This is a genomic window from Enterococcus sulfureus ATCC 49903 (assembly GCF_000407605.1).
Taxonomy (GTDB): domain Bacteria; phylum Bacillota; class Bacilli; order Lactobacillales; family Enterococcaceae; genus Enterococcus_G; species Enterococcus_G sulfureus.
Genome location: NZ_ASWO01000005.1, coordinates 230,687 through 288,357 on the forward strand (window position 1 = coordinate 230,687; position 57,671 = coordinate 288,357).

Genomic DNA, 57,671 nt, shown 5'->3' on the forward strand with positions numbered 1-57,671 from the left:
GCGCAAAGGATTAGATGATTTTATTCAATTAGCTAAAGACAACCCAGAGCTAACCTTTGTGTGGGCGGGTGGATTTTCGTTTGGAAAAATGACAGACGGATATGAAGAATATGAAAAAGTATATAAAAATCCGCCTGAAAATCTTATTTTTACAGGGATTATTGATCGCGAAGAACTCGTTGAGTATTATAATTTATGTGACGTTTTCTTATTACCTTCATATAATGAACTGTTTCCGATGAGTATTTTAGAAGCATTTAATTGTGGTACACCAGTTATGGTAAGAGAGCTTGAATTGTATCAATCTGTTATCAAAGACTATTATATTGGATGTAACGATCGACAAGAGATGCAAAAAGCCTTGCGTCGATTTAAGAAAAATCCTGAATTATTGGAAGAATATCAAGAACGATCACGTAACGCTGCGCACTATTACTCAAAAGAACACGTTGCTAAAATTTGGCATACGTATTATACCGAAACGGTAGAGCATTATCAGAAAAAGAATTAAGAGTCGGAGGGAGAACAGGTGAAAGTTGGATTTTTTACAGATACTTATTTTCCGCAAGTTAGTGGTGTCGCCACTTCAATTAAGACGTTAAAAGACCAATTAGAAGAAAATGGCCATCAAGTATATATTTTTACCACAACTGATCCGCATGCGCCGGCTTTTGAGGAAGGTGTCATCCGCATGCCGAGTGTTCCTTTTGTTTCATTTAAAGATCGTCGAATCGTGGTTCGTGGCATGTGGTATGCTTACTTGATCGCCAAAGAATTACAACTTGATTTGATCCATACCCATACAGAGTTTGGTACAGGGATCTTAGGGAAGATGGTCGGTAAGAAATTAAAGATCCCGGTGATTCATACTTACCATACAATGTATGAGGATTATCTTCATTATGTGGCTAAAGGAAAAGTATTACGGCCTTCGCATGTCAAATATTTTTCACGTTTATTTGTGAATCATTCTACTGGGGTGGTTTGTCCCAGTGAGCGAGTGATCAAAACATTGCGTAACTACGGGGTATCTATTCCGATGCGGATTATTCCAACAGGGATTGAGATTGATAAGTTTAAACGTCCAGATATCACGTCTGAAATGATACAAGAGATTCGTCAGCAAGTGAAAATAGCACCTGACCAGATCATGCTGTTATCATTAAGTCGTTTGTCTTATGAAAAAAATATTCAAGCGATTTTAGAAGGAATGCCTGAAATCGTTCAACACAATGCATCAATCCGGTTAGTCATTGTCGGTGATGGACCGTATAAACCACAACTTGAAGCCCTAGTTGCTTCTTATGATTTAGAAGAATATGTAGTGTTCGTCGGTGAAGTAGCCAATCATGAAGTGGCATTATATTATCATGCGGCAGATTATTTTGTAAGCACGTCGACTTCTGAAACACAAGGCTTAACCTATACCGAAGCAATGGCTGCAGGGTTGCCGATGATTGTAGAAGGAAATGATTATTTGAATCATTTGATTGATGATGCTAGTTTAGGAACGACATTTGCAACGGATCAGGATTTTGCACAAGCTGTATTGCGTTATATTGAAAAAGATCTTTCGTTACAACCAGAAGTCTGTCAGCGTAAATTACAAGAAATCTCTGCTGAACAATTCGGTTTGTCGATGATTCATTTTTATCATGATATGATCGCATTAAAAGAAAAAGAACGTGCTGTGGAAACAAAAGAAGTTTCGTTAAAAAAAATTAAGTTGAAATTAAGTAGTTCCAAACGATCGGGACAATAGAAACTGCAAAAACTACGTTATCAGTGCTATACTGAAGACGTAGTTTTTTTAATTTGGAGGGATGAAAATGAACATAGGCTTTATTGGAACAGGTGTCATGGGACATGCGATGGTCGAACATCTTTTGGCTGCTGGTCATACGGTATTTGTATATAATCGTACGCAAGAAAAAACAGACGATTTAATACAAAAAGGAGCGATTTGGCAAGCGACACCACAAGAAGTTGCGCAACAAGCGGAGATTATCTGTACGATGGTGGGGTATCCTCAAGATGTAGAAGAAATCTACTATGGAACAAAGGGGATCTTTTTAGCTGATATACAACATAAATTGTTGATTGATTTTACAACCAGTACGCCAAGTTTAGCAGAAAAAATCGCCCAAACAGCACAAGAACAACAGGCGCAAAGTCTAGATGCACCTGTTTCTGGTGGTGATCTAGGAGCAAAAAATGCGACATTGACGATTATGGTAGGTGGCGTGAAAGAAGCATATGAACGGGCATTACCATTGTTTGAAATTATTGGAAAAACTTATCAATTGCATGGTGATCCAGGAAAAGGTCAACATACAAAAATGGCCAATCAAATCATGATCGCAGGGACGATGACTGGAATGGTTGAGATGCTCGCTTATGCCAAACAAGCTGGATTGGATTTACCAAAAGTTATGGAGACTTTGGGTGGAGGGAGTGCGAGTAACTGGTCGATGCTAAACTATGGTCCGCGTATTTTAAAAGAGGACTATAGCCCAGGCTTTTTTGTTAAACATTTTATTAAAGATTTAAAAATTGCTTTAGATGAAGCCAAACAAATGAAACTGGATCTTCCGGCGACGACATTAGCAGAGAAGCTCTATGAACAGTTAGCTGATCAAGGATTTGAGAATGAAGGAACACAAGCATTGATTCGCTTGTATTGGCAAGATGGAAAAAAAACTGAAAATGACTGATTTTTTTGTCAAAATCAATGCAAGATAGCCGCGATTCTGTTACAATGTAACAGAAACGAGGAAAGGGAGGATTGCTGAATGAAAAGTTCGCAATTAGTCGCGATTATTAGACGTCTCGAAGCGATGATTGAAGCGCAAGATAACGAAATACAAGTACGCCGTTTTGAAAAAGAAGGCGTTGAGAAATGTACGGTAACATACGATCGTGCAACAGAAACATTCGAATTAACCGAAGCTGCATCAAATCAACCATATCAATTTGATAATGTTGATATTGTTGCAATGGAGATTTACGATTTAATTCAATAACATAGAAAAGAAAATGAGCAAGCTTGTCGAACTCGTTTTCTTTTTTTTATAAAAAAATAAATAAATACGCTTTTTTTTAGGGTGGTTTCTGAAAAAATAAAAAAACCTCTTGCATTTTTTGTTTCTGTAATTTATAGTTTGATTATCAAATCATTTGATAATCAAACTATCCGGGTGGCGAAGTCATGAGTGAAAATTTTGAACAAATTAATGATCTTCTAGTTGAAGTATTCAATGATATATTGGTCATTGAAGAGTCAGAATTAAAAAAATCACAGTTCAATGACTTGTCGATCACTGAGATGCATACAATTGAAGCTGTAGGGATGTATAAGAAAAAAACTACAACCGAAGTTGCAAGAGAGTTATCAGTCACAGTCGGTACCTTAACGATTGCTGTTAATCGTCTGGTGAAAAAAGGATATGTCGAACGGATTCGTAGTGAAGACGATCGGCGTGTGGTTAAATTAGGTTTGACAAAAAAAGGAAAATTGCTTTACCGTGTTCATCAGCATTTCCACCGCGAAATGATTCGCTCTGTCGTAAAGGGAATGGATAAAGATGAAGTTTCAGCGTTATTACAAGCGCTAGATAGCTTGCATAACTTCTTGCAAGAATACAAGTGAGTGGACAACATGACGAAATATGGACGAATCGTGGCTAGTGCAAGTTATACACCAGCACAGATTGTCACAAATGATGACTTAGCCAAAAAAATGGATACAAGCGATGAATGGATCTATTCCAGAACTGGAATCAAACAACGACACATTGTACGAGATGAAAATACTTCAGATCTTTGTATCCAAGTTGCGCAAAAGTTATTACATGAAGTAACTCTTGAAGCGAATCAACTTGATTTTATCATTGTAGCGACAATGTCACCAGATTTTCAAACACCTTCTGTTGCCAGTATGGTACAAGGTGCGATTGGTGCGACCAACGCTTTTGCATTTGATATGAGTGTCGCGTGTTCTGGTTTTGTCTATGGACTATCGATTGCAGATAAATTGATCCAAGGTGGCGCGACGTATGGTCTTGTCATTGGTGGTGAGGTATTATCGAAAATGGTCGATTGGCAAGATCGCTCAACTGCTGTATTGTTTGGCGATGGAGCAGGCGGTGTGGTATTAAAAGCAAGCGAGCAACAAATGATATTGATTGACGATCTACATTCAGATGGTACGCGTTTTGATGCTCTGACATCTGGTTGTGTAGCAGTCGAAAATCAAGAAAAAGAAGCGAAAACATTATCTCCTTTACAAATGAACGGTCGGGCGATTTTCGACTTTGCGACGCGTGAAGTCATGGCATCGACAAGAGAGATGTTAGGAGATCAATTAGCAGATGTCGATTATTTTTTATTACATCAAGCTAATTCGCGTATCTTAGATATTTTCGCGCGTAAATTAAAAGTACCAAGAGAACGTTTTTTACAAAACATGCAAAATTATGGAAATACATCGGCAGCCACAATTCCATTATTATTAGATGAAGCAATCCAAGCGGGAACCATCACGCTTGGAAGTCGACAAAAAATAGTAATGACCGGTTTTGGCGGTGGATTAACTTGGGGTAACTTGTTACTCGAAGTATAAAAATAAAAACAAACAATATTTGGAGGAATTATTCATGGTATTCGAAAAAATTCAAGCAATCGTAGCAGAAGAGTTAGGTAAAGAAAAAGACGAAATTCAATTAACAACAAATATTCAAGAAGACTTAGAAGCAGATAGCTTAGATTTATTCCAAATCATCAACGAAATCGAAGATGAATTCGATGTGAAGATCGAAACTGAAGATGGAATCAAAACTGTTGAAGATCTAGTGAAATACGTAGAAGCACAACAAGCATAATAAATAAGAGGCTGGGCGAAAGCCTGGCTTTTCTTATTGGAAAAAGAAAGGGGAATGATTCATGTCAACTGCCTTTTTATTCAGTGGTCAAGGTGCACAATATGAGGGAATGGGGAAAGAACTCTATGATGTCTATCCAGTTGTTCGCGAAACATTTGAAGAAGCAAGTGATACGCTAGGCTATGACGTTGCCGCGTTATGTTTTGATCCAAATGATCGTTTGAATTTAACCGAATATACTCAACCTGCTATTTTGACTGTGAGTACAGCTTTTTATAAGGTGGCATGTCAAGAAGGACTAAAACCAGATGCTGCATTAGGCTTAAGCCTAGGAGAATATACTGCATTAGTTGCTAGTGGTGCATTATCATTTAAAGAAGCGGTGTCTTTAGTTCAAAAGCGTGGTCGTTTTATGACACAAGCCGCACCTTTTGGTTCAGGAAAAATGGTCGCGGTAATGAATGCAGCAGTGGAAGATATCGAAGCTGCTTGTGTACAAGCCGCAGCTGAAACGAAAAAAATCGTCGTGCCAGCAAACTATAATACACCGCAACAAATCGTAATCGGTGGTGAGAGCGAAGCAGTCGATCAAGCCGTTGCGATCTTGCAAGAAAAAGGTGTGCGCCGTATGATTCCATTAAACGTTAGTGGACCTTTTCATACTCCAATTTTAGCGCCTGCTGCAAAAGAATTAGCACAAGAATTGGCACATATCGAATTCTCAACAATGACGATCCCTGTAGTGGCCAATACAACAGCTAAAGTGATGCAAGAAGATGAGATCAAGACGTTACTAGAACGCCAAGTGATGTCACCTGTTCGCTTCTACGAAAGTATTGCCACCTTACAGACACTAGGGATTACGGAATACATTGAAGTTGGCCCAGGAAAAGTGCTAAGCGGATTCTTGAAAAAAATCGATAAAACATTGTCTAGTCATCGAATCGAAGACGTAGAGACATTCAATCAAACACTAGAATTACTTCAATAGGAGGTCTACATGGAATTACAAGGAAAAAATGCGTTTATTACAGGTAGTACACGTGGTATCGGACTTGAGATTGCAAAAGCTTTTGCAAAACAAGGAATGAATATCGTATTAAATGGCCGTGGTGAAGTTTCAGAAGAGATTATTGCAGAAATTACTGCTCATGGCGTAAACTGTGTGGCAGTTTCTGGTGATATTTCAGATTTTGAATCTGCAGGTCGTATGATCAATGAAGCAGAAGAAAAATTAGGCAAACTAGCGGTTCTTGTCAATAATGCTGGAATTACCAATGATAAATTAATGTTACGCATGTCAAGTGAGGACTTCGAACAAGTCATTAAAGTCAACTTGACGGGAACGTTCAATATGACACAACACGTCTTGAAAAAATTCATGAAACAACGTGAAGGTGCTATTATCAATTTATCAAGTGTTTCAGGTTTAATGGGAAATGTTGGGCAAGCCAACTATGCGGCAAGTAAAGCAGGTGTGATTGGCTTTACAAAAACAGTCGCACGTGAAGCGGCTCCGCGCGGAATCACTTGTAATGCGATTGCTCCAGGGTTTATCAAAACTGATATGACAGATGTATTATCCGATAAAGTCAAAGAGCAAATGTTGCAAACAATTCCGTTACAAGCATTTGGTTCAGTAGAAGCTGTCGCAGATACTGCTGTCTTTTTAGCAAAAAATTCATATATTACAGGTCAAGTCATCAATGTTGATGGCGGACTAGTCATGAACGGATAGAAAAGGAGCAAAACAATGAATCGAGTAGTTATCACAGGGTATGGTGTTGTTTCTCCAATCGGAAACGACCCGGAAGCCTTTTTATCAAGTTTAAAAGAAGGTAAAAATGGAATTGGTCCCATCACGAAATTTGACGCTGCAGATACGGGCGTACATGTTGCCGGTGAGGTCAAAGATTTTCCACTAGAAAAATACTTTACGAAAAAAGATACAAAACGTATGGAGATGTTTTCGATTTACGGAATCCATGCGTCATTAGATGCAATGGAAATGGCTGCTTTAAAAGCAGAAAACATCAATGCGGATCGCTTTGGAGTTATCGTAGGTTCTGGTATCGGTGGCTTGCCAACGATCCAAGATCAAGTGACACGTATGAACGCTAAAGGTCCACAACGCGTTTCACCGATGTTTGTTCCATTATCGATCGTAAATATGGTATCTGGTAATATTTCAATGCGTGTTGGAGCAAAAGGCATTAGCTATTCACCAGTTACAGCATGTGCAACTGGAACCAATGCAATTGGGGAAGCGTACCGTAATATCAAACACGGCTATTCTGACGTGATTTTAGCCGGTGGATCAGAAGCGACGATTTGTGAAATCGGGATTGCTGGATTTGCTTCATTAACAGCTTTAAGTAAAGAAGAAGATCCAAATAAAGCTTCAGTACCATTTGACAAAGACCGTAATGGTTTTGTAATGGGTGAAGGTGCCGGAGTGTTGGTATTAGAATCATTAGAACATGCGAAAGCACGTGGCGCGAATATTTTAGGTGAAGTAGTTGGATATGGGTCAACCAGTGATGCATACCATATGACAGCACCAAATCCTGATGGTTCAGGTGCCGGTAAAGCAATTAAACTAGCATTAGAAGAAGCTGCGATCACACCTGATCAAGTCGGTTATATCAATGCCCATGGAACAAGTACACCAACAAATGATGGTGCTGAAGCGACAGCGATTCAATATGGTCTAGGTGCCGGTTATATGAATACTTACGTAAGTAGTACGAAATCAATGACAGGTCATTTACTTGGTGCTGCTGGTGGAGTGGAAGCTGTAGCCACTTTACTTGCCTTACAACATCAATTTATCCCACCAAATATCAATGTAACCGAACAAGATCCAAATATTGAACTAAACGTTGTGAAAAATGAAAGCATCGACGCAACATTTGACTATGCATTAAGTGACTCACTAGGTTTTGGTGGACACAATGCTGTAATCTTAATGAAGAAATGGGAGGAAGAAGCGTGAACTTCTCAGAAATTAAAGAAATCGTAGCCTTAATCAATCAATCGAACTTAACGGAATTCCATGTTAAGGATCAACAATTTGAATTGTACTTAAACAAAAATGCACAAGCACAAAAAACAATGGAGCAAGCAGCACCAGCACCTCAAGTAGCACCAGCACCTCAAGCAGCGCCGGTAGCGGTAGCTCCAGCACCAATCGTAGAAACACCGGTAGTAGATACACCAGTAGTACCGGCAGCAGACGTAACGGGTAAAGAAATCACGTCACCACTTGTAGGGGTAGCGTATCTTAAACCAAGTCCAGATAAAGCGAACTTTAAACAAGTTGGCGATACGGTTAAAAAAGGTGACGTATTGTGTATTTTAGAAGCAATGAAAGTCATGAATGAAATCGTTAGTGATGTTGACGGTACGATTGCAGCTGTACTGATTGAAAACGAAGCTGTTGTGGAATATGGTCAACCATTATTCGTTGTGAAAGAAGGCTAAGTAATGACAAGTTTAACTATACAAGAAATTAAAGAAATCATCCCGCATCGTTATCCGATGTTATTGATCGACCGTGTTGAAGAAATCGTAGCGGGTGAGAAAGTAATCGCCAAAAAAAATGTAACAATCAATGAACCATTTTTCCAAGGTCATTTTCCACATGAACCAGTTATGCCAGGCGTATTAATTATTGAAGCAATGGCACAAGCAGGTGCGGTAGCCTTGTTATCGATTGAAGAATTTAAAGGCAAAACAGCCTATTTTGGTGGAATCGATAAAGCAAAATTCCGTAAAAAAGTAACACCAGGCGATACCTTGATGTTAGAAGTCGAGATTTTAAAAGTAAAATCAAATGCCGGCATCGGAAAAGGTGTAGCAAAAGTCGACGGTAAAAAAGTAGCCGAGGCTGAATTAACCTTTATGATTGGATAGGTGAAAACATGTTTTCGAAAATTTTAATTGCCAACCGTGGTGAAATTGCAGTTCGTATCATTCGTGCTTGTCGCGAGTTAGGTATTCGTACGGTTGCGGTTTATTCTGAAGCAGATCGCGATGCACTTCATGCAGAACTTGCAGATGAAGCGATTTGTATCGGACCGGCTAAAGCAGTCGACTCGTATTTGAATGTTAAACAAATTCTAAGCGCAGCTATTTTAACGAAAGCAGAAGCGATCCATCCAGGATTTGGCTTCTTGTCTGAAAATAGTCAATTTGCTGAAATGTGTGAAGAATGCAATATTACGTTTATTGGACCAAAAAGCAAAACAATTGACGAAATGGGAAATAAAATCCATGCGCGTCAATTGATGATGGATGCAGATGTTCCAGTTATTCCAGGAAGCCATGGTTCGTTAAGTAGCGTGGAAGAAGCGATGACGTTAGCTGAAGAAATCGGATTTCCAGTTATGCTAAAAGCAGCAGCTGGCGGTGGTGGTAAAGGGATCCGTAAAGTAATGTCAGCTGAAGAGTTGCCAAAACATTTTGATTCCGCACAACAAGAAGCAAAAGCCGCTTTTGGTAATGATGAGATGTATATGGAAAAAATCGTATACCCAGCGCGTCATATCGAAGTGCAAATTTTAGCTGATAATTTTGGGAATGTGATCCACTTAGGAGAACGCGATTGTTCGTTACAACGCAATAACCAAAAAGTTCTAGAAGAATCACCTTCTGTCGTGATTACAGCCAAAGAGCGTGCGCATTTAGGCGAAATCGGTGTGCGTGCAGCCAAAGCAGTAAATTATCAAAATGCGGGTACGATCGAATTTTTACGTGATGAAGAAGGAAACTTCTATTTCATGGAAATGAATACGCGTATCCAAGTGGAACATCCAGTAACCGAAATGGTTACCGGGATCGATATTGTCAAAAAACAAATCGAAGTTGCAAATGGAGAACCACTAGGAATTACCCAAGAAGAAGTGACGTTTTCTGGTCATGCGATCGAATGTCGTATCAATGCAGAAAATCCGGCCTTTAACTTTGCGCCATCACCAGGTAAAATCAAAAACTTACTGTTACCAGCAGGAGGAATGGGTTTACGTGTCGATAGTGCGATGTATTCAGGCTATGCAATCCCACCATTCTACGATTCTATGATCGCTAAAGTGATCGTTCATGGAAATTCTCGTTTTGAAGCGTTGATGAAAATGCAACGTGCGCTAACCGAGTTTGTTACAGACGGTGTGGTGACGAATGTCGAGTTTCAAATGGATTTAATCAGCCATCCAAATGTTATCGCTGGAGATTACACGACAGCCTTTTTACAAGAAGACTTTTTACCAAACTGGAAACCTGAAGAATAGGAGGAGTGACGCATGGCTTTATTCAAAAAGAAGAAAGATTATATTCGTATTAATCCGAATCGCGATCAGCCGAGCAATCAACAACCTTCTGTTCCAGATGACATGTGGGCAAAATGTCCAAATTGTAAGCATACGCTGTATACGAAAGAAATGGGTGCAGAACGAATTTGTCCAAACTGTGGCTACAACTTTCGTATTCGTGCTTGGGAACGTTTATCGATCACGATCGATGAGCGTAGTTTTGAAGAATGGAATCATGGTTTAGAAACAAAAGATCCATTATCATTTCCTAATTATTTAGAAAAAGTACGTAAAATGAAAGCTGCGACACATTTAGATGAAGCAGTATTGACGGGAAAAGCGACGATTGAACAACAAGAAGTGGCCATTGCGATCATGGATTCACATTTTATCATGGGAAGCATGGGAACGATTGTTGGAGAAAAAATCACACGTTTGTTTGAACGCGCAACAAAAGAACAGCTACCTGTTGTAATTTTTACTGCTTCTGGTGGTGCAAGAATGCAAGAAGGCATTTTGTCTTTAATGCAGATGGCGAAAATTTCAGCTGCAGTCAAACAACATAGTAATGCTGGGTTGTTATACGTGACAGTGTTGACGGATCCAACAACAGGTGGTGTAACCGCTAGTTTTGGAATGGAAGGCGACATTATTTTGGCAGAACCTCAAGCACTAATCGGGTTTGCTGGACGTCGTGTTATCGAACAAACAATCAAACAAGAATTGCCAGATGATTTCCAAAAAGCAGAATTTTTATTAACGCATGGATTTGTCGATCAAATCGTTCCTAGAACGTTGTTAAGACAACGTTTGAGTGAATTATTAGCCTTGCATGTCAAAGGAGAGTGGTAAGCGATGGCCAAACAAGCACATGAAATCGTAACGTTAGCCCGCAGTAAAGACCGCTTGACTGCGTTAGATTATTTTGAAACGATGTTTGATGGATTTCAAGAATTTCACGGCGACCGTTTATATGCGGATGATGAAGCCGTAGTCGGTGGTGTAGCCTTTCTTGATGGAAAACCAGTGACGGTGATTGGGATTCAAAAAGGACGAAATTTAACAGAAAATCTTCGTCGTAATTTTGGATCACCACACCCTGAAGGATATCGTAAAGCATTGCGTTTGATGAAACAAGCAGAAAAATTTAATCGTCCTGTGATTACCTTTATCAATACAGCAGGAGCGTTTTGTGGAATCGGTGCTGAAGAGCGTGGTGAAGGTGAAGCAATCGCAACCAACCTTTTAGAAATGTCGGATCTAAAAGTCCCGATCATTTCAATCATTATTGGTGAAGGTGGTAGTGGTGGTGCGTTGGCTTTAGCATTAGGTGACGAAGTCTGGATGTTAGAGCACTCGATTTATGCCATTTTATCTCCTGAAGGATTTGCCTCAATCTTATGGAAAGATGGCAAACGTGCAAATGAAGCAGCTGGTTTGATGAAAATCACGGCTCATGAGCTAAAAGAGATGGATGTGATCGAGCGTATCATTCCTGAAACTTTCCGCGATGAAGCGTTAAGTAATCAAGAAATCATGAAACGATTGAAAGCTGATTTACAGTTCAAATTAAAAGAACTGATGCATCAGTCAGTCGAACAACGGATCGAACAACGTTACGCACGATTTCGTAAGTTTTAAAAAACAGAGAAAATCAGTTCTTGATTTTCTCTGTTTTTTTGTTTACGATCACCAAAAAGAGTAAAGAAAGTAGTGGACAGAATGAAAGATGCAACGTATTGGGTAAAGTTATTAAAAGAAAAACAAATTAGCCATCAAGAATTGATTGCACAGTGGATGAAACGAATCGAACAACATCCAGAGCTCAATGCCTTTGTTTCTCTAGATCCGGAGAAAACGCTAGAGCAGATCAAGCAAAAAAAAGACTGGTTAGATACGCCTTATGCGGGACTACCTATCCCATTAAAAGTACTTGGTCACACGAAAAAAGGATGGCCAAATACGGCCGCGTCACGTTTATTACTAAATAATCAAGCGCAAAGTACGAGTGCGTTTGTTGACCGATTAGAAAAAATCGGGTTTGTTCCATTTGGTCAAACCAACGCGCCAGAATTTGGATTTAAAAATGTAACGGACTCGACGGTGTATGGGGATGCTAAAAACCCACTGAATCTTGCATATTCTCCAGGAGGATCAAGTGGCGGTGCTGCTGCGGCTGTTGCCGGAAATTTAGTACCGATCGCAAGTGCCAGTGATGGAGGGGGGTCGATTCGCATTCCTGCGTCATTTACGGGATTGATTGGATTGAAACCCACAAGAGGAACGATGCCGATGGGGCCAAATGAACTTAGGGGATGGCAAGGGGCCTCGATTGGCTTTGCCATGACGCGTTCGATGCGGGATACGAAAACATTATTTTATTTATTACGTGATCCCAATCAGCCTTCACCCTATCAAGCACCGACTGTGGAGTGGACACACCAAGGTCCAAGTGCTAAACGCGCAATGTCTGTTGCAGTTTGTATCGATTCTCCTTTAGGCCATCCGGTAAGTGAAGAAGCAAAAATTGCAGTGAAAAAAACAGTGGCACAACTTGAAGCATTAGGGCACCATGTAACAGAGATCTCGTATCCGATCGATGGGCTTCAGTTGATTCAAGCATACTATCGGATGAATGGTGCAGATACAGCAGCGATGTTTCACGCGATGGAAAAACAAGTCGGACGATCCTTTACGCTAGAAGATATGGAACTGATGACGTGGTGGATGTATCAATCGGGTAAAAAAATGCCCGCTGCAGAGTATGTATTGTCCTTAGAAGTTTGGGATCAGGCCTTCTTGGAGATGGAAAAGTTATTTACGCAATATGATTTATTTTTATCTCCAAGTGCGACAACAACCGCGCCACGCCTTGATCAAGATCTTCAAAGCGATATTATTCGGACACAATTAAAAAATATTGAAACGGTTTCGTTTGCGGAGTCAGAGACGATTATCTTCGATATGTTTGCCAAAAGTTTAGCCATCACCCCGTATACACAACTAGCCAATTTAACGGGACAGCCAGCGATTAGTTTACCAGTCCATTTAACGGCAAACGGATTGCCCATTGGTGTACAATTTATGGCCAGTCGCGGACGTGAAGACCAATTGTTCCAGATAAGTGATGAATTGGAAGAAACTGGAATTTTCAATACGTATAAATAAACTAAAAGGGTGTGACAAGAGTCTGTCACACCCTTTAGTTTAATATTCGCCGCTAAATACTTTTTTCTCAGGTAGTGGGTAGTCAGCAATCGGCTGACCATCGGCGATTAGTGCTTCTTTAAAATCGGCGATACTAAGATCTAATTTTCGAGATAAGTCAAAGACGCTGTGCAAGACGTCATGAAAATACATCGAGTTTCCTTGTTCAAAATAGGCTTTGTATTCAGGAGAAGTATTGGCATGGCCTGTTTCTTCTTGATAGGTTTTTGCTTCTTTTAAATACGTATTAAAGTGTTCGTTGGTATAGTCGACAAAATGATTAAAAATGGCAATAGCTAGACTTAAATCTTTATGCCAAGAGTCATATGTTTTTTTCGCCAATCCGCCTTGAACTTCAATCAATTCAAAGTTATGATCACGAAGATATTGTGTAATCAACATTTCAGTATTTAACGCAATGCCGGTATACGATACTTCATCAAACTCAAAGTGTTTAAGGCTTTCTAGTTCAGTAAGTAAACTTTCTGGTGTGAAATTACGATTTTCGAGACTTTTATAAATCTTTTTTTGTTGAAACATTTGACCAACCTCCAATAAACTTATTTTGTATAGGTATATTATAAAACAATTGAATACAGAATGGAAAAGATATCGCTAGCTTGATTTGGTCTTCATGAGAATTGGTCACATATCTTTTATTTTCGTGTTTTTTCATGTATAATCGAAGGTTGAGGAGTACTGATCAGGACTCCTTCATTTTTTGACTAAAGGAGAATATATGTTTTCAAATTTTAAACCAACATGGATGGTAGATGCTATTTATAAAATCACTCCTGAACAATTGCAAACACATGGGATCAAAGCGGTATTGACAGATCTTGACAATACCTTGATTGCATGGAACAATCCTGAAGGAACAATCGAACTGCAACAATGGTTATTGACGTTGAAAAAAGCGGGCATTCCGGTTATCGTGGTATCGAATAATAACGAAGAACGTGTGCGCTATGCGGTAGAGCGATTTGATATCGATTTTGTAGCGCGAGCATTAAAACCACTAGGTAAAGGAATTCGAGAAGGTGTACGTCGTTTAAATCTATCAAAAGATGAAGTAGTTATGGTAGGCGATCAGATTATGACGGACGTTCGAGCAGCCAATCGCGTGGGTGTGAGAAGTATTTTAGTAAAACCGATTATTGATACTGACAGTTGGAAAACTCAATTTAATCGTTTGTGTGAACGACAAATCATGCGTTACTTACAAAAGAAAAATCCAGAAATGGTATGGCAAGGAGAAATAACATGAATGAAGAATGGCAATGTATTGGGTGTGGCGTCCACATCCAAACAAGCGAACCAGATCAATTAGGCTATACGCCAAAAGCTGCTTTTGAACGTGGAGTTGAATCTGGGGAATTGTATTGTCAACGTTGTTTTCGCTTAAGACATTACAACGATATCCAAGATGTTTCGTTAACAGACGATGATTTCTTACGATTATTGAATGAAATCGGGACAGAAGACGCGTTGATTGTCAATGTGGTCGACATTTTTGATTTTAATGGATCATTAATCCCAGGATTGCATCGTTTTGTAGGAGACAACCCGGTATTACTAGTGGGCAATAAACTAGATGTATTACCAAAATCATTGAAACCATCAAAAATGATTCAGTGGATGCGTGAACGTGCGCATGAAGAAGGCTTGCGTCCGATCGATGTGAAATTGACGAGTGCCAAAAAAGCTTCAGACATTGAATCTTTACTTGAAACGATCGAAACGTATCGTAAGGGTCGCGATGTGTATGTAGTTGGAGTAACAAATGTTGGGAAATCAACGTTGATCAACCAAATTATCCGCCAAACTGCAGGAGTAAAAGAAGTGATTACGACTTCACGTTTTCCAGGGACAACGTTAGATAAAATCGAAATTCCTTTAGAAGACGGTCACTTTTTGATCGATACACCTGGGATTATTCATCGCCATCAAATGGCACATTATCTAGGGAAAAAAGATTTGAAAATCATTGCGCCTCAAAAAGAAATCAAGCCTAAGACCTATCAATTAAATGCAGAGCAAACTTTATTTTTAGGCGGATTAGCACGTTTTGATTATATTCAAGGAGAGCGTAGTTCATTTACCGTGTATACGGCAAATGATCTTGATTTACATCGGACAAAATTAGAAAAAGCAACAGCGTTTTATGAAAAACATGTAGGCGGATTGCTTCAGCCACCACGCCCAGATGAAGTAGCTGAATTTCCAGAACTTGTACGTTTTGAATTTTCGATCAAAGAACGTACAGATATCGTATTTGCTGGACTTGGTTGGATTACCGTTACCAATCCTGGTGTAGTTGCCGGTTGGGCGCCAAAAGGTGTCGATGTTATCAAGCGAAAAGCGTTAATTTAAGGAGACGAATATGGAATTAAAAGGAAAACAAAAACGTGTATTAAGAAGTAAAGCGCATCATATGAACCCGATTTTTCAAGTGGGAAAAGGCGGCGTTAATGAAGCGATGATCATTCAAATCGGGGAAGCACTAGAAAAAAGAGAATTATTTAAAATCTCATTATTACAAAATACAGACGAGTTACCTGAAGAAGTAGCAGAAACATTAGAAGAAGCACTGGATTGTAATGTAGTGCAAATTATTGGTCGTGTATTGGTGGTCTTTAAACCTTCACGTAACGAAAAATACCAAAAGATTTCTCAAGAAATCAAAAGCTTATAAAAGGAGAATCGCGAATGTATTCAGCACTATGGACGCATTCGCAAGTTCAACCAGTGATCAAGTCGACATCATCTAGAAAGCAAGTTGGGATTTTAGGTGGCAATTTCAACCCTGTTCATCTTGCGCACTTAACGGTGGCTGATCAAGTCGGGCATGCTCTAGGATTAGATCAAGTATACCTTATGCCCGAAGCGATTCCACCACATGTGGATACGAAAACAACGATTGATGCAAAGCACCGTTTGGCGATGCTAGAACTTGCGATTGCAGAAAATGATTTGTTAGCTATTGAACCTTTTGAATTGAATCAAGGTGGCGTTAATTATACCTATGAGACGATGCGTCAATTAATAAAGGATCATCCAGATACGGATTATTATTTTATTATTGGCGGCGATATGGTCGAGTATTTACCAAAATGGAAGAATATCGATGAATTGATTCAATTGGTCCATTTTGTGGGGATCAAACGTCCAGGATATAAAACCACATCTGATTATCCAATCATTTGGATCGATGTACCGCTACTAGACATTAGTTCGAGTATGCTACGAAAAAAAATCAAAGAAGGTTGTTCAACGAACTACCTTTTACCACAAGCTGTAAAAGCGTATATCGAGAAAGAAGGACTGTACCTTGACTAACTGGCAAGAATACGAGCAAACGACACGCAGGTTTTTAATAGAGCAAGTAAAAGCGCACGTGAGTCCAAAACGTTGGCAGCATATTTTAGGTGTCGAAGAAAGTGCACTTGAACTGGCTAAACGCTATCAAGTCGATTTGGTTCAAGCAAGCAGTGCAGCGTTAGTACATGATTATGCAAAAGAGTGTTCAGATGAAGTATTTTTAGAGGCGATTGATACGTATCAACTTGATCCGGAATTGAAACAGTGGACGAATGAGATTTGGCATGGCATCGTGGGTGCTGAATTGATTCGTCGTGACTTAAAGATTGAAGATGAAGCAGTTTTGGAGGCAGTTCGTGTGCATACAACAGGTGCCAAAGAGATGTCACCATTGTCACAAGTGTTGTATGTAGCAGATTATATTGAACCAAATCGTCAATTTCCTGGCGTTAACGAAGCGAGAGAACTTGCGAAACAAGATTTAACAGCGGCCGTAGCCTATGAAACTAAGCATACATTAGCGTTTTTGATTCAAAAAGAAGTGCCGATTTATCCCAAAACCATTGAAACTTATAATAGTTGGGTTGCCAAGCGCACCTAAGGAGGACCTATGAAAGAAAGTAAAGAAATTTTAGAATTAGTAGTAAAAGCAGCAGATGCAAAACGTGCAGAAGATATCGTCGCATTAGATGTCCAAAACGTTTCGTTACTTGCCGATTATTTTGTGATTTGTTCTGGAACGAACGAACGTCAAATCCAAGCAATCGTGAACGAAGTGGTTGATCAAGCTGAACAAGCACAAATTGAAGTCAAACGAATCGAAGGAAAAGATTCTGCAAAATGGATCTTAATTGATTTAAACGATGTTATCGTTCATGTATTTAGCCAAACAGAACGTGATTTTTATAATTTAGAAAAACTGTGGTCAGATGCACCTTACGCACCGATCAACGATTGGATCGATGCATAGTGGCTTATGAAACGTTTGCTTTTGTTTATGATGAAGTGATGGATACGGCTTTGTATCAACGTTGGTTGGATTTTTCGATGCGTCATTTAGGCGATCGGAAAAAAATCTTAGAACTAGCTTGTGGTACGGGAGCATTAGCCGTTAAATTTGCGAAACAAGGTTTTGATGTGACAGCGCTAGATTTATCAGAAGAAATGCTGATGATTGCCTCTCAACGAGCGCAAGAAGAAGAAACCTCGATCCAACTCGTTGCTGGAGATATGTTAGATCTAACGGATGTTGGGACGTATCAAGCTGTAACGTGTTTTTCAGACTCATTGTGCTACATGCCAAATGAGATGGATGTACAGCAAGTATTTGATGGCGTATATGGTATTTTAGAAGAAGAAGGGACCTTTATTTTTGATGTTCATTCGACGTATCAAATCGATGAAGTGTTCCCAGATTACAACTATCACTACCAAACGGATGAATTTGCCTTTTTATGGGAAAGTTATCAAGGAGAACATCCACATAGTATTGAACACTTTCTGACTTTTTTTGTGCAAGAAGAGGATGGAAAGTTTGTTCGTGAAGATGAGTTACATCAAGAGCGTACGTACTCACTAGATGCCTATCAACTAATGTTAGAAAATGCTGGATTTGCGAAAATCGATGTATTTGCTGATTTTATTGATAGTGCGCCAAATGAAAAGAGTCGTCGTTGGTTTTTTGTTTGTCATAAATAAGAAAAAGAGTGTTCAGGAAATCCTGAGTGCTCTTTTTTTGAAATGAAAGGTGAAGAAGATGAAAGTTTGTGGTTTGATTGTGGAGTATAATCCCTTTCATAATGGACATGCTTATCATGCACAACAAGCGCGTGATAAAACACAAGCCGATGTCGTGATCGCTGTGATGTCAGGAAATTTTTTGCAACGTGGCGAACTTGCGATTACGGATAAATGGACGCGTGCAAAGATCGCCGCACAATATGGAGTGGATCTTGTGATTGAACTACCCGTGTATCACGCAGTTCAACCAGCTGATTTCTTTGCTCAAGGAGCAATTGACATGTTATTTGCGTTAGGATGCGATGTGGTCTGTTTTGGCACGGATGAATACGATGTGTTCGACTATGAAGCATATGGTGCATTTTATCAAAAAAATCGTCCAGAAATCGAAAAACGAGTCGCAGCGATTACATCGCCCGAGTGGACATATGCTAAAAAAATGATTCATGTGTTAACTCAACTCGATCCTAAGCTAAATTTTGATGAGACAAAGCCGAATCATATCTTAGCCTTGAGTTATGCCAAAGCGAATGCGGCATTACCTAAACCAATGGGGTTAGTCTCGATCACCAGACGTGAAGCACAATATCATGATGAACAGATAGTAGGAACAATTGCAAGTGCCACTGCGATTCGACGAGCAGTATTAACGAATCAAACCGTAGCTACCGTCGTGCCTGTTGAGATGGATCAAGCGCTACTAAGCCGAACATTAATTGATTGGGAACGGGCATATCCTTTTTTACGGTACCGTATAGTAAGTACGCCAATTGAGATCTTATCAACCTATTACCAAGTCAATGAAGGTATTGCGCACTTATTTGTACAAGTAGCGACACGAGCAAATTCGTTTAAAGATTTTTTGTCTCAGGCTACGTCAAAAAGTTATCCCACCAGTAAGATTCAACGAATGGCTGTATATATCTTGCTAGGCATGACCGTAAACGAATATGAGGAAGCGATGCAAACCGTACTTTTTCGCCCGCTTGCATACACTAAAGTCGGACAGAGCTATCTAAAAGCACGTAAAAAAAATCAAGTTTTTACAGCTAGGATCGGAAAAAAAGAAGCGCAACATCATGCGTTGTATCTTAAAGCTGATCAAATCTATCAGTTGATTTCGCCAGATCATGAGGAGCAAAATTTTGGTCGCTTTGCTCTCTTAGTAAATTCTAAAGTAAAAAGCGTGTAAAAATACTTCACAATCTGCGATCTGACAAGTATAATAAGAAAGAATGTTTCCTACCTAGATTCAATAGGAACGAAAAAACAGAAAGCGAAGTGAAATTATGGGTCGTAAATGGGCAAATATTGTGGCAAAGAAGACAGCAAAAGATGCTAGCAATAGTAAAGTTTATGCGAAATTTGGAATCGAGATTTATGCAGCAGCAAAATCAGGTGAGCCAGATCCACATACTAACCAAAAATTAAAATTTGTTATCGACCGCGCTAAAACGTATAATGTTCCAAAACATATTATCGATCGCGCTATTGAAAAAGCAAAAGGTTCTGGAGATGAACAATTCTCAGAATTACGCTATGAAGGATTCGGACCAAATGGCTCGATGGTGATCGTAGATACATTGACGAACAATGTCAATCGTACAGCAGCCGATGTTCGCGCAGCATTTGGGAAAAATGGCGGAAACATGGGTGTTTCTGGTGCAGTAGCATATATGTTTGATAACACGGCATTATTTGGATTTACTGGACAAGATGCAGACGAAATTTTAGAATACTTAATGGAGCAAGATATCGATGTTCGCGACGTCACAGCAGAAGACGATCAAGTCTTTGTGTATGGTGAACCAGAAGATTTCCATGCCATCCAAGAAGCGTTGAAATCTAAGGGAATTGAAGACTTTTCTATTGCTGAAATGCAAATGATTCCTCAAAACGAAGTCACGTTAGGCGAAGAGGATCTTGTACAATTTGAAAAAATGATCGATGCACTCGATGAATTAGAAGATGTTCAAAATATTTTCCATAATGTAGCGTTAGAAGATTAAAAGACTCGAGTATTCGAGTCTTTTTTTATTAGGAAATAGAAGGCAAACTAGAGGAAATATGGTATTCTATAAGAACAGAGATTTGTAGATGGAAGGTGAATGTTTTGTTTGGTGAAGAAGTTACGCTGCAACCGTTTGATCGGATTTTAAGTGGATTCGATAAAATAACAGAAGTCGCATTTTCAATTTTAGATTGCTCGTATTTAAGTACAAAGTATCAAGAGTTTGGCATTACTGGCTATCGTGTAGGAGATTTTAAAGGACGAGCGTTTATCCATCGGTATGTTCCTTGCTCTTTTTATCAAGTTCCAATGTTGATTTACCGTTCAAAATATTTAATTCCTTTAGTATTTCGCAAGAATTTTACGATGATCAATTTGTTTACCGATCCGAATCGGTTTGCTTCTTTTTTAGATGTATTGGACTTTGAAGTTGAGTTTCGTCCAAAACAAGTCATTATTGAAGCGCAAGAAAATGCCTACCCTTACGCCGAAGAAACGTTTTACGTCATCGATACGAATTATGTGTTGTTTCGTTTAGCTGAAATTATAGAAGTCGGCGCACTTGCTATTCGTCATATGACGGATATTGCGGAATTTATGGAATGGAATCGTACTGCGCGTTTGATTGACAATGGTGTCAAAGGGCGCCACAGTCAAATTTTTGATCCGCAAGATGAAACCCAATTTTTAGAACTCGATATGATTATCGGGATCGTTTTGCGTCTTTATCCAGAATCTTTATGCGAACAAATTGTATTATAATGTTTTTTTATCGAAAAAAATAAAGTAGCTATAGCTTTGATCTAGATAGATTGAGCTATAGCTATTTTTTTTATTATGTAATTAAATATATTTTCTGAAAAGAAATAGTAAACAAATATCATTGTTTGTGTTATACTCGTTTAAGTGAGACAGATATAAGTTGTTAAATCAACGTTTTTAATTATTTTTTATTTTTATACTATAACAATAAAAGAAAGAAGTGCTACAGATGACAGATGTTGTAAAACACGGAGCAGATATGGTTGTAGAAAGTTTGATCAATCATGATGTAGAGTATGTATTTGGAATTCCAGGAGCGAAAATTGACCGCGTCTTTGATACGTTAGAAGATAAAGGACCAGAATTGATTGTAACCCGTCATGAACAAAATGCTGCCTTTATGGCACAAGCTGTAGGTAGAATTACAGGGAAACCGGGTGTAGTGATTGCGACAAGTGGTCCAGGGGCAAGTAATTTAGCGACAGGGTTAGTTACGGCAACATCGGAAGGGGATCCTGTTTTAGCCATCGCGGGTCAAGTAAAACGTAGCGATCTATCGAAATTGACACATCAAAGTATGGACAATGTTGCGTTGTTTAAACCGATCACAAAATATAGCGCCGAAATCCAAGATCCTGAAACAATCTCAGAAATTATGGCAAATGCCTTTCGAATTGCGCGTACAAATAAAAAAGGTGCAAGTTTCGTGAGTATTCCTCAAGATGTAGTAGATGCACCTGCTGTGACAGAAAGTATTCGTCCTTTAAGTAAACCACGTTTAGGTTCTGCTTCAAAAGAAGATATCGATTATCTTGTGGCGCGAATTAAGGAAGCAAAATTACCTGTTTTATTAGTAGGGATGCGCGGATCAAGTGAAGCTGAAACCAAAGCTTTGCGTCAATTAGTTGAAGTAGCAAAATTACCAGTAGTTGAAACGTTCCAAGCAGCCGGAGTGATTTCACGTAAATTAGAAGATCGTTTCTTTGGCCGTGTAGGATTGTTTCGAAACCAACTTGGTGATATGCTGTTGAAAAAAAGTGATTTGGTTATTGCGATTGGGTATGATCCAATTGAATACGAAGCGCGTAACTGGAATGCAGAAAAGGATGCACGTGTCATTGTAGTGGATAAAGTACCTGCTGAAATCGATCCATTTATGCAACCAGAACGTGAGTTGATCGGAAGTATTTCAGATACGTTAGATCTATTAACAGAAGAAATCTCGGCTTATCAACTACCAGAAGATTCACAAGCTTATTTAACACAATTACAGGAAAAAATGACAGAACGCGATATTATCCCTACTCATCAATTGGAAAATCGTTTGCATCCGTTAGAAATCATTGAAACCATGCAAGCTGCTGTAACAGATGACATGACGGTGACGGTGGATATCGGAAGTCATTATATTTGGATGGCCCGTCATTTTAGAAGTTATGAACCACGTAAATTATTGTTCAGTAATGGAATGCAAACACTAGGTGTGGCATTGCCGTGGGCGATTGGTGCAGCATTAGTGCGACCAAATACACAGATCTTTTCAGTATCTGGTGATGGTGGATTCTTGTTTTCAGCACAAGATTTAGAAACAGCTGTCCGTAAAAAATTAAACATTATTCATATTATTTGGAATGACGGTCGTTACAATATGGTAGAATTCCAAGAAGTAATGAAATATGACCGAGCTTCTGGAGTGGACTTTGGACCAGTCGATTTTGTACAATATGCTCAAGCATTCGGTGCAAAAGGATTACGTGCAACATCACAACAAGAATTAGAAGCTGCAATTCAAGAAGGATTAACTACAGATGGTCCAGTAATCATCGATGTTCCAGTCGATTACTCATCCAATGAACAATTAGGTGAAAAGATCTTACCGGATCAATTTTATTAAGAGGTGAAGAAAATGGGTAAACACTCATTATATCAATATGGTACAATCGGTTCTCTCATGGCAGGTGCGATGGATGGAACTGGAACAATTCAAGAGTTTTTAACACATGGTGACTTTGGGATCGGGACAATGGATGGTGTCGATGGCGAATTGATCGTTTTAGATCAAGAAGCATATAAAGCAAGTGCAACTGGAGAAGTGATCAAGCTTGGTCCTTTGGAAAAACTTCCATATGGCGCGATTGCCTTTTTCAATCCTGATCATACGTTTACGTTGAAGGAAACGTTAGCCAATGAAGTAGTAGAAACAAAAGTGATCGAAGCGATGAAGAGTAAAAATCTATTTGCTGGTGTGAAAATCTCGGGTGTATTTGATACGATGCACGTTCGCGCAATGCCAAAACAAACACCACCGTATATTCGATTTTCTGAAGTAGAACAACCAGAATTTACAGCACATAACATCAAAGGAACACTTGTCGGATTTTATTCACCAGTGTTATTTCATGGGACATCTGTAGCTGGATTTCATGTTCATTTTATTTCTGACGATCGTACATTTGGGGGTCATGTTTTGGATTATCATGTAGAAGACGTCAAAGTCGAGGTACAAGATTATAGTGAATTGATCCAAGATTTTCCAAAAGAAGATGTCTTTTTAGAAGCTGAATTTGATTATTCAAATATTGCCGAAGAAATTAGTATCTCAGAATAAATGTAAAAAGATAGACATATTAATATGTCTATCTTTTTTTGTCTACTAAAATTAATGTTATTTAATTCTGGTTCTATTTTAGTTCAAAACGCTTGGATGACAGTTGCAATATTCTGTCAATCACGCTACACTTTTTTTAGATACAATTAGGGAAATGTTAGGTAAAGGAGTAAGAAATGAAAAAACGATATAAAGTAGTGTATATAAGTTCACTTTTATTGCTAAGTCTTGATGCGACAAGTTTGTTGCATATACCTGTTCAGGCACAAACGCAAACAAGTCCATCGGTATCAGAAGACGACGCAACATTAGCAAATTCTACAACAAGTACGAGTTTAGAATCAATCGAAACCACGACTGAAAATCCAAGTACGACCAATACCGCAATTTCAGAAATAGTCGAAACATCGGAAGTTTCGTCGGATACACAAGGTACACCAAGTACAGAAGGGACACCAGGTACGACAACCTCAATATCTGCACCACTATCTTCAAAAGTTCAGGCAGCAGATATGACTGCTTTTGCGCAACAAGAAGTCGCATTTAGTTGGCAAGTTTCTTCCAATACGTTAACTGTGGCTAGTGATGGAACCGTTAGTGTGCAAGAAGCTGCACCGACGACTTTTAGCATTCAGGCGCAAGCTGATCAAACTTATGTTATTCAAAATGTAGCGACCAATCAGTATCTTCATGCAACAACCTCACAAGAAGTGACAAAACTTACAACATCAAGTCAGCTCGATGCCGCACAACGATTTGTATTTGTTGCGATGCAAGATGGTAGCTATGCACTTTATGCGGATCAATATGGATATGTACAAGTAGTCAACAATCAGTTGGTCTTTGAACAGACACCTCCTGTTTCAGCACAATGGCAACTCACTGTTCAACCATCAAAGGAAGTTGTTTCAACGCCTACAGAATCATCTGAAAATGGTTCTACTACAGAAAGTACACAAAGTGTTGTAGCTTCAGATAGTCCAACCAAGGCTCGGAGTTTAGACACAGCAAACAATCAAGTCAACACGCAAGCGATCAGTAAAACACAAATGAAGATCACGATCACAAATCCTAACGGCGGCAATGTTTCCGGTGTAAAATTCCCAACGTGGAGTAACGCCAATGGGCAAGACGACATTAAGTGGCTAGAAGGAAAAAAAGAAGGAAATAGCTATTCTGTTGTTGTAAATAGTGCAGAGTATTATCATGCAGGGTTGTTTAATACGCATATTTATGGTGTAGTGAACGGTAAATTAGTTGGCTTAGGAACCACGAGTTATACATTAGACGCCGCAGCAAAAAATACGATCGTGAAAACACCGATCAGTAAAACACAAATGAAGATCACCATTACAAACCCAAATGGTGGTAAGGTTTCCGGTGTAAAATTCCCAACGTGGAGTAACGCGAATGGGCAAGACGACATTAAATGGCTAGAAGGAAAAAAAGAAGGAAATAGCTATTCTGTTGTTGTAAATAGCGCGGAATATTATCATGCAGGGTTGTTTAATACGCATATTTATGGTGTTGTAAATGGCAAATTAGTTGGCTTAGGGACCACGAGTTATACATTAGACGCCGCAGCGAAAAACACGATCGTACAAACACCGATCAGTAAAACACAAATGAAGATCACCATTACAAACCCAAATGGTGGTAAGGTTTCCGGTGTAAAATTCCCAACGTGGAGTAACGCCAATGGCCAAGACGACATTAAATGGCTAGAAGGAAAAAAAGAAGGAAATAGCTATTCCGTAGTTGTAAATAGTGCAGAATATTATCATGCAGGGTTGTTTAATACGCATATTTATGGTGTTGTAAATGGTAAATTAATTGGCCTAGGAACCACGAGTTATACATTAGACGCCGCAGCGAAAAACACGATCGTGAAAACACCGATCAGTAAAACACAAATGAAGATCACTATTACAAACCCAAATGGTGGTAAGGTTTCCGGTGTAAAATTCCCAAAGTGGAGTAACGCGAATGGGCAAGATGATATTAAGTGGCTAGAAGGAAAAAAAGAAGGGAATAGTTATTCTGTTGTTGTAAATAGCGCGGATTTTCTCCATGGTGGCTTGTATCGTACACATGTTTATGGTGTTGTAAACGGTAAATTAGTTGGGCTAGCGACCACAAGTTATTCTTTGGTACAAGATGAAGTCGCTATTCGTAAACAGAAAAAACCAGTGTATTATTCACAACTTGATAATCGATGGAAGAATCGTCGTTATGGCATGTCGACTTTAGGTCCTTCTGGATGTGTACCTTCAAGTATGGCGATGGTGTTAAAAGGATGCTATGGCATCAACGTCACACCTGTCGATACTGCAAATCGAATCTATAGTTATGGTGGTTTCAACCAAAAATACTTTGGTGCATCGGGTCCAGATTTAGTAAAAGGGATGCAATCATATGGGCGCTCAGCCGTTGTGATCAATAGTCTAGGAGAACTAAATGATTATTTAGCAAAAGGATATCCTGTGATTATGTACGTAGATGTCGGGATTGGGCATGCAATCGTAGCGCATGGGTATTCAAATGGAACGACTACGATCTATGATCCATATGGTCAAAAATTTTATAAAGGACAAGTGTCGACTAGTCATTTGTGGAGTCGTCCTTCTCAAGATCATGTAGACTGGGCTGCAGGCAGACCGTTTTTTGTAATCAAATAAAAGGAGTAAGCGGTATGAAAATTCGTGTCATGGCAAGTAGTATCTTGTGTTTAGCTTTCTTGAGTGCATGTCAAAAGCAACAAGACACCATGCATTCTTCAAGTACTGCTACACAAGAAGTTACAAGCACATCCGAAGTGGAAAGTTCAACGACAAGTAGCGATCGTATGGAATCGACGCAAGCGACGATTCCATATTCCGATGTGTCAGATGTACGAACGGAACACCCAGTGCAAGTTGCTTCACAACTTCGTCGGCAATTGTACGAAGCAGGAATCAATTCCAGAGAACTAAGCGATGCTCAACTTGAAGCTTATGCAAAAGAAGCAGATGAGCAAGGGATCGATCCAGTCGTCTATATTCAAACAAAATTGACGGAAAACTAACCAAAAAAACCTTCAACAGTTCAACGTGAACGATTGAAGGTTTTTTATTTAGGCTAGTGTAAACGTATCTTTAGTTAATGAGTCAAGTAAGGGAGATATTCCATCACTGATTAGAATCAATTGATGCATTGCACGCGTTGCAAGTGTGTACAACACGAAACGATCTTGATCAGTTGAAAAATTCGTCGTAATCGGCATCCCGATCACGCGATCAAATTCCAACCCTTTTGCTAAGAAACAAGGAATAATAATCGTTGATTTCTTCATGAATGTGTCATCACTATCGATCAGTTGCACCATTTCTTTTTCTTTGTCAGATAACATTTGATAAATTTCTCGACATTCAGCTGTAGTTTTGCAAATGATGGCAGTATGCCAATGTGCAGGTACGTCTTCAGCCAATAGACGAGATAATTCGTTTATCTGTTGTGCGGGTTGACGGGTTAAAATCATTGGTTTTTCACCATTACGTGCGGTTAATTGTACATTTTCTTCCTGAGATAACAAGCCATTGGCAAATGTTGTAATTTCTTCAGTTGACCGATAACTTGTTGTGAGTTGGTATCGTTTGACTTCTTGATCGATAAATAAGTGATCGAGTTCGGATACGATCGTATCATTACCAAATACCTTTTGATTCAAGTCTCCACATAGCGTAATATGCGCGTCAGGATAAAGTTGTTTAAGCAAGGCAACCTGAGCTGGTGGGAAATCTTGCATCTCGTCGATAAAAATAAAGCGTGCTTTTTGTTCGACATAAACGGGATACAGTTGTTTAGTCAGTAAAAACAATAAGAGAATGTCTTCTGAATAAAGTGCACGTTCACGAAATTGTTGTTTCAAGCGCTCTAAATGTGTCGTCCATTGATCTGCTGTGAGTTCATGTGTAGCACAGATCTTTTCTGTGATCGTTTGTAAAAAATGAAGGTATTGCTTTGGTTGATTAATAAATTGGAACGCTTCGATCCCACGACGCATTGAACGGAATTTTCGTTTGGCAATGGCCTGGCGGACTTGTTTGCGTAGCGCACGTTCTTTGGCTTCGGTATACTCACGATTTGGATCTGATTCAAAGATTTCGGTCATTTTTTCTTCGGCCGCTTCTTGCAACCATTTTTCTTTCATTTCATCACGTTCTAGGCCGGCTAGTTTTTTTAATAGCTTGGTTTGTAATAATTGTGTACGTTGGTATAACGGGAGTAATTCATTCGTTTCTTGGTACCAAGTACGCAATTGTTTTTTTGTGATATATGTTTTTCCTTTGATTTTTAAATCACGAAATAGTGGGCCGACTGCAGTGATCGAACGGATATAGCGTGGCAATTCTTGAATGATCGTTAATCCGTTTTTGACTTGTTCTACCGGGTCGATTTTTCCAACTAAAAAGGCATCTTCCGCATCGTCTTCTTCGACCAATTGGTACTGTGGAAGTAATTCGTGTAAAAAAGTTTTAAAGGTGCGTGTCGGTACTTCGCTTTCGCCTAGTGACGGTAAGACCATTGCAATATAATCTGAGAATAAATGGTTAGGTGAAAATAATAGTACTTGGTCGTCTTTTAGCCATTTTCGATGATGGTACAATAAGAACGCAACTCGTTGAAGTAAAGCGGAAGTTTTTCCGCTTCCAGCAATTCCTTCGATCAAGACATTTTTATGTGCAGTATCACGAATGATCTCATTTTGACTTTTTTGAATCGTGGAGACGATGTTTTTCATTTTTGAAGAAGAGGCTTCATCTAGGATATCCAGTAAAAATTCGTCATTGATAATCTCAGAAGTATCGACCATTGAGATCAATTCACCATTTTGTACTTTGAATTGTCGTTTAAGAAGTAGTTCTACTTCAAAACGTTCCTGATCAGTTTCGTAAAATGTAGTTCCGAGTTCTCCTTCATAATATAAATTGGCGATCGGTGCACGCCAATCGACGATGACAGGTTCTTCTTTTGTATCGCGTAAAGAAGCGATACCTAAATAAAGTGTTTCTTTATCTTCAGGTCCTTCTGTAAAATCGATACGTGCAAAATAAGGGCTATTTTGCATCGTTGTGAGGGTATGTAGTCGTTTATCGATCATTTCGGCATTACGATATTTGAGTTGTAATTCTTTTTCGTATTCTTGATAGACTAAAACCGACTCATAAAAGGCTTCTTCATTTCCTGTGTTGATTTTATTTTCAGTTAATTCTTTAACCCCACTTTGTAGTGTTTGCTCTAGCAATGCTTTTTGCTTTGTCAAAACTTGTTCTTCAAGGGTGATGGTTTTGATTGTTTCATGTAAATGCTGTTGTTCATGTTGACGTTCAGTCATGTTTAGACCTCCTTAAAATGTTGCCTTAAAAGTATAGCATAGATTTTGCAAAAGGTTGATGAAAACAATCCAAAGAATCCCATAATTTTTTTTACTTGTTTTAAAATAAGGTTGACTTTCTAAAAAACTACTTCTAACATTACGTATAGAATGTAGAAAAAAGAGGGACAAGCCAAGTGAAGTATGAATTAAAACCTTTAGATGAAACAACATATGATGAATTTAACCGCGGAAACCAAATGGCTACGTTATTGCAGTCGTATCAATGGAGTACGATCAAAGAAGGATGGGGGAGTCTTCATTTAGGGATCTATGTAGAAAATGTCTTGTCGGGTACGATGTTGGTATTGAAACGCCATTTACCACTAGGACGTTCGATGCTTTATATTCCTAAAGGTCCGATCATGGATTATGATCCAGAACTGATGCCTCATTTTGTTCAAGAATTAAAAAAAATCGCGAAAAAAGAGCATGCTGTGTTTGTTAAAATGGATCCACCGATTTTAAGACGTAAATTTTATGTAGAAGAAACCGATACTGAAATTTTAAATGAATCCGTTGCTCATGCGTTGATTCAAGCAGGTTTTGAGCAAGGACCACTTACATTAAACTTGCATGATACGATCCAGCCGCGTTTTCAAGCTGTAGTCGCCTTACAGGAGTTTGACTTGACACGATTGACGAAAAAAGGTCGTCAAGGTGTAAAAACGGCGATCAAACGTGGAGTGACAGTGAAGCGTTATGGTGTTGAAAAAGTCGATGAATTTGCAGCGCTAATGGAAAAAACTGCAGAAAGACAAGGAATCTCATTACGTGGAAAAGACTACTTTAAACGTTTGCTTGAGACATATCCGGAAAGTTTTTTGATGTTAGGTACGATCGATCTTGGGAAACGACAACAAGAAGTACAAGCGGCGTTGAATCAAACGGCAGAACAGTTGGCACAACTGGCTGAGCACCAAACGAAAAAACGAACGAAATTATTAGAAACTAGTGCGAGTTTAGAAAAAGAAGCTGCTCGTCTAGTTGACGAAATTGCACAGCATGGTACAGGAGAATTGTTCATTAGTGGAACGCTAAGCATTCCGTACGGTCAAACAAGTGAATTGCTTTATGCTGGAATGGACGAGACCTTCAAACATTACATGCCAGCATATCTTACATGGTATGCCTCGATGGAAGAAGCGGCAAAATCATATCAATATTGCAATTTAGGCGGGATCGATGGCCATCTAAATGATGGGTTGATTGGATTTAAAAAGAATTTTCATCCTGAGATCCATGAGTACAGTGGAGAATTTGATTTGCCGACGACCAATCGCTTGGTTTATGGTATCATTAAAAAAGCATATGAAAAACGTACACAAAAATAAGGAAAGAAAGAAGGAAATTTTATGCCATTTGTCCACATTGAATTAGTTGAAGGTAGAACACCGGAAGCTTTAGAAAGTATGATGAAAGATGTTACAGAAGCAGTTCACAAAAATACCGGGGCGCCGAAAGAACATATCCATATTATTATCAATGAAATGAAAAAAGGCACATACGGTGTCAACGGAGAATGGAAATAAATCCTTGCATTTTTGAAAAAAAAGTGGTTAAATAAGACCATATTTGATTGATAAGAAAGACACCAAAATTTGAGAGTCTTCTATTAGAGAGAGAGTGCTAGGCTGAAACACTCTTAGAAGAAAACCAAAGGCTGACCACTTTCGAAACTCTTGTTGAAACAAGGGCGGATGCACCGTTATCGCATTGAGGAATGTAGGAAACTACATTTAAATTTAGGTGGAACCACGATGATTCGTCCTAATAGCTTACGGGCTATTAGGACTTTTTTTGTGCTTATCAATCGACAGATTAAAGGAGGAAATTAGATGATCGAGATTATTTTTCCAGATGGTGCAGTAAAATCATTTGAATCTGGAATCACAACAAAAGAAATTGCCGAAAGCATTTCAAAAAGTTTAGCAAAAAAAGCATTGGCAGGGAAATTAGATGGTCAATTGATCGATTTAGATCTACCGATTACTACAGGTGGTAAGATTGAGATCGTTACACCCGACCATGAGGATGCATTGGGATTGATTCGTCATTCTTCTGCCCATTTAATGGCTCAAGCGATGCGTCGTTTGTATCCATCGATCCATTTTGGCGTAGGTCCTGCAATCGATTCAGGATTTTATTACGATACAGATAATGGGGAACATCCAATTACTGCAGAAGATCTAGCCGCGATTGAAACTGAAATGGCGAAAATCGTCAAAGAAAATCTGCCAATCACTCGTCGCGTATTAACAAAACAAGAAGCGCTTGAGTTGTTTGCAGGAGATCCTTACAAAGAAGAATTGATCAATGAGTTACCAGAAGATGAGGTCATCACAGCGTATGAACAGGGAGAATTTGTTGACCTTTGCCGTGGACCACACGTTCCATCGACTGGACGTATTCAAGTAGTGAAATTACTTTCAGTTGCAGGAGCTTACTGGCGTGGAAATTCAAACAACCATATGATGCAACGTGTGTATGGAACAGCCTTTTTTGATAAAAAAGAATTAAAAGAATTTATTCGGATGCGCGAAGAAGCAAAAGAACGTGATCATCGCAAATTAGGAAAAGAATTAGATCTATTTATGATCTCTCAAGAAGTCGGTTCAGGATTGCCATTTTGGTTACCAAAAGGTGCAACGATTCGTCGTACAATCGAACGCTACATCGTGGATAAAGAAATCAGCTTAGGCTATCAACATGTGTACACACCAATCATGGCGGATGTGAATCTGTATAAAACTTCTGGTCACTGGGATCATTACCATGAAGACATGTTCCCACCAATGGATATGGGCGATGGTGAAATGTTAGTCTTGCGTCCAATGAACTGTCCGCATCACATGATGGTCTATAAAAATGACATCCATTCTTACCGTGAGTTGCCAATCCGAATTGCAGAACTTGGTATGATGCATCGTTATGAAAAATCTGGTGCGTTATCTGGATTGCAACGTGTACGTGAAATGACATTGAATGATGGACATACATTTGTTCGTCCAGATCAAATCAAAGAAGAATTTAAACGCACGCTTGATATCATGCTAGCGGTATATAAAGATTTTGGAATCACAGATTACCGTTTCCGTTTAAGCTATCGTGATCCAGAAAACACAGAAAAATACTTTGATGATGATGAGATGTGGGTCAATGCTCAAACTATGCTAAAAGCAGCAATGGATGAATCTGGCTTAGACTATTTTGAAGCAGAAGGCGAAGCAGCTTTTTATGGTCCAAAATTAGATGTACAGGTAAAAACAGCGCTAGGCATGGAAGAAACATTGTCAACGATCCAACTAGATTTCCTATTACCAGAACGCTTTGATTTAACCTATGTAGGTGAAGATGGGGAAAATAACCACCGTCCAGTCGTGATTCACCGTGGAATCGTGTCAACAATGGAACGTTTTGTAGCGTATTTGACTGAAGTATACAAAGGCGCTTTCCCAACATGGTTAGCACCTGTACAAGCGATGATCATTCCTGTTTCAGTGGATGCGCATAGTGACTATGCATTTGAATTGAAACAAAAATTACAAGAAATCGGAATTCGTGTCGAAGTTGATTCACGTAATGAAAAAATGGGATACAAGATTCGTGGCGCGCAAACTCAAAAAATTCCATATCAATTAGTAGTTGGAGATCAAGAATCACAAGACAATAGCGTCAATATCCGTCGTTATGGTAGCAAAGAAACAACGGTATTAAGCGTTGATGAATTTATTGCTGCTCTATTAGCAGACGTGAATAACTATAGCCGTGTTTTAGATTAAGAAAAAACTAGAGAACATCGCGCAATGGTTGAGTTTTCAGTAAAAAAATGATATACTACAAGTGTAATGATACTTGAGCGGAGTGAGGGGTTTTTATCCCTCACTCTTTTTAATGGAAATTCTGAGGCTCTTGTTCATGTTTAAGGAGGCGATCGTAGTTGAGTTCAGTTGTGGAAACTGTAACCGAAGTAGTGCTACCGATTTTAGAAGAAAAACAGTTTGAATTGGTAGAAGTAGAATTTGTAAAAGAGGGAAAAAGCTGGTTTTTACGTATTTTTATTGATAAAGAAGGCGGCATTGACATTGAAGAATGCGCGTATGTCAGCGAACAAGTTAGTGAAAAATTAGATGCGATGGATCCAGATCCAATTCCTCAAGCTTATTTTTTAGAGATTTCTTCACCTGGAGCAGAGCGTCCATTGAAGAAAGAAAAAGACTTTGAAAAAGCAGTGGGATCGTTTATCCATATTTCACTGTATCAAGCGATTGATGGACAAAAGCAATATGAAGGTATTTTAAACGAAGTAACTGAAGAACACTTAACGTTAACGTATCGTGTGAAAACAAGAGAAAAAACTGTCGTATTTGATCGTAAAAATATTGCTAAAGCACGTTTAGCAATCCAATTTTAATAACGGAGGACACAAAAAACCATGAGTAAAGAAATGTTAAACGCGCTAGACGCATTAGAAGCAGAAAAAGGAGTATCTAAAGAAGTTGTGATTGAAGCTTTAGAAGCGGCATTGATTTCTGCTTATAAACGTCATTACGGACAAGCCCAAAACGTTGAAGTGGAATTTGATCGCAAAAAAGGCAATATCCATGTTTTTGCGGTAAAAGAAGTAACTGAAGAAGTGATGGATTCCCAATTAGAAGTATCTTTAAAAGATGCGATGCTGATCAATCCAGCATATGAGATCGCTGATAAAATCCGATTTGAAGTAACACCAAAAGATTTTGGACGAATTGCTGCACAAACAGCGAAACAAGTGATTTTACAACGTGTGCGTGAAGCAGAACGTTCCATTATCTACAATGAATTTAGTGCGTATGAAAAAGATATCATGCAAGGTGTGGTAGAACGTCAAGATAGCCGTTATATCTATGTAAATCTTGGGAAAATCGAAGCTGTTTTATCTAAACAGGATCAAATGGCGAATGAATTTTATCAACCACATGATCGTATCAAAGTTTACGTGTCTCGTGTTGAAAATACATCAAAAGGACCTCAAGTATTTGTAAGCCGTAGTCATCCTGATTTACTACGTCGTTTATTTGAACAAGAAGTGCCGGAAGTGTATGATGGTATTGTAGAAATCGTAAGCATTGCCCGTGAAGCGGGCGATCGTTCGAAAATCGCAGTTCGTTCACATGATGAAAACATCGATCCAGTTGGAACATGTGTTGGTCCTAAAGGGCAACGTGTTCAAGCGTTAGTAAACGAATTAAAAGGGGAAAATATGGATATCGTTGAATGGAATGAAGATCCTGCAGTCTTTATTGCAAATGCGTTGAATCCAGCTGAAGTATCAAATGTTATCTTTGATAAGTCAAACCCTAAAGCGTGCACGGTAGTCGTGCCAGACTATCAATTGTCATTAGCTATCGGAAAACGTGGTCAAAATGCCCGTTTAGCCGCTAAGTTAACTGGTTTTAAAATCGATATCAAATCAGAATCAGATATGGCAGCAATCTATGAACAACAAAACCAAGAAGTTCAGACAGAAGAATTTGTTGAAGAAGAACTTATCAGTGAAGAACTAGCTGCTGTCGTAGAAGAAGATCAAGTCGTTGCAGAAGATAGCGTAGTTGAACAAGTTGCTGACGAAATCATCGAAGAGTAAAAAAGGGAGGGATTTTTCATGAAAAAACGTAAAATTCCATTAAGAAAATCGGTCGTTTCGAACGAAATGTTTCCTAAAAAAGAACTCTTACGCATCACGCGTTCTAAAGAAGGGGTCGTAGCCATCGATCCGTCTGGGCGCATGCCTGGAAGAGGTGCATACCTTGCCATCGACCCGAAAGAAGCGCAATTAGCTTGGGATAAAAAAATCTTAGACCGTGTGTTTGAAACGACACTGTCAGATGAATTTTATCAAGAGCTAGTGGATTACGTTGCGCATCAAAAAGCGCGTCAGGAGCTTTTTGCAAATGAATAAACAAAAAGCTAAAAATATGTTAGGCTTAGCGATGAGAGCTGGAAAAATCATCAGTGGAGAAGAACTTGTGTTGCGCGATATCCGCCAGCAAAAAGTGCCATTGGTCTTTGTGGCTTCTGATGCAAGCCAAAACACACAAAAAAAAATCAAAGATAAAGGTAAATTCTATCATGCGACAGTATTGGATAGTTTCACGGCGGATGAGATCATTCAGTCGATTGGAAAACCAAGAATGGTCGTGGGCGTGGTAGACCACGGGTTTGCACGTCGCATCAAAGAATTACTTTCAGAAGAATTGTAGCCTAGCTACGGGGTGAAGTACGGACTCATCCTTTAAACCAGGTACCGATCGAAGATACACCACGAATCTGGCAAGAGAGGCGCTGTCCTCTAAAATCGGAATACTCATTAAGGAAGTACTATAACTAGATGACTCAATCTAATCAAACGAACCAATCCAACCAAAAAAATACAAAGCCTGCAGCAAATCGCAGCAACAACACGCGTCCAGCAGGAAACAATACAAATCGTAACGCAAATGCCAATACGCAAAACCGTTCAAATAATACAACAACACAAAATCGTTCGAACAATACAACGACGCAAAATCGTTCAAGTAATGCAACAACAGGAAACACGACACAACGTAGTAACAATAGCGGAAATACACAAAATCGTAACAGCAATGGTGGAAACACGCAAAACCGTAATACATCAGGTGGTGGCAACAACAATAACCGCGGACGCAACAATAACTACGGCAATAACCGCAATCGTTTCAATAAAAAAGGGAAAAAAGGCCGTCCAAATCATAATCAAGAGAAAAAACCAGCTGTTCCAGCACGTAAATTCCGTGAATTACCAGATGTATTGGAATATACAGAAGGAATGAACGTTGCGGATATCGCGAAAAAAATTCACCGCGAACCAGCTGAAATTATCAAAAAACTCTTTATGATGGGCGTTATGGTCAATCAAAACCAACCATTAGATAAAGAAACGATTGAATTACTTGCGACAGACTACGGAATGGAACCACAAGAAAAAGTTCAAGTGGACATTGCGGATATCGACAAATTCTTTGAACCAGAAGAAGTGAAGAAAGAAAACTTAGTGGCGCGTCCACCAGTTGTAACGATCATGGGACACGTTGACCACGGGAAAACAACATTACTTGACACATTGCGTAATTCTCGTGTGACAAGTGGTGAAGCCGGTGGGATCACACAGCATATTGGCGCGTACCAAATCGATATTCATGGCAAACCAATCACATTCTTAGATACACCAGGGCATGCGGCGTTTACAAGTATGCGTGCACGTGGAGCAAGTATCACAGATATCACGATTTTAGTTGTAGCCGCTGATGATGGCGTAATGCCACAAACTGTTGAAGCGATTAATCACGCAAAAGCAGCAGGCGTACCGATTATTGTAGCAGTGAATAAAATCGATAAACCAGGAGCAAACCCACAACATGTGATGCAAGAATTAAGTGAACATCAATTGATTCCTGAAGCTTGGGGTGGCGATACGATCTTTGTGGAGATCTCAGCGAAATTTGGTCAAAATATCGAAGAACTATTGGAAATGATCCTTTTAGTTGCTGAAGTAGAAGACTTAGAAGCAGATCCAACACAAAACGCGATCGGTACCGTAATTGAAGCACGTTTAGATAAAGGAAAAGGTCCAGTATCGACGTTACTTGTTCAACAAGGAACTTTGCGTGTGGGTGACCCAATTGTAGTCGGAAATACCTTTGGTCGTGTTCGTGTGATGACCAATGACTTAGGTCGTCGTGATAAAGAAGCAGGACCTGCAACACCAGTTGAGATCACTGGACTAAATGATGTACCTCAAGCAGGTGATCGTTTCGTTGTCTTTGATGATGAAAAATCAGCTCGTGCCGCTGGGGAAGAACGTGCGAAACGCGCGATGTTAGAACAACGTGCAAGCAGCAGCCGTGTAACACTAGAAAACTTATTTGCTAGTCTTAAAGAAGGCGAATTAAAAGATGTAAATGTTATCGTCAAAGCGGACGTACAAGGTTCAGCTGAAGCAGTAGCTGCCTCATTACAAAAAATCGACGTTGAAGGTGTACGTGTGAAAATCGTCCATTCAGCAGTTGGTGCAATCAATGAAAGTGATGTAACGCTTGCTGCGGCAAGTAACGCGATCATCATTGGATTTAATGTTCGTCCTACACCACAAGCAAGACAACAAGCCGAAGCCGAAGAAGTGGATATTCGTTTACACCGTATCATTTACAAAGCGATTGAAGAAATCGAAACAGCGATGAAAGGGATGCTTGATCCTGAATTCGAAGAAAAAATCACTGGTCAAATGATCGTTCGTGAAACATATAAAGTTTCAAAAGTAGGAACGATTGCTGGAGCTTACGTTACAGAAGGATTCATCCGTCGCGATAGTGGCGTACGTGTGATTCGTGAAGGTATCGTGATCTATGAAGGAAAATTAGAAAGCTTGAAACGCTTCAAAGATGATGCCAAAGAAGTCCGCATGGGATATGAATGTGGTGCAATGATCGAAAAATTCAATGACCTTAAAGTAGATGACATCATCGAAGGCTTTGTAATGGAAGAAATCAAAGCCGACTAATAGGAGGGATACTATGGCAAACTATAGAGACCGTCGAGTGGCACAAGAAATCTTAAAAGAAGTCAATCAAATCCTACGTAAAAAAATTCGTGATCCACGTGTACAAGATGTGACAATCACGGATGTTCATGTTACAGGAGATTTACAACAAGCGACAATTTACTACAGTATTTTGTCCGACTTGGCTTCTGATCGTGAAAAAGCGCAGAAAGGTTTGGAAAAATCTTCTGGTTTAATCCGTCGTGAATTGGGCCATGCGTTGACGCTATATAAAACACCGGAATTGGTTTTTGAAATCGACCAATCTGTTCAATATGGCTCAAAGATCGATCAATTGTTACGCGATTTAAACAAAGAGTAAAAGAAAAGAGTATCGACCTTGTCGATACTCTTTTTTTTATCCTCAAATTTGATGAGGGAGTATGCTATAATAAAACAGTTAAAAATAGAAAATGAGGTGTAACCATGGATGGTATTTTACCGTTATGGAAAGAACGTGGCATGACGAGTCACGATTGTGTATTTAAATTACGAAAAATTTTGCAAACAAAAAAAGTCGGTCATGGAGGAACACTTGATCCGGATGTGGAAGGGATTTTACCGATCTGTGTAGGTAAGGGAACAAAAGTCATTGAATTTTTGACGGATTCTGGAAAAGTGTATGAAGGCGAAATCACATTAGGCTATAGTACGACAACAGAAGATAAATCAGGCGAACTGGTCGAACAAAAATTAGTGGATACACCACTTACAACAGCTCAAATCGATGCGCAAATGGCAAAGATGATCGGTGAGATCACTCAAATTCCGCCGATGTATTCGGCCGTGAAAGTGAACGGTCGTAAACTCTATGAATATGCACGTAATAACGAGGAAGTAGAACGTCCAGTACGTATTGCTACTATTATGTCCTTTGAACGTACGACCGAGCCTGTTTGGGATGAAGTGACGAAAACCCAATCATGGTATTTTAAGGTTGCTTGTGGTAAAGGAACTTACGTCCGTACGTTAGCTGTCGATCTAGGGAAGGCTTTAGGATATCCGGCGCATATGTCTGATTTAGTACGTACTCAAAGTGGTGGGTTTACCAAAGAACAAGCTTTGACATTAGCTCAAGTTCAAGAAGTAAAAGACGCTGGGAAACTAGATGAATGGCTCTTGCCCATTGAGTATGGTGTGAAGAAATTTAGCCGTGTCGATATTACCGATGATTTGTATCGACAAGTAAAGAATGGTATGCGCTTGCCTTACCAAGTATTTGGTTTAGCTCACGTTCCCAATGAGCCGATTGCTTTGTTTTATCGCGAAAACGTTGTAAGTTTATACTATCGCTATGATGAGAATACGACGGTATTAAAACCGCTAAAAGTATTTCGCAATGAGTAAGGAGAAGATATGCAAGTAATTGAGATTAGACATCCCTACCACCAAGAACAATTGCCAAATGAGCCAATGGTCTTGGTTTTAGGGTTCTTTGATGGAGTGCACAAAGGACATCAAAAAGTAATTGAAACAGGGCGAAAAAAAGCCAATGAGCTAGGGATTAAACTAGGTGTGATGACCTTTAACCAACATCCATCGATCGTATTTAAAAAAATTGCCCCACACTCGATGAAGTATTTGACGACAGTGAAACAAAAAGCTGAATTGATGGCCCAACAAGATGTGGATTATTTATTTGTGGTCGATTTTACTTCAGGGTTTGCTAGTTTAGCACCACAAGCCTTTGTCGATCAATATATTGTCGATTGGCAAGCGAAAGTTGTAGTGGCAGGATTTGATTATACCTATGGCCCTAAAGAAATTGCGGCAATGGAGCATTTACCAACGTATGCACAGCAGCGTTTTGAAGTGATTACGGTACCAAAAGAAACGCTAACGGGTGAAAAAGTCAGCTCGACTCGTATTCGTCAAGCATTGGCTTTAGGAGAAATGGAGGAAGTGAACACGATGTTAGGATATGAATATGTGACAGAAGGACTAGTAGTCCATGGAGATGCTCGAGGCCGTGAATTAGGCTTTCCAACAGCAAACATCCAAACTAAATCGACAGTACGTTTGCCTAAAGAAGGTGTATATGTCACTGAGATTTTGATTGGAGAAACGTGGTATCCTTCAATGGGATCGATTGGACGCAATGATACTTTTGAAAAAAATCGACCGGTTACGGTTGAAGTGAATATTTTTGATTTTCATGAAGATATTTATGGTGAACATGTGGAAGTGCGTTGGTTAGACTACTTGCGTGATCAAGAAGCCTATCCGTCAGTCGAAGCATTGATTACACAGTTACAATTAGATGAAAAAAATAGTCGTGCTTACTTTACAAATCGATAAGGAGGAAAGCTTTGGGGGAGAAAACAAAAACAACTACTGGGTTACCAAAATATCAACAAGTCGCGATCGAAATTGCAGAACGGATCGTTGAAGGACGGTATCATATTGGGGAAAAAATTCATGCCCGTTCTACTTTAGCGACACATTTTAATGTCTCGCCAGAAACTGCCCGTAAAGCGATCAATGTCTTAGTTGATTTACAAATCATGGACGTCAAGCATGGGAGTGGGGCGTTCGTGTCTTCTAAAGAAAAAGCGCATGATTTTGTTGAACAGTACAAGGGGATCCAAACGATTCAAATGATTCGTGAAGACATGAAAGAAAGTATCCAGCGATCTAAGGAAGAAGCTGAACGACAGTATCAATTGTTAAATGACTTAGTGCGCCAAATGAAACAAGTTCATGATCAATTGCCTTTTGTGCCTTACGAAATTTTTTTAACGAGTGAAGCGCGTAATCTAGAAGTAAGTATCAAAGATTTAAATTTTTGGCACCAGACAGGCGGAACAATCATCGCCATTCAAACCGATACTGAGACGATTATTTCTCCTGGACCATATGCGAAATTAAGTGCAGGCAATCGGGTCTTTTTTGTTGGAAGTGAAGTCGTGTATCAGCGTGTGTCTAACTTTTTTTACACGAATGAATCCCGTTAATATCAGCTTACATTGGACCGAAACTTTTTTTCATGAAAAGTTTCGGTTCAATTTTTTGACAAACTGACCACACGATGTTAATCTAGTATGGTCAGTTTGATATTTTTTTAATATTTAAATCAGAAATAGGAGAGTGATATTTTTGGTAAAAGTTCGGGTGGAACATTTAACAAAAATCTTTGGGAAACGTCAACAACAGGCGTTAGAATTAGTAAAACAAAATAAAGCAAAAAATGAAATTTTAGAACAGACTGGAGCGACCGTTGGGGTTTACGACGCTAATTTCGAAGTGAATGAAGGGGAAATCTTCGTAATTATGGGTCTATCTGGTAGTGGGAAATCAACGCTGGTTCGTTTGATCAATCGCTTGATCGATCCATCTTATGGAGATATCTATATCGATGGCGAGGATATCGCAAAAATGAGTAAAGACGAATTACGTGAAATTCGTCGTCATAAAGTAAACATGGTCTTTCAAAACTTTGGATTATTCCCACATCGTACGATTTTAGAAAATACAGAGTACGGATTAGAAGTTCGTGGCGTACCAAAAGAAGAACGTACACAAAAAGCAGAACAAGCTTTAGAAAACTCAAGTTTGCTTTCATTTAAAGATCAATATCCAAATCAATTATCTGGTGGGATGCAGCAACGTGTAGGGTTAGCTCGTGCGTTAGCGAATGATCCAGAAATCTTACTAATGGACGAAGCGTTCTCAGCGCTTGACCCATTGATCCGTCGTGAGATGCAAGATGAACTCCTAGAGTTACAAACGAAAGTTCAAAAAACGATTATCTTTATTACCCATGACTTGAACGAAGCATTGCGTATCGGCGATCGTATTGCCTTGATGAAAGACGGTCAAATCATGCAAATCGGTACCGGTGAAGAAATCTTGACTAACCCAGCTAATGATTTTGTACGTGAATTCGTAGAAGACGTAGATCGTTCAAAAGTCTTAACGGCACAAAATATTATGGTTCCAGCGATTACCACAAATATCGAAATCGATGGACCGAACGTTGCGTTAACACGTATGCGTAAAGAAGAAGTAAGTATGTTACTTGCAATCGACAAGCAGCGTAAATTAAAAGGAAGCTTAACAGCAGAATCTGCTCGTGACGCTCGTAAAAATAATTTACCATTAAAAGAAGTAATCGATAAAAACGTGAAGAAAGTCCACGCAGATACGTTAGTAACGGACATTTTCAACTTGATTTATGATTCTCCAACTCCATTAGCTGTTGTCGATGACAATGAAAAATTAATGGGAGTTGTGATTCGCGGTAGTGTGATTGAAGCGTTAGCGGATACAGAAGGACCTATCGAAGAGTCAATCATTGAGGAGGAAATGTTAAATGGATAATTTTTTACAACAATCAATTCCAGTTGCAGATTGGGTTGAAAGTGCATCAAGCTGGATAACTACAACTTTTTCTGGATTATTTCAAGTCGTCCAAGATGGCGGAACGGCCGGAATGAACTTTATTACAAATGTATTAACCTTGATTAATCCGTTATTGTTTATTGTCGTAATGACTGTCGCAGCCTTTATGATTTCTGGTCGTAAATGGGGCTTAGCTGCATTTAGTTTTATTGGATTGTTATACATCTACAATCAAAACTTATGGGGCGACTTGATGAATACCGTGACGTTAGTGATTGTATCCAGCTTGGTTTCAATCATTATCGGGGTGCCACTTGGTATCTGGATGGCGAAAAGCGATCGTGCTGAAAAAGTGATTCAACCGATTCTTGACTTTATGCAAACCATGCCTGGTTTCGTTTACTTGATTCCAGCCGTTGCTTTCTTTGGTATCGGGATGGTTCCTGGGGTATTCGCTTCTGTAATTTTCGCGTTACCACCAACTGTTCGTTTTACCAACTTAGGAATTCGTCAAATTCCAAAAGAATTAGTCGAAGCATCGGATTCATTTGGGAGTACTGGACGTCAACGTTTATTCAAATTAGAATTGCCATTAGCGAAAAGTACGATTTTAGCTGGGATCAACCAGACTACAATGCTTGCGTTATCAATGGTTGTAATCGCGTCTATGATCGGGGCTCCTGGTCTAGGTCGCGGGGTATTATCTGCCTTGCAACATGCGCAAGTTGGGAATGGATTTGTCAATGGTTTAGCTTTAGTAATCTTAGCGATTATTATTGACCGTTTCACACAATTGATCAATAAACCAAATCATCAAAAAGAAAAAGCGGTTAGCAAGAAAACTTCTCGTATCGTGACAGTCGTAGCACTTGCTGCTATCGTGGTATCTATCGTAAGTGGTGCCTTCTTTAGTGGTAAAGACAACCAAGCTGGTGCAAAAGGTACAGTGAACTTAGCTTATGTTGAGTGGGATACTGAAGTGGCATCAACGAATGTTGTCGGTGAAGTCTTAAAACAAATGGGCTACACCGTAAACTTAACACCTTTAGACAATGCCATCATGTGGCAATCTGTTGCAACTGGTCAATCAGATGCGATGTTATCTGCATGGTTGCCAAGTACACATAAACCACAATATGAAAAATATAAAGATCAATTAGTCGACTTAGGGCCAAACCTTGAAGGAGCGAAAGTTGGATTAGTGGTGCCATCTTATATGGATGTGAATTCAATCGAAGATCTTAAAGATCAAGCCAACAAAGAAATCGTTGGGATCGAACCTGGTTCAGGTGCAGTGGCTGCAGCTGAAAAAACTCAAGAAGCTTATCCAAACTTAGCAGATTGGAAAGTATCAACGTCTTCATCTGGTGCGATGATGGTTGCACTAGATCAAGCGTATCAAAACAAACAACCAATCGTGATCACAGGTTGGTCACCACACTGGATGTTTGCGAAATATGACTTGAAATATCTTGAAGATCCAAAAGAGACAATGGGTGGAGCAGAAAGTATCCATACCATGACACGTGAAGGATTCAAAGAGGATATGCCAGAGGTCAATGAAGTATTAGACAACTTCAACTGGACAACAGATGATGTTGAAGAAGTAATGCTTGAGATTTCAAATGGTACATCACCTGAAAAAGCAGCGCAAAATTGGATCGAAAAAAACCAAGATAAAGTCGACGAATGGACGAAATAATCTTGTAAAGAAGTCATCTTAGGATGGCTTCTTTTTTGTATGGAAAACCAATTCACTTTTTAACTTCTATTTTGTATACTAGTAAGTAGAAGATGGCTTAGCATAAAATAAAATACCATTTTCTTTACATGATCCTATTTTTTGAATAAGAAAGAAGGAATAAAAATGAAAAAAAGCGTATTGATTGGGTTTTGTGCAACAGCGTTGCTGACGATTAGTGCAACAACATTGACTACCGTCCATGCAGAAAGTCAACCACCTGCAATGACTGAAACAAACATGGCCACAAGTACATGGGGCACAGCAAAAGCAACATTTGATACAAAAACAGGGACATTACGTGTTGAACAGGGTGTGATCTATGATGCAGCTGCACTTTCAGAAGCAGAAAGAAATTCAGAATTTGTAGATACAGATCAAAAAATTGCGCGTAAAGAAGTGAAGCATCTTTTATTTGGAGAAAATGTTTCCGTAAAAAATAGTCAATCAGCTTGGCAATTAGATGGGACAGCAACGTCACTTGCACAATTTAAAGAAGAATTTGCGCATTTTGATCAATTGACGTTCATTTTAGGCGAGCTAGGCAATCCGAATATGCCGTATCCAGCACCATTTGCTCATGGATTTACCCATGATGTGTATCGTGCGTATAATCCCAATTCAGGGGATCATCTTTATACAATGTCTAAAAATGAGTTTGATCATGTCGTTGACAAAGGTTGGAAAGATGAAGCTGTTGCGTATTTAGCCTATGATTGGTCAACATTGCCAATTTATCGGGTCTACAATCCAAATTCAGGGGAGCATATGTTTACGACTAGCCCAGAGGAATATTTAGCACTATATGAAGCGACTTGGGTTCCAGAAGGGATTTCATTTGGTGCAGCAGAACAAACAGCCGATACACAAGCAGTGTATCGTGCGTTCAATCCAAATGCGAAAGGACCAGGAAGTCATTTGTTTACCAATAATGCTTCTGAAATTCAACATTTGGTCAAAGTGGGGTGGAAAGATGAAGGAACGGCATATTTTGTCCCTACTGTAGCTTATACAACAGAAGATCAAAACTAAGTTTAGTAACTCTCTATAAAAAATAGAGATGTTTATAAATAAGTGAATAAAAAAGTGTAGGTTCTGCAAAAAAATTCAAAGATGAGTTTGGTGCAGGACCTATTTTTATAAGGAAGTGAGTGGAATGAATAAGAAATTTCTTTTTATTGGAGGATTCTTTTTATTAATTGTGGCAGGGGTAAGTTTGATTACGTTCTATCCGATGCAGTCAATGCAGTCAAATGCGATAGAAATGCATCAAGAAAACGAAAAAACCGTATACACGATTACGCAAAAAGAGGGACAATATATCACTATTCAATCGAAAGATTTACGAACAAATACGAGTGAAGAAGAACTTTCGACTAGAAGTAGTCAACTTCTTGCGACGATTACGTATAAGGCAACATTTGGCGATGTAAAAAAAGAAGGAAAAGTAGCCTCTGAAATCAGGTTGTCTGTCTCCGATACTAAATATGGAGAATTAGACTCTTATGGAGGTAGTCGTTCTTTTGATACAGAATATTGTGCCTTTGTTCCGTATACTCAATATAAAAATAAAGCAGTAGGCGTCTTTGTGTTTTCGAATCGGCAACAAACAATTGAAGCCGTAAAGAAAGATCCTGAAAAAGCTAAAGATAAAATCAGTCAAGAAGATGTTTTATTAGAGCAGATCATTGAACTAAAAGAAAGATAAGCTGTTCAGTCACTAGATTTCATTCTAAACGGTGTGGATAGTGCTCGTTTTATGGTACACTAACCAAAGACCAAAAGAATGAAGAGGAATTTGATAATCATGAAACAACATGCACAATTGCAACGATCAGCTTATATTCACATCCCATTTTGTGAACATATCTGCTTTTATTGTGATTTTAATAAAGTATTTTTAGAAGGCCAACCAGTGGATGAATATGTCACACGATTACTTGACGAGATATCATTGACATTGGCTAAATATCCTGTTAGTGCGACTCCTACGATCTATATTGGAGGGGGCACACCCACTTCGTTAAATGAAGCGCAGCTTGATGCTTTGCTTTCTGGAGTTGTCGAACGATTTGAGATGGAAACGGTCCAAGAATTTACGATCGAAGCCAATCCGGGAGATTTAACAAAAGGCAAGTTACAAGTTATGAAAAATTACGGCATTGATCGCTTATCGATGGGCGTACAGACATTTGACGATCGTTTATTAAAAAAAATTGGGCGCAAGCATTCCGCAAAAGATGTATACGACACGCTCAAGTTACTCGATCAAGAAGCCTTTCACAATATCAGCATTGATTTGATCTATGCCCTACCAGGACAAACACTTGAAGGATTTTCAGATACATTACAGCAAGCATTAGCCTTTGACTTGCCGCATTATTCTTTGTATTCGTTAATTTTAGAAAATAAAACGATGTTTATGAACTGGGTACGTCAAGGTCGTTTGGAATTACCTAGTCAAGAAGTCGAAGTAGCGATGTTTGAACAAACGATTGACGCAATGGAAAAATCTGGACATCATCAATATGAAATCAGCAATTTTGCGAAACCTGGATTTGAATCTAAGCACAATCTAGTGTATTGGAATAATGAAGAATATTTTGGATTTGGTGCTGGGGCCAGCGGGTATGTTAATCAAAGTCGGTATCGCAATTTTGGGCCGATCCAACATTATCTAAATCCTTTACGTGAACAAAAACTGCCGATTATGGAAACAGAGAAAGTGATTCGAAAAAACCAAATCGAAGAAGAATTATTTTTAGGTTTGCGAAAAAAAGAAGGCGTGGATAAAGCGAAATTCAATCAAAAATTTGGCTGTTTGCTGTCTGATCTTTATCAACCAGTGATTGATGCGTATGTCCAAAAAGGGTGGCTTTATGAAACGGAAACGACAATCGCCTTAACCAAACAAGGGACATTTATTGGCAATGATGTCTTCCAAGGTTTTTTATTAGAAGAAGAATAGTAGAGAACCCGTTGAAGTATCAAGACTTCAACGGGTTTTAGCACTTTCGACAAAAGAGTGCTAAAAAATAGAGGTAAATTCTTGACAATTTATCAGAATATGATATATTTATACTTGTATTAGCACTTAAGTATATCGAGTGCTAACAAGGGGTGATGAATATGTTGACAAAAAGACAAGAAGACATTTTACGTCTTATCATCCAGAACTATACTAGCGATGAACAGCCAGTTGGTTCAAAAACATTGATGGAATCTGGAATTGAAGCAAGTTCTGCTACGATTCGAAATGAGATGAAAACATTAGAGACAAAAGGGTTAGTATTAAAGACCCATTCTTCTTCTGGACGTGTTCCTTCATTAAATGGGTACCGTTATTATGTGGACCATTTATTGGTTCCAAATACGGTATCGACTGAAGAGATCGTAACGGTCAAACATGCTTTTGCAAAAGAGTTTCATGAAATTAATGAAATTATTCGTCAGTCTGCAGCATTGCTTTCTCAGATGACAAATTATACAGCACTAGCGTTAGGTCCAGAGATGAGTGATCGAAAACTAACTGGGTTTCGGATGATTCCGTTAAATCAACGGCAAGTGGTGACGATCATTGTAACGGATAAAGGCAATGTTCAAAGCAGTGTCTTTACGATTCCAAGTACAATGAAACTCCACGATTTAGAGACGATTGCTTCTATTGTAAATGATCGGTTACTAAATGAGTCGCTCTTGACGGTCTATCATCGTTTGCGAACTGAGATTCCTATGATTATGAATCGCTATTTTCAATCGACTGAAGGGATTTTAGATGTCTTTGAGCATCTGTTGAGTCAAGCGTTTGAGGATAAGGTATTCGTTAGTGGACGGATGAATGTATTGAATTTCGAAGCGGATCAAAGTGGAACAAATGTGAAACAATTGTATGATTTTATGAAAGATTCTGAAGCGCTCGGTCAATTATTTGCTTCTCGCAATGGCTCGATCCAAGTGAAAATTGGAAAAGAGATCGGTGTGGATCTATTTGAAAACATGAGCATGATTCAAGCGAATTATGAAATTGAAAATCATGGCCTAGGTACGATTGCTTTACTAGGCCCGGCAAATATGCCTTATGCGCAAATGTATAGCTTAATGAATCTATTTAAAGATGAATTAGCCATGACATTAGCTGACTATTATAAAGGATTAGACCATGTCTATCATCTATAGAAAGGATGGAATTAAGTGACAAAACATGAGCAAGAGATGCCAGAAGAAACAGCTGAAGAGCTTGTTGAAGAACAAGCGACAGAAGCAATGGAAGAAGAGGTTGTATCTGAATTAGATACAGTCAAAGCTGAATTTGATGCGATGGAAGATAAGTTTCTACGTGCTTCTGCTGAAATCGCAAATATTACTTCCCGTAATCGCAATGAGCGTGAATTGTTACAAAAATACCGTTCACAAGATTTAGGGAAAAAAGTATTACCTGCAATTGACAACTTAGAGCGTGCCATGGCAGCTGAAGTAACAGATGAGCAAAGCCAAAGTTTGAAAAAAGGCGTTGAAATGGTCTTAGAAAGCTTACGTCACGCGTTAAAAGAAGAAGGAATTGAAGAGATCCCAGCTAAGGGTGAAGCATTTGATCCAACCCTTCATCAAGCGGTGCAAACCATTCCTGCAACAGAAGATCAAGAAGCAGATACGATTGTTGAAGTCTTACAAAAAGGCTATCGTCTGCATGATCGTGTATTACGACCAAGTATGGTCATCGTTGCACAATAAATATAAGTAAACAAACACAATTACGGAAAACAAAAGGAGAGAATTAGATATGAGTAAAATTATCGGAATCGACTTAGGAACTACAAACTCTGCAGTAGCTGTATTAGAAGGCGGAGAAGCAAAAATTATTACCAATCCTGAAGGAAATCGTACAACTCCTTCTGTTGTCTCATTTAAAAATGGTGAAATTCAAGTGGGTGAAGTGGCAAAACGTCAAGCAGTAACAAACCCAAATACCATTTCATCTATTAAACGTTACATGGGCGAACCTGGATACAAAGTTGAAGTTGAAGGTAAAAATTATACACCTCAAGAAATCTCAGCAATGATCTTACAATACATCAAAGGTTTTGCCGAAGATTATTTAGGTGAAAAAGTTGAAAAAGCAGTTATCACTGTACCTGCATACTTTAACGATGCACAACGTCAAGCAACAAAAGACGCTGGTAAAATCGCTGGTTTAGAAGTAGAACGTATCGTTAACGAACCAACAGCTGCAGCCTTAGCTTATGGTTTAGACAAAACAGATAAAGATGAAAAAATCTTAGTATTTGACCTTGGTGGAGGTACATTTGACGTATCTGTACTTGAATTAGGTGACGGCGTATTTGACGTATTGTCAACAGCTGGAGATAACTTATTAGGTGGTGATGACTTTGATAACAAAATCATCGATCACATGGTAGAGGTATTCAAAAAAGAAAACGGCATCGACTTAAGTAAAGATAAAATGGCGGTACAACGTTTGAAAGATGCTGCTGAAAAAGCGAAAAAAGATCTTTCTGGTGTATCAAGCACACAAATCAGCTTACCATTTATCACGGCAGGCGAAGCTGGACCACTTCACTTAGAAATGACATTAACTCGTGCGAAATTTGACGAAATCACTGCTGACTTAGTAGAACGTACAAAAGGACCTGTACGTCAAGCCTTGAAAGATGCTGGTTTATCACAATCAGATATCGATGAAGTGATCTTAGTTGGTGGATCTACACGTATTCCTGCAGTAGTAGAAGCTGTACGTAAAGAAACGGGTAAAGAACCAAATAAATCAGTAAACCCTGATGAAGTAGTAGCAATGGGTGCTGCGATCCAAGGTGGAGTCATCACAGGTGACGTGAAAGATGTTGTCTTACTTGATGTTACACCTTTATCATTAGGTATCGAAACAATGGGTGGCGTATTTACGAAATTGATCGACCGCAATACAACGATCCCAACAAGTAAATCACAAGTCTTCTCAACAGCAGCAGACAACCAACCAGCAGTAGACATTCACGTATTACAAGGTGAACGTCCAATGGCAGCAGATAACAAAACATTAGGTCGCTTCCAATTAACAGATATTCCAGCAGCACCTCGTGGAATCCCTCAAATCGAAGTAACATTTGATATCGATAAAAATGGTATCGTAAATGTATCTGCTAAAGATTTAGGTACACAAAAAGAACAAACCATTACAATCAAATCTTCTTCAGGTTTATCAGACGACGAAATCGAACGCATGGTAAAAGATGCTGAAGCGAATGCTGAAGCAGACAAAGCGCGTAAAGAAGAAGTAGATCTACGCAATGAAGTCGATGCATTATTGTTCACTGTTGATAAAACAACAAAAGAACTTGAAGGCAAAGTAGAAGAAGAAGAATTGAAAAAAGCTGAAGAAGCACGCGATGAATTAAAAGCTGCTGTCGAAGCAAATGATATCGAAGCAATGAAAACAAAACGTGATGCGTTAAATGAAATCGTACAAAACTTAACAGTTAAATTATACGAACAAGCTGCTCAACAACAAGCACAAGCAGATCCTAACGCAGCTCAAAGTGGCGCTGATGACGTAGTCGATGCTGACTTTGAAGAAGTGGATGACAACAAATAATCTAATTCACGTTGAAAAAGCCAAAGTCGACTACTTTGGCTTTTTCTTTTGATAAAATTTGAGTAACATCTTGAAAAAATCTATGTTAGAATACTAAAGTATATGAAGAAAACGGAGGGAAGCCCATGGCAACAAAACGTGATTATTATGAAGTCCTAGGTTTACAAAAAGGAGCTTCGGACGATGAAATAAAAAAAGCGTATCGTAAGCTTTCCAAAAAGTACCATCCAGATATTAATAAAGAAGAAGGCGCTGAAGCTCAATTTAAAGAAGTGTCAGAAGCATATGAAATTTTAAGTGATCCACAAAAACGTGCCGCTTATGATCAATATGGACATGCTGGGACAGATCCAAATTATGGCGGCGGCGGAGGCTTTGGTGGCTTCGGCGGCGGTGCTGGAGGATTCTCTGGTGGTGGTTTTGGTGGTTTTGAAGATATCTTTGAATCATTCTTTGGTGGCGGCGGAGGCCGTGCTGCCAATCCGAATGCACCAAGACAAGGTGCGGATTTACAATATGTCATCAATTTGACCTTTGAAGAGGCTGTCTTTGGTGTCGAAAAAGAAATTCAATACAAACGTGAAGAAACGTGTCATACGTGCGACGGTAGTGGCGCAAAACCAGGTACACAACCTGAAACGTGTCATAAATGCCATGGTGCTGGTCGTGTCAATGTAGAACGTCAAACACCACTTGGTCGCGTGATGACGCAACAAACGTGTGACGTGTGTCATGGAACAGGAAAAGAAATCGCCCATCCATGTGAAACGTGTCATGGAACAGGACATGAAAAAGCAAATCATAAAGTGAAAGTAACGGTTCCAGCTGGAGTAGAAGACGATCAACAAATGCGTCTTGCTTCTCAAGGAGAGGCCGGAACAAACGGTGGTCCTTATGGTGATCTTTATGTGGTCTTTAGAGTGGAATCTTCGAATATTTTTGACCGTGATGGTGGGGAGATCTATTATGAATTGCCGTTGAACTTTGTCCAAGCTGCTTTGGGAGATGAAGTCCAAGTCCCAACTGTGCATGGAGATGTGAAGTTGAAGATCCCAGCTGGTACACAAACTGGCGCGAAATTCCGCTTGCGTGGTAAAGGTGCGCCGCGTCTACGTGGCGGAGGCAATGGAGATCAACAAGTGACCGTGAAATTGATCACACCGAAAAACTTGAACGATCAACAAAAAGAAGCGTTGCGTGAGTTTGCTAAAGCTTCAGGATTGACGACGACCGAACAACATGCAGAAGGATTTTTTGATAAAGTCAAAGATGCATTCGGTGGTAAGAAAAAATAAGTGTAATCAAAAAGGAATGGCAGTTTTAAACTGTCATTCCTTTTTTTTGATCAGATATTCAATACTTTATTTAAAAAGTCTTTTGTTCGTTCGTTTTGTGGATGGTTAAAGATTTGATCTGGTGTTCCATCTTCTAGGAAGTTTCCGCCATCGATAAACATCACACGATTGGCCACTTCTTTAGCAAATCCCATTTCGTGTGTGACAATCACCATCGTCATCCCTTGTTTGGCTAGTTTTTTCATAACGTTCAATACATCGCCAACCATTTCTGGATCAAGGGCGGATGTCGGTTCGTCAAACAACATGATATCGGGATTCATCGCTAAAGCGCGTGCGATCGCGACCCGTTGTTTTTGCCCACCGGATAAATTATCTGGATAAGCATCTTTTTTATCAGCCAAACCAACTGTTTCAAGTAACTTGATCGCTTTTTTTTCAGCTTCTGCTTTATTTAATTTCTTTAAGTCTGTAGGAGCTAAGATAATATTTTCCATAATCGATAGATGTGGAAATAGATTGAAATGCTGGAATACCATGCCGATATGTTGACGCACCATATTGATGTCAGTATTCTTATCCATCAAATGGGCACCATCGACAATGATATCTCCGCTAGAAGGTTCTTCTAGACGGTTTAAACAACGTAAGAAAGTCGATTTTCCAGAACCAGATGGTCCGATGATACAAACGACTTCACCTTCTTTGATTGATACGTTGATATCGTTTAATACAGTATTGTCTCCGTATTGTTTGACTAAATGTTCAACTAAGATTTTTTCTGCCATCTTAATTCACCTTCTTTTCTAAAACTTTTGCTAAACGAGTTAATGCAGTGATTACAATCAAGTAGATCATCGCAATGATAAAGTAAACAGAGGTACTTTGTAAGGTACTTGCGACAATGATTTTCCCAGTTTGGAGTAATTCTACAACTCCGATAGCAGAGATAATTGTTGTATCTTTTAATGTGATAACAAACTGATTGACAAATGAAGGGACCATAATGCGCACAGCTTGCGGTAAAATAATTTTTTGCATAGTCCGATTATACGAAAGTCCTAGACTTCTTGAAGCTTCCATTTGTCCTTTTGGTACGGCATTGATCCCACCACGAACGATTTCAGCGATATAAGCACTCGCGTTTAACGTTAAGGTGATCACACCAGCAATAAAGTCTGGGATTGTGATCCCAATCGCTCCAGATAAGCCGAAGAAAATGAAGAAAGCCAATACCATCATCGGAATTCCACGGATCACATCCACGTAAATTGAAGCGACAATACGTAGTGCTTTGATTGGCGCAACACTCATTAATCCAAAAATGACCCCAACTACGATAGCCAGTGCAAATGAAATCAATGCAAGTAACATTGTTTTGCCTAAACCGGCTAATAACTGTTTGTAATTATTTTTTAAGATTCCCCATAAAGACGAATTGTCTTTTGTCGATTCTTGTTTTACAGCTTTACCATCTGCGATATATGTTGCAATAATTTTATCGTATTCACCAGACTGTTTCATTTGTGTTAAGGCTTCGTTGAACATTTGCAGTAATTCTTGGTTTTGTCCTTTTTTCACTGCAAAGGCATATTCGCCACCGCTTTCTCTAGCGATCGGTGTAGCCAACTCTTGACCTTGTGAAATCGAATAGCCAATGACAGGATAATCATCCATGATCGCATCTACAGCGCCTACTTTTACTGCTTCATATAGTTGATCTGCTGCATCATAGCTTTTGATTGTATAGCCATATTTGTCTTTATTCGCTTCTAAGAAATCAGCACTTTCTGTTCCGACTTTAACCCCAACTTTTTTACCTTTTAAATCTTCATAAGATTTGATATCTTTATTGTCTTTTTTGACTGCGATTTGAATCCCGCTCTCAAAATAAGGGGTAGAGAAATCAAACTCTTTTTTGCGTTCATCGGTAACCGTCATGCCAGCAATCATTCCATCTGCTTGTTGCCCTTGTAAAGCTTGGACGGCAGCGGAGAATCCGATGAAATTAAAATCGATATTAAATCCTTGTAGTTCAGCTGCTTTTTTCATTAAATCAACATCGATTCCAACATATTCGTTGTCTTCGTTTTTAAATTCAAAAGGCGCAAAGGCAGAATCACTCGCGATAATGTATTGATCTTTTAAAGGGGTGATTTTTTTCATTACGGTTTGATTTGTTGAAGTGTTGTTATTGGTTTTAATATACGTTTGAACGATCTCATCGTATTGGCCAGAGTCTTTTAATTTTTTTAATCCAGCATTGAATTTTGTCAATAACTCAGCATTTTCACCTTTTTTTACTGCAAAACCATAAGAATTTCCTTTTTCAGCTTTACCGATCAATTGTAAAGGCTCGCCCTTGTTGATCGCATAACCTAAAACGGGATAGTCATCAAAAATCGCTTGGACCGTTCCATTTTTGATCGCGCCATAAACGCCAGTAGCATCATCATATGTTTTGATCGTATAGCCATATTTGTCTTTATTGGCTTCTAAGAAAGTCGCACTTTCTGTTCCAACTTTTGCACCAACAGTTTTTCCTTTTAGATCGTCATAACTGTTGATGCTCGTATCGTCTTGTTTAACGGCCATTTGGATTCCGCTGTCAAAGTAAGGATCTGAAAAATCAAAACTTTTTTTACGTTCATCGGTAATGCTCATTCCAGCGATCATCGCGTCAAGTTGACCAGACTGAACACCTTGGATTGAAGAATCAAATCCTAACGGACGAAGATTGACAGCAAATCCTTGATCTTTTGCAATCGCATTTAGTAAATCGATATCGACACCTACATAATTTTGGTTATCATCTTGGAACTCAAACGGTGCAAAGGTGATGTCCGTTCCAATTTGATAGGTTTTTTCTTCCGCGTGTACGCTACGTGTCGTAAAAAATCCTAGCGTCGCCACGATGGAAAGTAGTGATAAGTAAAAAAGCTTTCGTTTCATGTAATTATTTCCTCCATTTCTTCCCTAAAAAGCTAGTCAATCCAATTGAAATTGACGATTAGCAAGAGTATAACAAGAAAAAAGAAAAAAATAAACTGAATGCTAACATCTTATGTTATAAAACGTGACATTTAAAGTTTAAGAAACAAGCTATCATCCTTATGAAACAAGTCACAAGAATAGCGAAAATATGTTCGCTATGATAAACTAGAAGAACGAAAAGAACACATGAAATGAGGCTTGAGGATGATTGAACGAAACCATTCGATTCCTTTTGATCTAGTTTCGGCGTACCAGCCAGCAGGGGATCAACCTGAGGCGATTCGCCAATTAGTAGAAGGAATACATAACAAAGAAAAAGCACAAATTCTACTCGGTGCAACGGGAACAGGGAAAACTTATACGATTTCCAATGTGATTCAACAAGTCAATAAACCAACTTTGATTATTGCTCATAATAAAACACTAGCTGGTCAATTATATGGTGAATTTAAGGAATTCTTTCCTCACAACGCCGTCGAGTATTTTGTCAGTTATTATGATTACTACCAACCTGAAGCGTACGTTCCCTCAAGTGATACGTATATTGAAAAGGATTCGAGTGTGAATGATGAGATCGATAAACTTCGACATTCTGCAACGAGTTCGCTATTAGAGCGCAATGATGTCGTCGTTGTGGCTTCTGTGTCGTGTATTTTTGGATTAGGATCTCCAATGGAGTACCAAAAACAAGTCGTATCGATTCGTGAAGGGATGGAAATCTCACGTGAGGAAGTCTTGCGACGGTTAATCGATATTCAATTTGAACGTAACGATATCGATTTTCAACGTGGTCGTTTTCGCGTTCGAGGCGATGTCATCGAGGTCTTTCCAGCATCACGCGACGAGCGTGCGTTACGTATTGAGTTTTTTGGAGATGAAGTGGATCGGATTCGCGAAGTCGACGCGTTGACAGGTGAAGTCCATAACGATACCGAACACGTATCGATTTTTCCAGCCACTCACTTTTTGACAGATGAGAATCATATGGAAACAGCGATTGCTTCGATTCAAGCAGAATTGAAATGGCGCTTGGATATTTTAAGAGCAAATGAACAATTATTAGAAGCGCAACGTTTGGAACAACGAACGAATTACGATATTGAAATGCTTCGTGAAATGGGCTATACTTCCGGAATCGAAAATTATTCGCGTCATATGGATGGCCGTAAAGAAGGAGAGCCGCCTTATACATTGATTGATTTCTTCCCAGAAGATTTTTTATTGGTGATCGATGAGTCGCATGTTACGATGCCACAAATAAGAGGGATGTATAACGGAGATAGAGCGCGTAAACAAATGCTGGTTGACTACGGCTTTCGTTTGCCTTCAGCACTCGACAATCGTCCCTTGCGTCTTGAAGAGTTTGAAGAACATGTTAACCAAGTCATTTATGTTTCGGCGACGCCTGGACCTTATGAATATGAACAAACAGATCATGTTGTCCAACAAATCATTCGGCCAACTGGTTTACTTGATCCGATTATCGATGTACGGCCGATCATGGGACAAATCGATGATTTAGTAGGTGAAATCAATGAACGTGTAGAGCGCGATGAACGCGTGTTTATTACGACCCTGACAAAAAAAATGGCAGAAGATCTAGCTGATTATTTTAAAGAATTAGGAATCAAAGTAAAATATCTACACAGTGATATTAAAACGCTTGAACGAACGGAGATCATTCGCGATTTACGTTTAGGTGTATTTGATGTCTTGATTGGGATCAACCTATTGCGTGAAGGAATCGATGTGCCTGAAGTGTCCTTAGTGGCGATTTTAGATGCAGATAAAGAAGGATTTTTACGTAGTGAACGATCATTGATCCAAACCATTGGACGTGCCGCTAGAAATTCCAATGGGAAAGTAATCATGTATGCAGATAAAATGACTGATTCTATGACAAAAGCGATTGATGAAACCGCTAGAAGACGTGCCATCCAAGAAGCGTATAATAAAGAGCATGGGATTACACCGATTACCATTAAGAAAGAAATTCGCGATTTGATTCGCATCTCGAAAGTAGCAGAAGCACAAGAAGCATACGACGTGTCTTCTATCACAGATTTATCAAAAGAAGAAAAAGAACAATTACTCTTGAAGTTAGAAAAAGAAATGCGCGATGCAGCGAAAGCATTAGATTTTGAAACGGCAGCAACATTGCGTGATACGATTTTAGAATTAAAAGCAGAATAACAGGGAGGCTTTTTTGTGGCAAATGACAAAATAGTGATTCATGGTGCACGAGCACATAATTTGAAAAATATCGATGTAACGATTCCACGCGATAAGATGGTCGTTGTAACAGGACTATCAGGTTCTGGGAAGAGTTCATTAGCCTTTGACACACTCTATGCAGAAGGACAACGACGTTATGTTGAAAGTCTTTCGGCCTATGCGCGTCAATTTTTAGGACAAATGGACAAACCAGATGTCGACAGTATCGATGGCTTAAGCCCAGCCATTTCGATCGATCAAAAAACGACAAGTAAAAATCCACGTTCTACCGTAGGAACTGTAACAGAGATCAATGATTATCTAAGATTGCTTTATGCACGTGTAGGTCATCCAATTTGTCCAAACGATCATGTGGAGATTACGAGTCAGTCAGTAGAACAAATGGTAGATCAAGTCCTAGAATTACCCGAGCGGACAAAAATTCAGCTATTAGCGCCTGTTGTACATGAAAAAAAAGGACAGCATAAAAAAGTCTTTGACATGATTCAACGAGAAGGATACGTTCGTGTACGTGTAAATGGAGAGACGTATGACATTACGGAAGTTCCTGAATTAAGCAAAACGAAAAAACATTCGATTGCGATCGTGGTGGACCGTATTGTGATCAA

The 57,671-nt window shown here is 39.1% G+C and carries 56 protein-coding genes and 1 pseudogene (2 of these 57 running past the window's edge); 53 read left to right on the forward strand and 4 right to left on the reverse strand.

The window, feature by feature from the left end; translation table 11 throughout:
- From I573_RS07180 to I573_RS07255, 16 genes are all read left to right on the forward strand, one after another.
- Positions 1-511, forward strand: partial view of a glycosyltransferase family 4 protein gene (locus I573_RS07180; protein WP_016185689.1) — the end only. Its footprint begins 527 nt before the window's first position; only the last 511 of its 1,038 coding nucleotides appear in the window; the start codon falls outside the window, past its left edge; it ends in the stop codon at positions 509-511.
- Positions 512-529: 18 nt separating this feature from the next.
- Positions 530-1,762 (forward strand): glycosyltransferase family 4 protein, encoded by a 1,233-nt coding sequence (locus I573_RS07185; RefSeq protein WP_016185688.1) that lies wholly within the window; start codon positions 530-532, stop codon positions 1,760-1,762.
- A gap of 67 nt (positions 1,763-1,829) precedes the next feature.
- Positions 1,830-2,714 carry an NAD(P)-dependent oxidoreductase gene (locus I573_RS07190; RefSeq protein WP_016185687.1) on the forward strand — a complete coding sequence of 295 codons (885 nt, stop codon included), beginning with the start codon at positions 1,830-1,832 and terminating at the stop codon, positions 2,712-2,714.
- Positions 2,715-2,792: 78 nt separating this feature from the next.
- Positions 2,793-3,023 (forward strand): YkuJ family protein, encoded by a 231-nt coding sequence (locus I573_RS07195; protein ID WP_016185686.1) that lies wholly within the window; start codon positions 2,793-2,795, stop codon positions 3,021-3,023.
- 185 nt (positions 3,024-3,208) lie between these two features.
- Positions 3,209-3,649, forward strand: coding sequence for a fatty acid biosynthesis transcriptional regulator FabT (gene fabT / locus I573_RS07200; RefSeq protein ID WP_016185685.1), 441 nt, complete (start codon positions 3,209-3,211; stop codon positions 3,647-3,649).
- Positions 3,650-3,658: 9 nt separating this feature from the next.
- Positions 3,659-4,621 (forward strand): beta-ketoacyl-ACP synthase III, encoded by a 963-nt coding sequence (locus I573_RS07205; RefSeq protein WP_016185684.1) that lies wholly within the window; start codon positions 3,659-3,661, stop codon positions 4,619-4,621.
- A 34-nt stretch (positions 4,622-4,655) separates the two neighbouring features.
- Positions 4,656-4,880: an acyl carrier protein gene (locus I573_RS07210; RefSeq protein ID WP_016185683.1), complete on the forward strand. Its 225-nt coding sequence runs from the start codon at positions 4,656-4,658 to the stop codon at positions 4,878-4,880.
- Positions 4,881-4,941: 61 nt separating this feature from the next.
- Positions 4,942-5,871, forward strand: coding sequence for an ACP S-malonyltransferase (gene fabD, locus I573_RS07215; RefSeq protein WP_016185682.1), 930 nt, complete (start codon positions 4,942-4,944; stop codon positions 5,869-5,871).
- Between the two features lie 9 nt (positions 5,872-5,880).
- The gene (gene fabG, locus I573_RS07220; RefSeq protein WP_016185681.1) at positions 5,881-6,618 is read left to right on the forward strand and encodes a 3-oxoacyl-[acyl-carrier-protein] reductase; all 738 of its coding nucleotides are present in this window, start codon (positions 5,881-5,883) and stop codon (positions 6,616-6,618) included.
- Between the two features lie 15 nt (positions 6,619-6,633).
- Positions 6,634-7,875 (forward strand): beta-ketoacyl-ACP synthase II, encoded by a 1,242-nt coding sequence (gene fabF, locus I573_RS07225; RefSeq protein ID WP_016185680.1) that lies wholly within the window; start codon positions 6,634-6,636, stop codon positions 7,873-7,875.
- Positions 7,872-8,363 carry an acetyl-CoA carboxylase biotin carboxyl carrier protein gene (gene accB, locus I573_RS07230; RefSeq protein WP_016185679.1) on the forward strand — a complete coding sequence of 164 codons (492 nt, stop codon included), beginning with the start codon at positions 7,872-7,874 and terminating at the stop codon, positions 8,361-8,363. The genes fabF and accB overlap by 4 nt, the downstream gene beginning before the upstream one ends.
- Before the next feature lie 3 nt (positions 8,364-8,366).
- Positions 8,367-8,795 carry a 3-hydroxyacyl-ACP dehydratase FabZ gene (fabZ, locus tag I573_RS07235; protein ID WP_016185678.1) on the forward strand — a complete coding sequence of 143 codons (429 nt, stop codon included), beginning with the start codon at positions 8,367-8,369 and terminating at the stop codon, positions 8,793-8,795.
- Between the two features lie 8 nt (positions 8,796-8,803).
- On the forward strand, positions 8,804-10,168 hold the full coding sequence (locus I573_RS07240; RefSeq protein ID WP_016185677.1) for an acetyl-CoA carboxylase biotin carboxylase subunit: 1,365 nt from the start codon (positions 8,804-8,806) through the stop codon (positions 10,166-10,168).
- A gap of 12 nt (positions 10,169-10,180) precedes the next feature.
- On the forward strand, positions 10,181-11,041 hold the full coding sequence (gene accD, locus I573_RS07245; protein WP_016185676.1) for an acetyl-CoA carboxylase, carboxyltransferase subunit beta: 861 nt from the start codon (positions 10,181-10,183) through the stop codon (positions 11,039-11,041).
- 3 nt (positions 11,042-11,044) lie between these two features.
- Entirely contained in the window at positions 11,045-11,830 is a 786-nt protein-coding gene (locus tag I573_RS07250; RefSeq protein WP_016185675.1) for an acetyl-CoA carboxylase carboxyl transferase subunit alpha, read from the forward strand.
- Positions 11,831-11,911: 81 nt separating this feature from the next.
- Positions 11,912-13,357 carry an amidase gene (locus I573_RS07255; RefSeq protein WP_016185674.1) on the forward strand — a complete coding sequence of 482 codons (1,446 nt, stop codon included), beginning with the start codon at positions 11,912-11,914 and terminating at the stop codon, positions 13,355-13,357.
- Positions 13,358-13,396: 39 nt separating this feature from the next.
- Here I573_RS07255 and I573_RS07260 read toward each other — a convergent pair whose 3' ends face one another.
- Complete coding sequence (locus I573_RS07260) at positions 13,397-13,936, reverse strand: hypothetical protein (protein ID WP_016185673.1); 540 nt, start codon at positions 13,934-13,936, stop codon at positions 13,397-13,399.
- A gap of 199 nt (positions 13,937-14,135) precedes the next feature.
- On the opposite strand from I573_RS07260, the gene I573_RS07265 reads away from it, so the two are divergent.
- The 14 genes from I573_RS07265 (at position 14,136) to I573_RS07330 (ending at position 26,902) form a co-directional block, all read left to right on the forward strand.
- Complete coding sequence (locus I573_RS07265; protein ID WP_016185672.1) at positions 14,136-14,663, forward strand: YqeG family HAD IIIA-type phosphatase; 528 nt, start codon at positions 14,136-14,138, stop codon at positions 14,661-14,663.
- Complete coding sequence (gene yqeH / locus I573_RS07270) at positions 14,660-15,769, forward strand: ribosome biogenesis GTPase YqeH (protein ID WP_016185671.1); 1,110 nt, start codon at positions 14,660-14,662, stop codon at positions 15,767-15,769. The genes I573_RS07265 and yqeH overlap by 4 nt, the downstream gene beginning before the upstream one ends.
- Before the next feature lie 10 nt (positions 15,770-15,779).
- Positions 15,780-16,091, forward strand: a complete 312-nt coding sequence (yhbY, locus tag I573_RS07275; protein WP_016185670.1) for a ribosome assembly RNA-binding protein YhbY — start codon at positions 15,780-15,782, stop codon at positions 16,089-16,091.
- Between the two features lie 14 nt (positions 16,092-16,105).
- Entirely contained in the window at positions 16,106-16,735 is a 630-nt protein-coding gene (locus I573_RS07280; RefSeq protein WP_016185669.1) for a nicotinate-nucleotide adenylyltransferase, read from the forward strand.
- On the forward strand, positions 16,728-17,318 hold the full coding sequence (gene yqeK / locus I573_RS07285) for a bis(5'-nucleosyl)-tetraphosphatase (symmetrical) YqeK (protein WP_016185668.1): 591 nt from the start codon (positions 16,728-16,730) through the stop codon (positions 17,316-17,318). The genes I573_RS07280 and yqeK overlap by 8 nt, the downstream gene beginning before the upstream one ends.
- 9 nt (positions 17,319-17,327) lie before the next feature.
- On the forward strand, positions 17,328-17,687 hold the full coding sequence (gene rsfS / locus I573_RS07290) for a ribosome silencing factor (protein WP_016185667.1): 360 nt from the start codon (positions 17,328-17,330) through the stop codon (positions 17,685-17,687).
- Positions 17,687-18,415 carry a class I SAM-dependent DNA methyltransferase gene (locus I573_RS07295; RefSeq protein WP_016185666.1) on the forward strand — a complete coding sequence of 243 codons (729 nt, stop codon included), beginning with the start codon at positions 17,687-17,689 and terminating at the stop codon, positions 18,413-18,415. Before rsfS ends, I573_RS07295 begins: the two co-directional genes overlap by 1 nt.
- A gap of 58 nt (positions 18,416-18,473) precedes the next feature.
- Complete coding sequence (locus tag I573_RS07300) at positions 18,474-19,649, forward strand: nucleotidyltransferase (protein WP_016185665.1); 1,176 nt, start codon at positions 18,474-18,476, stop codon at positions 19,647-19,649.
- Positions 19,650-19,746: 97 nt separating this feature from the next.
- Positions 19,747-20,466, forward strand: a complete 720-nt coding sequence (locus I573_RS07305) for a YebC/PmpR family DNA-binding transcriptional regulator (RefSeq protein ID WP_016185664.1) — start codon at positions 19,747-19,749, stop codon at positions 20,464-20,466.
- A gap of 95 nt (positions 20,467-20,561) precedes the next feature.
- Positions 20,562-21,230: a hypothetical protein gene (locus tag I573_RS07310; protein WP_245555074.1), complete on the forward strand. Its 669-nt coding sequence runs from the start codon at positions 20,562-20,564 to the stop codon at positions 21,228-21,230.
- A 229-nt stretch (positions 21,231-21,459) separates the two neighbouring features.
- Positions 21,460-23,124, forward strand: a complete 1,665-nt coding sequence (gene alsS / locus I573_RS07315; protein WP_016185662.1) for an acetolactate synthase AlsS — start codon at positions 21,460-21,462, stop codon at positions 23,122-23,124.
- A 12-nt stretch (positions 23,125-23,136) separates the two neighbouring features.
- Positions 23,137-23,838: an acetolactate decarboxylase gene (gene budA, locus I573_RS07320; protein ID WP_016185661.1), complete on the forward strand. Its 702-nt coding sequence runs from the start codon at positions 23,137-23,139 to the stop codon at positions 23,836-23,838.
- A 176-nt stretch (positions 23,839-24,014) separates the two neighbouring features.
- Complete coding sequence (locus I573_RS07325; protein WP_016185660.1) at positions 24,015-26,516, forward strand: GBS Bsp-like repeat-containing protein; 2,502 nt, start codon at positions 24,015-24,017, stop codon at positions 26,514-26,516.
- 14 nt (positions 26,517-26,530) lie between these two features.
- Positions 26,531-26,902 carry a hypothetical protein gene (locus I573_RS07330; protein ID WP_016185659.1) on the forward strand — a complete coding sequence of 124 codons (372 nt, stop codon included), beginning with the start codon at positions 26,531-26,533 and terminating at the stop codon, positions 26,900-26,902.
- Positions 26,903-26,950: 48 nt separating this feature from the next.
- Here I573_RS07330 and helD read toward each other — a convergent pair whose 3' ends face one another.
- Positions 26,951-29,212 (reverse strand): RNA polymerase recycling motor HelD, encoded by a 2,262-nt coding sequence (helD, locus tag I573_RS07335; RefSeq protein ID WP_016185658.1) that lies wholly within the window; start codon positions 29,210-29,212, stop codon positions 26,951-26,953.
- A 176-nt stretch (positions 29,213-29,388) separates the two neighbouring features.
- On the opposite strand from helD, the gene I573_RS07340 reads away from it, so the two are divergent.
- From I573_RS07340 to dnaJ, 21 genes and pseudogenes are all read left to right on the forward strand, one after another.
- On the forward strand, positions 29,389-30,585 hold the full coding sequence (locus I573_RS07340) for a peptidoglycan bridge formation glycyltransferase FemA/FemB family protein (RefSeq protein ID WP_016185657.1): 1,197 nt from the start codon (positions 29,389-29,391) through the stop codon (positions 30,583-30,585).
- A gap of 21 nt (positions 30,586-30,606) precedes the next feature.
- On the forward strand, positions 30,607-30,783 hold the full coding sequence (locus I573_RS07345; protein WP_016185656.1) for a 2-hydroxymuconate tautomerase: 177 nt from the start codon (positions 30,607-30,609) through the stop codon (positions 30,781-30,783).
- 306 nt (positions 30,784-31,089) lie between these two features.
- On the forward strand, positions 31,090-33,033 hold the full coding sequence (gene thrS, locus I573_RS07350; RefSeq protein WP_016185655.1) for a threonine--tRNA ligase: 1,944 nt from the start codon (positions 31,090-31,092) through the stop codon (positions 33,031-33,033).
- 158 nt (positions 33,034-33,191) lie between these two features.
- Positions 33,192-33,665: a ribosome maturation factor RimP gene (gene rimP, locus I573_RS07355; protein ID WP_016185654.1), complete on the forward strand. Its 474-nt coding sequence runs from the start codon at positions 33,192-33,194 to the stop codon at positions 33,663-33,665.
- Between the two features lie 21 nt (positions 33,666-33,686).
- A complete protein-coding gene (nusA, locus tag I573_RS07360) occupies positions 33,687-34,877 on the forward strand; it encodes a transcription termination factor NusA (RefSeq protein WP_016185653.1) in 1,191 nt (396 codons plus the stop codon).
- Between the two features lie 18 nt (positions 34,878-34,895).
- Entirely contained in the window at positions 34,896-35,192 is a 297-nt protein-coding gene (gene rnpM, locus I573_RS07365; RefSeq protein WP_016185652.1) for an RNase P modulator RnpM, read from the forward strand.
- Positions 35,185-35,493 (forward strand): YlxQ-related RNA-binding protein, encoded by a 309-nt coding sequence (locus I573_RS07370; protein ID WP_016185651.1) that lies wholly within the window; start codon positions 35,185-35,187, stop codon positions 35,491-35,493. Before rnpM ends, I573_RS07370 begins: the two co-directional genes overlap by 8 nt.
- A gap of 134 nt (positions 35,494-35,627) precedes the next feature.
- A pseudogene (gene infB, locus I573_RS07375) lies at positions 35,628-37,811 on the forward strand (translation initiation factor IF-2); the annotation flags it as partial.
- A 13-nt stretch (positions 37,812-37,824) separates the two neighbouring features.
- The gene (rbfA, locus tag I573_RS07380; protein ID WP_016185649.1) at positions 37,825-38,172 is read left to right on the forward strand and encodes a 30S ribosome-binding factor RbfA; all 348 of its coding nucleotides are present in this window, start codon (positions 37,825-37,827) and stop codon (positions 38,170-38,172) included.
- Between the two features lie 104 nt (positions 38,173-38,276).
- Positions 38,277-39,197 (forward strand): tRNA pseudouridine(55) synthase TruB, encoded by a 921-nt coding sequence (gene truB / locus I573_RS07385; RefSeq protein ID WP_016185648.1) that lies wholly within the window; start codon positions 38,277-38,279, stop codon positions 39,195-39,197.
- Between the two features lie 9 nt (positions 39,198-39,206).
- Positions 39,207-40,148: a riboflavin biosynthesis protein RibF gene (gene ribF / locus I573_RS07390; RefSeq protein WP_016185647.1), complete on the forward strand. Its 942-nt coding sequence runs from the start codon at positions 39,207-39,209 to the stop codon at positions 40,146-40,148.
- An 11-nt stretch (positions 40,149-40,159) separates the two neighbouring features.
- The gene (locus I573_RS07395; protein WP_016185646.1) at positions 40,160-40,804 is read left to right on the forward strand and encodes a GntR family transcriptional regulator; all 645 of its coding nucleotides are present in this window, start codon (positions 40,160-40,162) and stop codon (positions 40,802-40,804) included.
- A gap of 142 nt (positions 40,805-40,946) precedes the next feature.
- Positions 40,947-42,170, forward strand: a complete 1,224-nt coding sequence (locus I573_RS07400) for a quaternary amine ABC transporter ATP-binding protein (RefSeq protein WP_016185645.1) — start codon at positions 40,947-40,949, stop codon at positions 42,168-42,170.
- Positions 42,163-43,893 (forward strand): ABC transporter permease/substrate binding protein, encoded by a 1,731-nt coding sequence (locus tag I573_RS07405; protein WP_016185644.1) that lies wholly within the window; start codon positions 42,163-42,165, stop codon positions 43,891-43,893. The genes I573_RS07400 and I573_RS07405 overlap by 8 nt, the downstream gene beginning before the upstream one ends.
- A gap of 165 nt (positions 43,894-44,058) precedes the next feature.
- Positions 44,059-44,964 carry a hypothetical protein gene (locus tag I573_RS07410; protein ID WP_016185643.1) on the forward strand — a complete coding sequence of 302 codons (906 nt, stop codon included), beginning with the start codon at positions 44,059-44,061 and terminating at the stop codon, positions 44,962-44,964.
- 124 nt (positions 44,965-45,088) lie between these two features.
- A complete protein-coding gene (locus I573_RS07415; protein WP_016185642.1) occupies positions 45,089-45,640 on the forward strand; it encodes a hypothetical protein in 552 nt (183 codons plus the stop codon).
- A gap of 99 nt (positions 45,641-45,739) precedes the next feature.
- Positions 45,740-46,900 (forward strand): radical SAM family heme chaperone HemW, encoded by a 1,161-nt coding sequence (hemW, locus tag I573_RS07420; RefSeq protein WP_016185641.1) that lies wholly within the window; start codon positions 45,740-45,742, stop codon positions 46,898-46,900.
- A 161-nt stretch (positions 46,901-47,061) separates the two neighbouring features.
- Positions 47,062-48,108 carry a heat-inducible transcriptional repressor HrcA gene (hrcA, locus tag I573_RS07425; RefSeq protein ID WP_016185640.1) on the forward strand — a complete coding sequence of 349 codons (1,047 nt, stop codon included), beginning with the start codon at positions 47,062-47,064 and terminating at the stop codon, positions 48,106-48,108.
- Between the two features lie 36 nt (positions 48,109-48,144).
- Entirely contained in the window at positions 48,145-48,663 is a 519-nt protein-coding gene (grpE, locus tag I573_RS07430; protein WP_155855543.1) for a nucleotide exchange factor GrpE, read from the forward strand.
- Positions 48,664-48,712: 49 nt separating this feature from the next.
- A complete protein-coding gene (gene dnaK, locus I573_RS07435) occupies positions 48,713-50,539 on the forward strand; it encodes a molecular chaperone DnaK (RefSeq protein WP_016185638.1) in 1,827 nt (608 codons plus the stop codon).
- Between the two features lie 125 nt (positions 50,540-50,664).
- The gene (gene dnaJ / locus I573_RS07440; protein ID WP_016185637.1) at positions 50,665-51,834 is read left to right on the forward strand and encodes a molecular chaperone DnaJ; all 1,170 of its coding nucleotides are present in this window, start codon (positions 50,665-50,667) and stop codon (positions 51,832-51,834) included.
- A 50-nt stretch (positions 51,835-51,884) separates the two neighbouring features.
- Here the strand turns inward: dnaJ and I573_RS07445 are convergent, their stop codons facing one another.
- Together I573_RS07445 and I573_RS07450 are read right to left on the reverse strand one after the other, a co-directional pair.
- Positions 51,885-52,622, reverse strand: coding sequence for an amino acid ABC transporter ATP-binding protein (locus I573_RS07445; protein WP_016185636.1), 738 nt, complete (start codon positions 52,620-52,622; stop codon positions 51,885-51,887).
- Between the two features lies 1 nt (position 52,623).
- On the reverse strand, positions 52,624-54,786 hold the full coding sequence (locus I573_RS07450; RefSeq protein ID WP_016185635.1) for an amino acid ABC transporter substrate-binding protein/permease: 2,163 nt from the start codon (positions 54,784-54,786) through the stop codon (positions 52,624-52,626).
- Between the two features lie 246 nt (positions 54,787-55,032).
- Here I573_RS07450 and uvrB point away from each other — a divergent pair, with 246 nt between their 5' ends.
- Together uvrB and uvrA are read left to right on the forward strand one after the other, a co-directional pair.
- Positions 55,033-57,021, forward strand: coding sequence for an excinuclease ABC subunit UvrB (gene uvrB / locus I573_RS07455; protein ID WP_016185634.1), 1,989 nt, complete (start codon positions 55,033-55,035; stop codon positions 57,019-57,021).
- Positions 57,022-57,036: 15 nt separating this feature from the next.
- Positions 57,037-57,671, forward strand: partial view of an excinuclease ABC subunit UvrA gene (gene uvrA / locus I573_RS07460; protein ID WP_016185633.1) — the beginning only. The gene runs 2,185 nt beyond the window's last position; the window shows 635 of its 2,820 coding nt (coding positions 1-635); its start codon is at positions 57,037-57,039; the stop codon falls past the right edge of the window.

What these genes read in the sequence shown, in the direction of transcription:
- I573_RS07190 (WP_016185687.1), top strand. Translation starts at nt 1,830, where the DNA reads ATGAACATAGGCTTTATTGGAACAGGTGTCATGGGACATGCGATGGTC.
- I573_RS07195 (WP_016185686.1), top strand. Translation starts at nt 2,793, where the DNA reads ATGAAAAGTTCGCAATTAGTCGCGATTATTAGACGTCTCGAAGCGATG.
- fabT (WP_016185685.1), top strand. Translation starts at nt 3,209, where the DNA reads ATGAGTGAAAATTTTGAACAAATTAATGATCTTCTAGTTGAAGTATTC.
- I573_RS07205 (WP_016185684.1), top strand. Translation starts at nt 3,659, where the DNA reads ATGACGAAATATGGACGAATCGTGGCTAGTGCAAGTTATACACCAGCA.
- I573_RS07210 (WP_016185683.1), top strand. Translation starts at nt 4,656, where the DNA reads ATGGTATTCGAAAAAATTCAAGCAATCGTAGCAGAAGAGTTAGGTAAA.
- fabD (WP_016185682.1), top strand. Translation starts at nt 4,942, where the DNA reads ATGTCAACTGCCTTTTTATTCAGTGGTCAAGGTGCACAATATGAGGGA.
- fabG (WP_016185681.1), top strand. Translation starts at nt 5,881, where the DNA reads ATGGAATTACAAGGAAAAAATGCGTTTATTACAGGTAGTACACGTGGT.
- fabF (WP_016185680.1), top strand. Translation starts at nt 6,634, where the DNA reads ATGAATCGAGTAGTTATCACAGGGTATGGTGTTGTTTCTCCAATCGGA.
- fabZ (WP_016185678.1), top strand. Translation starts at nt 8,367, where the DNA reads ATGACAAGTTTAACTATACAAGAAATTAAAGAAATCATCCCGCATCGT.
- I573_RS07240 (WP_016185677.1), top strand. Translation starts at nt 8,804, where the DNA reads ATGTTTTCGAAAATTTTAATTGCCAACCGTGGTGAAATTGCAGTTCGT.
- accD (WP_016185676.1), top strand. Translation starts at nt 10,181, where the DNA reads ATGGCTTTATTCAAAAAGAAGAAAGATTATATTCGTATTAATCCGAAT.
- I573_RS07250 (WP_016185675.1), top strand. Translation starts at nt 11,045, where the DNA reads ATGGCCAAACAAGCACATGAAATCGTAACGTTAGCCCGCAGTAAAGAC.
- I573_RS07255 (WP_016185674.1), top strand. Translation starts at nt 11,912, where the DNA reads ATGAAAGATGCAACGTATTGGGTAAAGTTATTAAAAGAAAAACAAATT.
- I573_RS07260 (WP_016185673.1), bottom strand. Translation starts at nt 13,936, where the DNA reads ATGTTTCAACAAAAAAAGATTTATAAAAGTCTCGAAAATCGTAATTTC.
- I573_RS07265 (WP_016185672.1), top strand. Translation starts at nt 14,136, where the DNA reads ATGTTTTCAAATTTTAAACCAACATGGATGGTAGATGCTATTTATAAA.
- yqeH (WP_016185671.1), top strand. Translation starts at nt 14,660, where the DNA reads ATGAATGAAGAATGGCAATGTATTGGGTGTGGCGTCCACATCCAAACA.
- yhbY (WP_016185670.1), top strand. Translation starts at nt 15,780, where the DNA reads ATGGAATTAAAAGGAAAACAAAAACGTGTATTAAGAAGTAAAGCGCAT.
- I573_RS07280 (WP_016185669.1), top strand. Translation starts at nt 16,106, where the DNA reads ATGTATTCAGCACTATGGACGCATTCGCAAGTTCAACCAGTGATCAAG.
- rsfS (WP_016185667.1), top strand. Translation starts at nt 17,328, where the DNA reads ATGAAAGAAAGTAAAGAAATTTTAGAATTAGTAGTAAAAGCAGCAGAT.
- I573_RS07300 (WP_016185665.1), top strand. Translation starts at nt 18,474, where the DNA reads ATGAAAGTTTGTGGTTTGATTGTGGAGTATAATCCCTTTCATAATGGA.
- I573_RS07305 (WP_016185664.1), top strand. Translation starts at nt 19,747, where the DNA reads ATGGGTCGTAAATGGGCAAATATTGTGGCAAAGAAGACAGCAAAAGAT.
- alsS (WP_016185662.1), top strand. Translation starts at nt 21,460, where the DNA reads ATGACAGATGTTGTAAAACACGGAGCAGATATGGTTGTAGAAAGTTTG.
- budA (WP_016185661.1), top strand. Translation starts at nt 23,137, where the DNA reads ATGGGTAAACACTCATTATATCAATATGGTACAATCGGTTCTCTCATG.
- I573_RS07325 (WP_016185660.1), top strand. Translation starts at nt 24,015, where the DNA reads ATGAAAAAACGATATAAAGTAGTGTATATAAGTTCACTTTTATTGCTA.
- I573_RS07330 (WP_016185659.1), top strand. Translation starts at nt 26,531, where the DNA reads ATGAAAATTCGTGTCATGGCAAGTAGTATCTTGTGTTTAGCTTTCTTG.
- helD (WP_016185658.1), bottom strand. Translation starts at nt 29,212, where the DNA reads ATGACTGAACGTCAACATGAACAACAGCATTTACATGAAACAATCAAA.
- I573_RS07345 (WP_016185656.1), top strand. Translation starts at nt 30,607, where the DNA reads ATGCCATTTGTCCACATTGAATTAGTTGAAGGTAGAACACCGGAAGCT.
- thrS (WP_016185655.1), top strand. Translation starts at nt 31,090, where the DNA reads ATGATCGAGATTATTTTTCCAGATGGTGCAGTAAAATCATTTGAATCT.
- nusA (WP_016185653.1), top strand. Translation starts at nt 33,687, where the DNA reads ATGAGTAAAGAAATGTTAAACGCGCTAGACGCATTAGAAGCAGAAAAA.
- rnpM (WP_016185652.1), top strand. Translation starts at nt 34,896, where the DNA reads ATGAAAAAACGTAAAATTCCATTAAGAAAATCGGTCGTTTCGAACGAA.
- I573_RS07370 (WP_016185651.1), top strand. Translation starts at nt 35,185, where the DNA reads ATGAATAAACAAAAAGCTAAAAATATGTTAGGCTTAGCGATGAGAGCT.
- rbfA (WP_016185649.1), top strand. Translation starts at nt 37,825, where the DNA reads ATGGCAAACTATAGAGACCGTCGAGTGGCACAAGAAATCTTAAAAGAA.
- truB (WP_016185648.1), top strand. Translation starts at nt 38,277, where the DNA reads ATGGATGGTATTTTACCGTTATGGAAAGAACGTGGCATGACGAGTCAC.
- ribF (WP_016185647.1), top strand. Translation starts at nt 39,207, where the DNA reads ATGCAAGTAATTGAGATTAGACATCCCTACCACCAAGAACAATTGCCA.
- I573_RS07405 (WP_016185644.1), top strand. Translation starts at nt 42,163, where the DNA reads ATGGATAATTTTTTACAACAATCAATTCCAGTTGCAGATTGGGTTGAA.
- I573_RS07410 (WP_016185643.1), top strand. Translation starts at nt 44,059, where the DNA reads ATGAAAAAAAGCGTATTGATTGGGTTTTGTGCAACAGCGTTGCTGACG.
- I573_RS07415 (WP_016185642.1), top strand. Translation starts at nt 45,089, where the DNA reads ATGAATAAGAAATTTCTTTTTATTGGAGGATTCTTTTTATTAATTGTG.
- hemW (WP_016185641.1), top strand. Translation starts at nt 45,740, where the DNA reads ATGAAACAACATGCACAATTGCAACGATCAGCTTATATTCACATCCCA.
- hrcA (WP_016185640.1), top strand. Translation starts at nt 47,062, where the DNA reads ATGTTGACAAAAAGACAAGAAGACATTTTACGTCTTATCATCCAGAAC.
- grpE (WP_155855543.1), top strand. Translation starts at nt 48,145, where the DNA reads ATGCCAGAAGAAACAGCTGAAGAGCTTGTTGAAGAACAAGCGACAGAA.
- dnaK (WP_016185638.1), top strand. Translation starts at nt 48,713, where the DNA reads ATGAGTAAAATTATCGGAATCGACTTAGGAACTACAAACTCTGCAGTA.
- dnaJ (WP_016185637.1), top strand. Translation starts at nt 50,665, where the DNA reads ATGGCAACAAAACGTGATTATTATGAAGTCCTAGGTTTACAAAAAGGA.
- I573_RS07445 (WP_016185636.1), bottom strand. Translation starts at nt 52,622, where the DNA reads ATGGCAGAAAAAATCTTAGTTGAACATTTAGTCAAACAATACGGAGAC.
- I573_RS07450 (WP_016185635.1), bottom strand. Translation starts at nt 54,786, where the DNA reads ATGAAACGAAAGCTTTTTTACTTATCACTACTTTCCATCGTGGCGACG.
- uvrB (WP_016185634.1), top strand. Translation starts at nt 55,033, where the DNA reads ATGATTGAACGAAACCATTCGATTCCTTTTGATCTAGTTTCGGCGTAC.